52 protein-coding genes, 1 tRNA gene, 1 pseudogene and 1 other annotated feature (1 of these 55 running past the window's edge) are annotated in these 57671 nt (G+C 47.1%); of the genes and pseudogenes, 12 read left to right on the top strand and 42 right to left on the bottom strand.

Features of this window, described 5'->3' with window-relative positions; all coding sequences use genetic code 11:
• The 4 genes in view from ACLTOH_RS11175 to ACLTOH_RS11160 are tightly spaced (at most 48 nt apart) and all read left to right on the top strand, a layout consistent with a single transcriptional unit that may run on beyond the window.
• A protein-coding gene (locus ACLTOH_RS11175) for a site-specific integrase (RefSeq protein WP_412224126.1) crosses the window boundary here: on the top strand, positions 1-87 show its 3' portion. 1128 nt of this gene lie to the left of the window's left edge; the window shows 87 of its 1215 coding nt (coding positions 1129-1215); its start codon lies off the left edge, out of view; it ends in the stop codon at positions 85-87.
• Positions 84-1073 carry a tyrosine-type recombinase/integrase gene (locus ACLTOH_RS11170; protein ID WP_412224125.1) on the top strand — a complete coding sequence of 330 codons (990 nt, stop codon included), beginning with the start codon at positions 84-86 and terminating at the stop codon, positions 1071-1073. The genes ACLTOH_RS11175 and ACLTOH_RS11170 overlap by 4 nt, the downstream gene beginning before the upstream one ends.
• Positions 1063-2082: a tyrosine-type recombinase/integrase gene (locus tag ACLTOH_RS11165; protein ID WP_412224124.1), complete on the top strand. Its 1020-nt coding sequence runs from the start codon at positions 1063-1065 to the stop codon at positions 2080-2082. Before ACLTOH_RS11170 ends, ACLTOH_RS11165 begins: the two co-directional genes overlap by 11 nt.
• A 48-nt stretch (positions 2083-2130) precedes the next feature.
• Positions 2131-2403, top strand: a complete 273-nt coding sequence (locus ACLTOH_RS11160; RefSeq protein ID WP_412224123.1) for a hypothetical protein — start codon at positions 2131-2133, stop codon at positions 2401-2403.
• Here the strand turns inward: ACLTOH_RS11160 and ACLTOH_RS11155 are convergent.
• From ACLTOH_RS11155 to argH, 5 genes are all read right to left on the bottom strand, one after another.
• Positions 2400-3167, bottom strand: coding sequence for a hypothetical protein (locus tag ACLTOH_RS11155; protein WP_412224122.1), 768 nt, complete (start codon positions 3165-3167; stop codon positions 2400-2402). The genes ACLTOH_RS11160 and ACLTOH_RS11155 overlap by 4 nt on opposite strands.
• 177 nt (positions 3168-3344) lie before the next feature.
• Positions 3345-4646: an AAA family ATPase gene (locus ACLTOH_RS11150; RefSeq protein ID WP_412224121.1), complete on the bottom strand. Its 1302-nt coding sequence runs from the start codon at positions 4644-4646 to the stop codon at positions 3345-3347.
• 29 nt (positions 4647-4675) lie between these two features.
• Entirely contained in the window at positions 4676-6394 is a 1719-nt protein-coding gene (locus ACLTOH_RS11145; RefSeq protein ID WP_412224120.1) for a putative bifunctional diguanylate cyclase/phosphodiesterase, read from the bottom strand.
• A gap of 15 nt (positions 6395-6409) precedes the next feature.
• Positions 6410-7495, bottom strand: a complete 1086-nt coding sequence (gene asd / locus ACLTOH_RS11140; RefSeq protein ID WP_022312974.1) for an aspartate-semialdehyde dehydrogenase — start codon at positions 7493-7495, stop codon at positions 6410-6412.
• 65 nt (positions 7496-7560) lie between these two features.
• Complete coding sequence (gene argH / locus ACLTOH_RS11135) at positions 7561-8982, bottom strand: argininosuccinate lyase (RefSeq protein WP_117466479.1); 1422 nt, start codon at positions 8980-8982, stop codon at positions 7561-7563.
• Between the two features lie 200 nt (positions 8983-9182).
• Here argH and ACLTOH_RS11130 point away from each other — a divergent pair, with 200 nt between their 5' ends.
• The 3 genes from ACLTOH_RS11130 to ACLTOH_RS11120 all read left to right on the top strand — a co-directional run bounded on the left by ACLTOH_RS11130 (position 9183) and on the right by ACLTOH_RS11120 (position 10956).
• Entirely contained in the window at positions 9183-9956 is a 774-nt protein-coding gene (locus ACLTOH_RS11130) for an ABC transporter ATP-binding protein (RefSeq protein WP_117466478.1), read from the top strand.
• Entirely contained in the window at positions 9940-10752 is an 813-nt protein-coding gene (locus tag ACLTOH_RS11125) for an ABC transporter permease (protein ID WP_022312977.1), read from the top strand. Before ACLTOH_RS11130 ends, ACLTOH_RS11125 begins: the two co-directional genes overlap by 17 nt.
• 131 nt (positions 10753-10883) lie before the next feature.
• A tRNA-Thr gene (locus ACLTOH_RS11120) sits at positions 10884-10956 on the top strand.
• Positions 10957-11048: 92 nt separating this feature from the next.
• On the opposite strand, the gene ACLTOH_RS11115 is transcribed toward ACLTOH_RS11120, so the two are convergent.
• The 8 genes from ACLTOH_RS11115 to ACLTOH_RS11080 all read right to left on the bottom strand — a co-directional run bounded on the left by ACLTOH_RS11115 (position 11049) and on the right by ACLTOH_RS11080 (position 21847).
• Complete coding sequence (locus tag ACLTOH_RS11115) at positions 11049-12008, bottom strand: ABC transporter permease (RefSeq protein WP_022312978.1); 960 nt, start codon at positions 12006-12008, stop codon at positions 11049-11051.
• A complete protein-coding gene (locus ACLTOH_RS11110) occupies positions 12009-13115 on the bottom strand; it encodes an ABC transporter permease (protein ID WP_022312979.1) in 1107 nt (368 codons plus the stop codon).
• Positions 13116-13119: 4 nt separating this feature from the next.
• Entirely contained in the window at positions 13120-14664 is a 1545-nt protein-coding gene (locus ACLTOH_RS11105; protein WP_118537834.1) for an ABC transporter ATP-binding protein, read from the bottom strand.
• 99 nt (positions 14665-14763) lie between these two features.
• The gene (locus ACLTOH_RS11100) at positions 14764-15945 is read right to left on the bottom strand and encodes a BMP family lipoprotein (protein WP_022312981.1); all 1182 of its coding nucleotides are present in this window, start codon (positions 15943-15945) and stop codon (positions 14764-14766) included.
• 93 nt (positions 15946-16038) lie between these two features.
• Complete coding sequence (locus ACLTOH_RS11095; RefSeq protein WP_412224119.1) at positions 16039-16896, bottom strand: mechanosensitive ion channel family protein; 858 nt, start codon at positions 16894-16896, stop codon at positions 16039-16041.
• 6 nt (positions 16897-16902) lie between these two features.
• The gene (gene glgB / locus ACLTOH_RS11090) at positions 16903-19239 is read right to left on the bottom strand and encodes a 1,4-alpha-glucan branching protein GlgB (protein WP_412224118.1); all 2337 of its coding nucleotides are present in this window, start codon (positions 19237-19239) and stop codon (positions 16903-16905) included.
• Between the two features lie 73 nt (positions 19240-19312).
• Positions 19313-20554, bottom strand: coding sequence for a DUF1015 domain-containing protein (locus ACLTOH_RS11085; protein ID WP_118669520.1), 1242 nt, complete (start codon positions 20552-20554; stop codon positions 19313-19315).
• A 240-nt stretch (positions 20555-20794) separates the two neighbouring features.
• The gene (locus ACLTOH_RS11080; protein WP_022312985.1) at positions 20795-21847 is read right to left on the bottom strand and encodes a lactonase family protein; all 1053 of its coding nucleotides are present in this window, start codon (positions 21845-21847) and stop codon (positions 20795-20797) included.
• 273 nt (positions 21848-22120) lie between these two features.
• Here ACLTOH_RS11080 and ACLTOH_RS11075 point away from each other — a divergent pair, with 273 nt between their 5' ends.
• The 3 genes and pseudogenes from ACLTOH_RS11075 (at position 22121) to ACLTOH_RS11065 (ending at position 25868) form a co-directional block, all read left to right on the top strand.
• Positions 22121-23194, top strand: coding sequence for an ABC transporter ATP-binding protein (locus ACLTOH_RS11075; protein ID WP_118537831.1), 1074 nt, complete (start codon positions 22121-22123; stop codon positions 23192-23194).
• Entirely contained in the window at positions 23187-23999 is an 813-nt protein-coding gene (locus ACLTOH_RS11070) for an ABC transporter permease (protein ID WP_412224117.1), read from the top strand. The genes ACLTOH_RS11075 and ACLTOH_RS11070 overlap by 8 nt, the downstream gene beginning before the upstream one ends.
• Positions 23996-25868 (top strand): annotated as a pseudogene (locus ACLTOH_RS11065) (extracellular solute-binding protein). Before ACLTOH_RS11070 ends, ACLTOH_RS11065 begins: the two are co-directional and overlap by 4 nt.
• Positions 25869-25934: 66 nt before the next feature.
• Here the strand turns inward: ACLTOH_RS11065 and ACLTOH_RS11060 are convergent.
• Genes ACLTOH_RS11060 through ACLTOH_RS11050 form a run of 3 tightly spaced genes read right to left on the bottom strand, consistent with a single transcriptional unit; the run spans position 25935 to position 28832 of the window.
• Entirely contained in the window at positions 25935-26261 is a 327-nt protein-coding gene (locus ACLTOH_RS11060; RefSeq protein ID WP_118669515.1) for a hypothetical protein, read from the bottom strand.
• A 33-nt stretch (positions 26262-26294) separates the two neighbouring features.
• Positions 26295-26867: a DUF5662 family protein gene (locus tag ACLTOH_RS11055; protein ID WP_022312991.1), complete on the bottom strand. Its 573-nt coding sequence runs from the start codon at positions 26865-26867 to the stop codon at positions 26295-26297.
• A 9-nt stretch (positions 26868-26876) separates the two neighbouring features.
• Positions 26877-28832: an alpha-amylase family glycosyl hydrolase gene (locus ACLTOH_RS11050; protein ID WP_412123378.1), complete on the bottom strand. Its 1956-nt coding sequence runs from the start codon at positions 28830-28832 to the stop codon at positions 26877-26879.
• Between the two features lie 158 nt (positions 28833-28990).
• On the opposite strand from ACLTOH_RS11050, the gene ACLTOH_RS11045 reads away from it, so the two are divergent.
• On the top strand, positions 28991-29323 hold the full coding sequence (locus ACLTOH_RS11045) for a DUF1292 domain-containing protein (protein WP_022312993.1): 333 nt from the start codon (positions 28991-28993) through the stop codon (positions 29321-29323).
• Here the strand turns inward: ACLTOH_RS11045 and ACLTOH_RS11040 are convergent.
• The 9 genes from ACLTOH_RS11040 to ACLTOH_RS11000 all read right to left on the bottom strand — a co-directional run bounded on the left by ACLTOH_RS11040 (position 29295) and on the right by ACLTOH_RS11000 (position 41474).
• Positions 29295-31238, bottom strand: coding sequence for an ATP-dependent helicase (locus ACLTOH_RS11040; protein WP_412194673.1), 1944 nt, complete (start codon positions 31236-31238; stop codon positions 29295-29297). The genes ACLTOH_RS11045 and ACLTOH_RS11040 overlap by 29 nt on opposite strands.
• Positions 31231-32691 carry a glutamate--tRNA ligase gene (gltX, locus tag ACLTOH_RS11035; protein WP_022312995.1) on the bottom strand — a complete coding sequence of 487 codons (1461 nt, stop codon included), beginning with the start codon at positions 32689-32691 and terminating at the stop codon, positions 31231-31233. The genes ACLTOH_RS11040 and gltX overlap by 8 nt, the downstream gene beginning before the upstream one ends.
• Positions 32692-32833: 142 nt before the next feature.
• The gene (locus ACLTOH_RS11030) at positions 32834-33484 is read right to left on the bottom strand and encodes a trimeric intracellular cation channel family protein (RefSeq protein ID WP_022312996.1); all 651 of its coding nucleotides are present in this window, start codon (positions 33482-33484) and stop codon (positions 32834-32836) included.
• 177 nt (positions 33485-33661) lie between these two features.
• The gene (locus tag ACLTOH_RS11025) at positions 33662-35182 is read right to left on the bottom strand and encodes a 4Fe-4S dicluster domain-containing protein (RefSeq protein ID WP_227064374.1); all 1521 of its coding nucleotides are present in this window, start codon (positions 35180-35182) and stop codon (positions 33662-33664) included.
• Between the two features lie 166 nt (positions 35183-35348).
• Positions 35349-36572, bottom strand: a complete 1224-nt coding sequence (gene tyrS, locus ACLTOH_RS11020) for a tyrosine--tRNA ligase (RefSeq protein ID WP_118537827.1) — start codon at positions 36570-36572, stop codon at positions 35349-35351.
• A 97-nt stretch (positions 36573-36669) separates the two neighbouring features.
• Positions 36670-36943 (bottom strand) — a binding site (T-box leader).
• A gap of 100 nt (positions 36944-37043) precedes the next feature.
• Positions 37044-38057: an NAD(P)H-dependent glycerol-3-phosphate dehydrogenase gene (locus tag ACLTOH_RS11015; RefSeq protein ID WP_119623668.1), complete on the bottom strand. Its 1014-nt coding sequence runs from the start codon at positions 38055-38057 to the stop codon at positions 37044-37046.
• 3 nt (positions 38058-38060) lie between these two features.
• Entirely contained in the window at positions 38061-38747 is a 687-nt protein-coding gene (plsY, locus tag ACLTOH_RS11010) for a glycerol-3-phosphate 1-O-acyltransferase PlsY (RefSeq protein ID WP_119623667.1), read from the bottom strand.
• A complete protein-coding gene (der, locus tag ACLTOH_RS11005) occupies positions 38747-40087 on the bottom strand; it encodes a ribosome biogenesis GTPase Der (RefSeq protein ID WP_022313002.1) in 1341 nt (446 codons plus the stop codon). The genes plsY and der overlap by 1 nt, the downstream gene beginning before the upstream one ends.
• A gap of 34 nt (positions 40088-40121) precedes the next feature.
• Positions 40122-41474 carry a DUF512 domain-containing protein gene (locus ACLTOH_RS11000; protein WP_172594741.1) on the bottom strand — a complete coding sequence of 451 codons (1353 nt, stop codon included), beginning with the start codon at positions 41472-41474 and terminating at the stop codon, positions 40122-40124.
• Between the two features lie 189 nt (positions 41475-41663).
• Between ACLTOH_RS11000 and ACLTOH_RS10995 the strand changes: the two genes are divergently transcribed.
• Positions 41664-42863, top strand: coding sequence for a ribose-phosphate pyrophosphokinase (locus ACLTOH_RS10995; protein ID WP_022313004.1), 1200 nt, complete (start codon positions 41664-41666; stop codon positions 42861-42863).
• 102 nt (positions 42864-42965) lie between these two features.
• Here ACLTOH_RS10995 and ACLTOH_RS10990 read toward each other — a convergent pair whose 3' ends face one another.
• The 17 genes from ACLTOH_RS10990 to ylxM all read right to left on the bottom strand — a co-directional run bounded on the left by ACLTOH_RS10990 (position 42966) and on the right by ylxM (position 57515).
• Positions 42966-45647 carry a sensor histidine kinase gene (locus ACLTOH_RS10990; protein ID WP_118731269.1) on the bottom strand — a complete coding sequence of 894 codons (2682 nt, stop codon included), beginning with the start codon at positions 45645-45647 and terminating at the stop codon, positions 42966-42968.
• The gene (locus tag ACLTOH_RS10985; RefSeq protein ID WP_118537824.1) at positions 45644-46342 is read right to left on the bottom strand and encodes a response regulator transcription factor; all 699 of its coding nucleotides are present in this window, start codon (positions 46340-46342) and stop codon (positions 45644-45646) included. The genes ACLTOH_RS10990 and ACLTOH_RS10985 overlap by 4 nt, the downstream gene beginning before the upstream one ends.
• Positions 46343-46470: 128 nt before the next feature.
• Positions 46471-47322 (bottom strand): peptidoglycan editing factor PgeF, encoded by an 852-nt coding sequence (gene pgeF / locus ACLTOH_RS10980; RefSeq protein ID WP_118537823.1) that lies wholly within the window; start codon positions 47320-47322, stop codon positions 46471-46473.
• A 4-nt stretch (positions 47323-47326) separates the two neighbouring features.
• Positions 47327-47695, bottom strand: coding sequence for a YraN family protein (locus tag ACLTOH_RS10975; protein ID WP_119623664.1), 369 nt, complete (start codon positions 47693-47695; stop codon positions 47327-47329).
• Positions 47692-48000 (bottom strand): EscU/YscU/HrcU family type III secretion system export apparatus switch protein, encoded by a 309-nt coding sequence (locus ACLTOH_RS10970; protein ID WP_117466456.1) that lies wholly within the window; start codon positions 47998-48000, stop codon positions 47692-47694. The genes ACLTOH_RS10975 and ACLTOH_RS10970 overlap by 4 nt, the downstream gene beginning before the upstream one ends.
• A gap of 199 nt (positions 48001-48199) precedes the next feature.
• Complete coding sequence (locus ACLTOH_RS10965) at positions 48200-49828, bottom strand: flagellar hook-length control protein FliK (RefSeq protein ID WP_337418252.1); 1629 nt, start codon at positions 49826-49828, stop codon at positions 48200-48202.
• A 28-nt stretch (positions 49829-49856) separates the two neighbouring features.
• Positions 49857-50615 carry a ribonuclease HII gene (locus ACLTOH_RS10960; RefSeq protein ID WP_117466454.1) on the bottom strand — a complete coding sequence of 253 codons (759 nt, stop codon included), beginning with the start codon at positions 50613-50615 and terminating at the stop codon, positions 49857-49859.
• A gap of 20 nt (positions 50616-50635) precedes the next feature.
• Complete coding sequence (gene lepB, locus ACLTOH_RS10955; RefSeq protein WP_227064534.1) at positions 50636-51181, bottom strand: signal peptidase I; 546 nt, start codon at positions 51179-51181, stop codon at positions 50636-50638.
• A 4-nt stretch (positions 51182-51185) separates the two neighbouring features.
• Complete coding sequence (gene ylqF / locus ACLTOH_RS10950; protein ID WP_117466452.1) at positions 51186-52025, bottom strand: ribosome biogenesis GTPase YlqF; 840 nt, start codon at positions 52023-52025, stop codon at positions 51186-51188.
• Between the two features lie 24 nt (positions 52026-52049).
• Complete coding sequence (gene lepB / locus ACLTOH_RS10945) at positions 52050-52625, bottom strand: signal peptidase I (protein ID WP_118669761.1); 576 nt, start codon at positions 52623-52625, stop codon at positions 52050-52052.
• Positions 52626-52743: 118 nt separating this feature from the next.
• A complete protein-coding gene (gene rplS, locus ACLTOH_RS10940; RefSeq protein WP_022313016.1) occupies positions 52744-53091 on the bottom strand; it encodes a 50S ribosomal protein L19 in 348 nt (115 codons plus the stop codon).
• A gap of 115 nt (positions 53092-53206) precedes the next feature.
• On the bottom strand, positions 53207-54589 hold the full coding sequence (gene trmD, locus ACLTOH_RS10935; protein ID WP_227064535.1) for a tRNA (guanosine(37)-N1)-methyltransferase TrmD: 1383 nt from the start codon (positions 54587-54589) through the stop codon (positions 53207-53209).
• Positions 54586-55098 carry a ribosome maturation factor RimM gene (gene rimM / locus ACLTOH_RS10930; protein ID WP_262594988.1) on the bottom strand — a complete coding sequence of 171 codons (513 nt, stop codon included), beginning with the start codon at positions 55096-55098 and terminating at the stop codon, positions 54586-54588. Before rimM ends, trmD begins: the two co-directional genes overlap by 4 nt.
• A 94-nt stretch (positions 55099-55192) precedes the next feature.
• Entirely contained in the window at positions 55193-55420 is a 228-nt protein-coding gene (locus ACLTOH_RS10925) for a KH domain-containing protein (protein ID WP_022154075.1), read from the bottom strand.
• Positions 55421-55451: 31 nt separating this feature from the next.
• A complete protein-coding gene (rpsP, locus tag ACLTOH_RS10920; protein ID WP_022313019.1) occupies positions 55452-55697 on the bottom strand; it encodes a 30S ribosomal protein S16 in 246 nt (81 codons plus the stop codon).
• 86 nt (positions 55698-55783) lie between these two features.
• Positions 55784-57163, bottom strand: a complete 1380-nt coding sequence (gene ffh / locus ACLTOH_RS10915) for a signal recognition particle protein (protein WP_118537820.1) — start codon at positions 57161-57163, stop codon at positions 55784-55786.
• Positions 57164-57173: 10 nt separating this feature from the next.
• Entirely contained in the window at positions 57174-57515 is a 342-nt protein-coding gene (gene ylxM / locus ACLTOH_RS10910; protein WP_118537863.1) for a YlxM family DNA-binding protein, read from the bottom strand.
• Positions 57516-57671 lie beyond the last annotated feature (156 nt).

Here is a 57671-nt window from a genome sequence, read left to right as displayed (position 1 = left end):
GGACATGCAGATATCTCAAGCACAGAAGTTTACTTGAGAATCAGTATAAAGCAACTTGCCCTGTGTGGATTGGAGGTGGACTTATGAAGAAAAGAACAGTTAGATCTTTTGATGGACCATTTGCTCCCATGTTGGATTTGTTTGTAAAACAAAAGCAGGCACTAGGATATGATTATGTGGGTGGATATAACGCATTACATGTATTTGATACATTCAGCAAACGATATGAAGTGAAAAATTACGAATTGTCGAAAGAAATTGTTCTGGCTTGGGCACAAAAACGGCCGAACGAAAATGATACTACAAGATCAGCGAGGATTATGTATCTTCAACACTTTGCTATATTTTTAAACAGCCAAGGCTACTCCGGCTATATAGCCCCACCGCAAAAATATCATTTTTCACAACATACGGCATATGTATTCACCAAAGCAGAGATTAAGAAACTATTTATTTCTTTAGATCAAATGGAATATACTCCAAATTCTCCATACCGCCATCTCTCGTTTCCGCTTTTATACCGGATGCTTTATGGATGCGGTTTCCGCATATCGGAGCTTCTTAATCTTACAGTTGGTGATGTTGATATCGAACGTGGAATTATTCATATTCATGATTCCAAAAACGGAAATGAACGACTCGTTCCACTGGCAGCAACACTAGCAACTCGATGCAGAACATACACAGAATCTGTTCACAGTGATCATGAAGAAGACTTTCCATTCTTCTTCAAAAAAGACGGAACCGGATATTGTGTAAGTAATATAGAACGACATTTTCGAGAACAACTATGGTTAGCAGGAATCCCATATCTTGGCAAGGAACTGGGACCACGAGTTCATGATCTACGTCACACATTTATATGTCATAGATTAAACCAATGGGCGAAAGAAGGTGTTGATCTTACTGCTATGCTTCCTATTTTGTCTAAATACGTTGGACATACAGGCATTGCTTCGACACAGTATTATTTAAAATTAACCGCTGAAGCTTTTCCAGATGTGCTAGAACAAATGGACGAGCTAACCGGGCATGTATTTCCAGAAGTCGGAGGTGTGATGTATGAAGAATAAAACACCTGATTTTGCATATCACATGACCAAATTTTTCACAGAATACTTGCCAATACAACGAAATCTAAGTCCTAATTCAATAGCTACGTATCGTGACACATTTCGGTTACTGCTTTTGTTTTACGATACGGGAAAACATATAAAACCAAATTTGCTGACATTAGATATGCTTAATGTTCAAGAAATTGAAGATTTTATGCTATGGCTCAAAAAGGAAAGAAATTGTGGTGCAAGTACCTGCAATCAACGATTAGGTGCATTAAAATCATTTTTCAGGTATCTGCAATTCGCACTACCAGACCGTGCCCTGCAATGTCAGGAAAATTTAGCCATACGGCCAATGAAGCAACCAGAACCTGGGTTAAAATATCTTACTATTGACGGCATAAAATTACTTCTTGAACAACCAGATATAAAAACCAAATACGGTCGCCGGGATCTGGCTATTCTTAGTCTTATGTACGACACAGGTGCCAGAGTTCAAGAAATCGCAGATATTAAGATAGTTCATATTCGTTTTAGCACACCTGCAACAATAAGAATAACCGGAAAGGGAGATAAAACACGCATTGTTCCACTTCTTTCCAGAACCGTGGATATATTAAAGCAATATATTAAAGATTTTAAAATTGATGCAGGTGGAAATGATGCATACCTATTTCAAAATAGAAACGTTCAACAGCTTTCACGTTTTGGAATCAGCTATATTTTAACAAAATACGCAGATATGGCGAGGAAAGTTCATCCTGAACTTATTCCCGAAAAACTTTCGCCTCACTGCATTAGACATTCAAAAGCAATGCATCTATTACAAGCAAATGTGAATTTAGTCTATATTCGTGATCTGCTTGGACACAGTAGTGTCACTACAACAGAAATATATGCGAGAGCAGATACAACGCTCAAACGGGAAGCTCTCGAAAAAGCAAATCCTATTAAAGGCACTCCGGCGATGCCGCAATGGAATGATGATGAGGGATTGATGGAGTGGCTTCGAACTTTAATCTAAAACAGTTTTCGCGGGTGATAGAGTATCACCCGCAGAAAGGAATAAGAGATGAAAAATAAATCAATTGACTTAGTAAACGAGAAAACAGAACGAAAAGAACTGCTCGAATGGATACCTATGCTTGTAAAAAATAAATTAAATTCTCTAACCACTGCTCAACTTCGTATCATACATTATATATTAGGATATGAAAGCCGTGAGATAAATACAGAGGCGTTAATGGAAGAATTCGAAGGATATGGCTACTCCGAGGAACAAGCACTTGAAATTGCAAAAATTTTAAAAAGGGATAATTTTTTAATTATGCAAAAACCGTATTAGTCCCCTTTGCATATTTGTTTTCCCACAGATACAACTTCACACTCAGCCAGACAATTATTATCATTTGACGGTATCCAATTTGCACCTATTACTGATATATGCAAATGCGTTTTATCTTTTAGTTTGTTCGCACACTTTTCGAACATTTTATCATCCGTTACATGTATTTTAAGAATTTTATGTTCTTCCCCCGGCAAATATAATCTTTCATCGGGGCAGTTCATAAAAATACAATTCGTATTAGGATCATATTTCCAAAAAGTGCATGCAACGATTCGATTACCGATAATACCATTTTCTCGGTATTTATCAAAATTATACTTGTCAACGAGAATATCATCTATTGGATAATTGTTATAACTGCCACCTTCACGATACTGAACACACATCAGATAAAGCATTTTTAAAGTATTTATGGCAATTTTGCTATTACTACCTTTTCCGCCGCTTCCATGATGTGGAGAAGAATCTCGATCTTGCTTAGTCAATAAGTTAGTAAAAAAGTTGTCCAGAGAAAAGAGATTTTCACAGTAATCATCTGGTTTAAACAAATCCTTAATATGACAAAGAATTCCTCCTGTGTGTTCTGATATATTATAACTCACAAAACACGCACTTTGCTTTTGCGGAGAACGCACATACATTCTGGCTCGACAATCAGGTGTTGTGCAATAAAATGTTCCATTACCATGTAATGGCAGGTCAGATGCATCTACTCTGTCATTTTCAGTTCCATTCGGAACTCGATATGCATATTTAGCCATATTAACCTCCATAAGTACAACGTATAAATTAAATTATGTTAAGAAAGGAATCAAAAAAACTATGAAACAAGCAAAAAACGACAACAACTCAACATATTCTAAAACTCATAAAAAACTATTTTATGTAGAGCTCAACATATAATAAATTTTTACCCACGTAATACCATCTTTCCTGTCTTACGAGTTCTCATCCACGGAATGCACCAGTATCTGTACCGTTCCTTCCGTTAATGTCTTCTCATATCCATTCTCGCTAAATATCAGAATGCTGTCTGCAGTCACATGTTCCCTCTTCATGGATGCCTGCAGCACATCATAATCTTTCGAAGTATAACATACCGTGCCGGAATAATCCACCACGATCTTTCTGCCGGTGTCCTCCCTGCACAGAAAATAGATTTTCCCCTGTCTGCTGTTCCAGAGTTCAACCGTCCGGAAACGTCCCTGCAGCACTTCCTGACAGATCCGGCGATAGGTCAACAGTTGAAGATCATTATATTCTTCCCGGATGTATTTTTCATAAAATGTACTGCCTTCTGTCCGCTCAGACGTCTGATGCGGAAACAGGAAGCAAAAATAAAACCGGACAAACGCATTACAGATCTCATATGTACCGGGCAGCACCTTCTCCACCAGCTCCAGTTCCATCAAATTCTTCAGATATACACTGATCTTGGCCCGGGAAAATCCGGTATGTGCATACATATCGTTCAGTTTTCCATGTCTTCCGTCTGCCAGCGTTGCCAGAATGGTGTCATAAACTGCCGTCTCCCGCAATTCCTCCGACAGCCATTTTATCATAAGCTCCGGCAGAAAGCTGTTCCTCTGTAAAAGCAGCCGGATCAGATTTTCTTCTGCCGAATTCTGCGGATAAAGCAGCCGCCACAGTCCCGGCAGCCCTCCCAATGTCGCATAAAGCGAAATACTTTCCTGTACTGTATAGTCGGAAAATATCTTACGCATGGCGGAAAAAGGCAGTTCCTTCACCTTCAGAAATCCGCTGACGGAAAATGCCAGATTTCCCACTTTGGAAATCATGCTGTTCTCCACCCAGCCGGAGGCATAGGTGGTCAGGATCACTAACAGTGCTTCTTTTTTCTCCTTCAGGAACCGGATCAGTTCCTGCAAAAACAAAGTATCCCCTTTTAAAAGATACTGAAAATTCTCTATGATAAGTACTTTCTTATCTGCTGTCGTTTCGCCTTTCTGTATTGTCATGCATTCCAGCAATTCCCGCCAGGAAGGATACTCTGCAATCTCCTTTCCCCGGCTTCGCAGTTCCCGTCCCCACAAATATTGTTGTTCTCTGGAAGAACAGTTTCCCGCACTATAACGCAACGTCTGTTTTTTCTCCGTAAAAGAGGTTAAGAGAGCCGTCTTGCCAACGCCTCTCTGTCCATACACCACCAGGATCTGACTCCCTGTTCTCTTATAATGATTTTCCAAAAAAGCTGTTTCCTGTTCCCTTCCAGTCAGCATGGCAGCCTCTTTCTTTCTGACCCAGCAGATCAGTACATCTTCTGCAACAGTTGTTCGATCTCTTCCTGTGACAACGGCTTTCCAAACAGATATCCCTGAATGATATCACACCCGATAGCCCGCAGATATTTATACTGCTGTTCTTCCTCCACGCCTTCCGCAATGGACTCAAATCCCAGGGATTTCACCATACTTACAATAGACTCCGTAATAATCCGGGTCGCAGAATCCGTCAGCAGCGTGTCGGTAAATGATTTATCAATCTTCAGCGTATTGATAGGCAGCTTCTTTAAGTAAGACAGGGAAGAAAATCCTGTTCCGAAGTCATCCAGTGAAATGCGAATCCCGTACTCCTTCAACAACTGCATTTTCTCGGTAACTGCACTGAAATCGTCGATCAAAATGCTTTCTGTGATCTCCAGTTCGATTTCATCCGGATCCACATCGTATTTATGAATGATATTCAGCAGGGTTTCCACAAAATCTTCCTTCTGGTACTGCAACGCGGAAATATTCACTGACAGCACAAAAGGAACTCCGTAACGGTTCCTCCATTCGGAAAAAGTACGGATACTCTGTTCCAGTACCCAGTTGCCGATAGGAATGATCGTTCCGTTCTTCTCCGCAATGGGAATGAATTTTGCCGGACTGATCATTCTGCCGTTGCCATCCTTCCAGCGGATCAGTGCCTCCACGCCCCGCAGTTTACGGTTGCCCGCATAATACTGGGGCTGATAATACAGCAGAAAATTATTCTCAAAAACAGCCTCTTTTAATTTGCTGTCCAGTTCTACATTTTTCAGGAAATCGTTCAGGATCGGCGTATCGAAATACTGGATCCGGTTCTTGCCCATGGCTTTTCCCTTGAACATTACGATTTCCGCACAGTTGATCAGTTCCAGTGCGGAAGTCGCAGCCTCCGGATATTCCGCCACACCGACACTTACGGTGATGTTCAGAACCTGCCCGCCCACCAGATAAAACGGCTCCCTGGTGCGCTTAACGATCTTCTTATGAATATGTTCCACACTTTTGTTCCCACAAGGATCATAAATGGCCATGCAGTAGACATCACTGGTCAGGTGGCAGACGATCACATCATCCCCGTTAAATTCCTTCAGAAAAGAGCCAAACTGCTGTACCAGTTCGTCCCCCGCCACGATTCCCAGTCCGTCATTTACCTTGCGGAAATCATCAATATCAATAACAAGCACGCTGACCAGCCGGTTATCCTCTTTGGCCCGACGAAGAAATTCGGTCAGAAGACGAACAAAATAATTTCGGTTGTACAGTCCGGTCAGACTGTCGTAATACGCCATGTAGAGAAGCTCTTCGTTCTGTGTTTTCTGTTTAGTGATATTCTGTACCACAATAATCTGATCCGTCGGCCTGTCATCTTCGTAGAAAATCCTGCTGGAAAACTGCAGCCAGGTCTTCTTTCCCCTCTGCATACATTCCACAGAGTCCGTCTCCCGACCGCTCTTTTCCAAAAACAGCATTTCCCGAAGTGCCAGCACATACGGTTCGTCCACCATCTCCTGAAGTTTTACAAAATCTCTTCTGTCCAGAATCTGGAAGTCAAAGAAATCATCCCATTTTCCCAGCGTAGTGACCGTATTCTTTTCAAAAGAATAGTAGATATAAGCATAATCCATGGTATCGCACAACAGACGATACATTCTCTCCTTAGCGCTCAGTTTCTGATTCATTGCGCGCATAAGATCCAGCTGATAGCGTAACTCGTTCATAACCCCACTCACCCTTTATTTTTTGGTGATGTAACCCTGTGCTTTCAAAAGTTCTGCGCAAAGCAATGCTCCCCCAGCTGCTCCACGTAAGGTATTGTGTGACAAACCTACGAACTTGTAATCATATACGGTATCTTCTCTCAGACGACCTACACTGATACCCATACCGTTCTCGAAATCAACATCCAGAGCCACCTGAGGTCTGTTGTCCTCCTCCAGATACTGGATAAACTGCTTCGGTGCGCTGGGAAGTCCCAGTCTCTGAGGCTCACCGCTGAAGGTGACCAGTTTCTCGATCAGCTGCTCCTTGGTGGGCTTCTTACGGAATTTAACAAATACGGCTGCGGTATGTCCGTTCAATACCGGAACACGGATGCACTGACAGGTGATCACGGGAGAAGTTGCGGGAACGATCTTATCGCCTTCCACTTTACCCCAGATACGTAAGGGTTCTTTCTCACTCTTCTCTTCCTCACCACCGATGTAAGGAATGATATTGCCTACCATCTCGGGCCAGTCCTTAAAAGTCTTGCCTGCGCCGGAGATTGCCTGATAAGTGGTTGCTACCACTTCGTAAGGCTCGAATTCCTTCCATGCGGTCAGAACCGGTGCATAGCTCTGGATGGAGCAGTTGGGCTTTACAGCGATAAATCCTCTGGTGGTTCCCAGTCTCTTCTTCTGTGCCTCGATGATCTGGAAATGTTCGGGATTGATCTCGGGTACTACCATGGGAACATCGGGGGTCCATCTGTGGGCACTGTTGTTGGATACCACAGGGGTTTCGGTCTTTGCGTATGCTTCCTCGATGGCCTTGATCTCATCCTTGGTCATATCTACCGCACTGAATACGAAATCAACCTGTGCGGCTACTTTTTCTACTTCATTGACATTCATGACTACCAGCTTTTTCACAGCTTCGGGCATGGGAGTGGTCATCTTCCAACGGTCACCCACGGCCTCCTCATAAGTCTTGCCTGCGGAACGGGGGCTGGCAGCAATGGTCGTTACCTCGAACCAGGGATGGTTCTCCAACAGAGAGATAAATCTCTGACCTACCATACCGGTTCCGCCCAGGATACCTACACGTAATTTTTCACTCATTTTTCATTTCCTCCTCATCTTTGTGCATTTTTATTTTATCTGCAAAGGACCTGTTCAGTTTCCACTTACTGAATACGGTCTTCCAAAGCCTGTTGATATACTTCTATGGCATTTGTTTTCAGGTATTCTTTATTTTTCTCAATGACCTGCTTCATCATTTCCGCACCGGGAGCACCGATGGTCAGCCGCTTTTCCACACATGTCTTTAAGGAAATGGCATCGTAAATGTCCTCATCAAACTTATCACTGATGGAACGTAATTCTTCCAGGCTCAGGGCATCAATGGAAGTATCCTTTTCAATACAATACAGTACCAGGCGTCCGATAATGCCATGAGCATCCCGGAAAGGTACGCCCTTACCTACCAGATAATCTGCGGCATCCGTAGCATTGGTAAATCCGTTCATGGCACTCTTTGCCATACGGTCCTTACGGAACTTCATGGTCTTTATCATGCCGGTAAATAAGGCAATACAGTCCGCTACGGTATCCATGGCATCAAAAGCCATCTCCTTGTCTTCCTGCATGTCTTTATTATAAGCAAGGGGCAGTCCCTTCATGGTGGTAAGTAATGCCATCAGGGCACCGTAGACTCTTCCGGTCTTGCCTCTTACCAGTTCGGCGATATCCGGGTTCTTCTTCTGAGGCATAATGCTGCTTCCAGTGGAATAGGCATCGTCCAGTTCCACGAACTGGTACTCATTGGAATTCCAGATAATGATTTCTTCGCTGAAACGGCTTAAATGCATCATGATCGTGGAAAGTGCGGAAAGGAACTCGATCAGATAATCTCTGTCCGCCACGGAATCGATACTGTTTAATGTCGGTCCTTCAAAACGAAGCAGCTTTGCGGTATACTCACGGTCTAACGGATACGTGGTACCGGCCAGTGCTCCTGCTCCCAGAGGACAATAATTCATACGTTTGTAAATATCGGCCAGACGCTGTCTGTCCCTCTTGAACATTTCAAAATAGGCACCATAATGATGAGCCAGAGTAATGGGCTGTGCCTTCTGTAAATGGGTGAATCCCGGCATATAGGTCTCTAAGTTGTTCTCCATGGTGTCCAGAATGGCTTCCAGAAGCTTTTCCAGAAGTCCGTCTGTCTCTGCCACTCTCGCTCTGGTATAGAGACGCATGTCCAACGCCACCTGGTCGTTACGGCTGCGTCCGGTGTGAAGCTTTTTGCCTGCATCACCGATCCGGTCGATCAGGGTTGCCTCTACAAAACTGTGGATATCCTCCTGGGTTTCGTCGATTGTAAGCTTTCCGGCATCCACATCCTCCAAAATACCGGTCAGTCCTTCGATAATGCTCTTTTTCTCCTCCTCGGTGAGGATTCCCTGCTTTGCCAGCATGGTGGCATGTACGATACTTCCGGTGACATCTTCATGAAACAATCTCTTATCGAATGTTATGGACGCATTGAAATCAAATACCAGCTGATCGGTCTGTTTCGTAAAGCGTCCTCCCCATAATTGTGCCATGGTCATTCTCCCATCTTTTTATTCTGTCAGCAGCCTATCAGACAATTTTTCTCATAGACATTGATTGCAATTAATCATATCACAAACGACACTTTAATGCAATACAGTGAATTTCATCACTTTCGGGTAGCAAAAACACTTTTTTCTTTTAAATTCATACTATAACAATAAATATTCAAGTTAAGGAAGTATGCCTTTTTATGGGAGCTCTCATCGAATTAAAAAACATAGGTTACTCCTATCATAACCTGGCGGGCGAGACCGGTGCCATAAAAGATGTCTCCTTTCAGGTGGAGGAAGGGGAATTTGTCGCTTTAGTAGGTCCCAGCGGCTGCGGGAAGTCCACGCTGCTGTCTATCATTGCGGGACTGCTTGCTCCGGAGACCGGCACCATTGTAGTCAACAATCCCGACGGATCCCTTCACTATCCCCGTGTCGGCTATATGCTGCAGCACGATCATCTCTTCGAATGGCGTACCATCTACCAGAATGTCACTCTGGGACTGGAGATCCATCATGCTCTTACCAAAGAGCGTACCGACTATGTGAAACAGCTTCTGTCCGACTATGGTCTGGAAAGCTTTCAGGATAAACGTCCCAGCGAATTGTCCGGCGGCATGAAGCAGCGTGCTGCCCTGATCCGCACCCTTGCCCTGGATCCCCAGCTGCTCCTTCTGGATGAACCCTTCAGCGCCCTGGATTACCAGACCAGGCTCATGGTATCCGCAGATATCTGCCGGCTGATCCGGCAGGCTGGTAAGACTATGATCATCGTCACTCACGATCTGTCGGAGGCCATCAGTCTGGCCGACAAGGTCTATGTACTGTCTGCGAGGCCGGCGACGATCAAGGCCGTTCTCCCCATCCGGCTCACGCTTCCGGATGCATCACCGCTGGCTGCCAGAAATGCGCCAGAATTTCCATATTATTTCAAACAACTCTGGGAGGAATTAACGGATGAGACCACAAACTAAACAACCTCTGACCGTTCAGGAACAATATCTTCGAAAACACAAAAGCCATCACAGACAGGTCTCCTTCCTGCGCTTTTTTCTTCTGGGAATCTTTTTACTCCTGTGGGAAGTAAGTGCAGATCTTGACTGGATCGACAGTTTCTTTTTCTCCAGTCCCCACAGAGTCATTCTGTGCCTTGGAGAATTATGGACAGAACGGTCCCTTCCGATGCATATCGGTATCACACTGTTAGAAACGATCCTGAGTTTCCTGCTGGTATTTTTCGTCAGTCTTCTGTTATCCACTCTGCTGTGGTTTTCCAGGCAGCTGTCGGAGATCTTAGAGCCTTATCTGGTACTGCTCAACAGCCTTCCGAAATCCGCTCTGGCTCCTCTGTTTATTGTCTGGCTGGGCACCGGGATCAACACCATCATCATTGCTGGAATCTCTGTGGCAGTATTCGGATCCATCATCAGCTTTTACACCGCCTTTCATCAGGTAGATCCGGAAAAGGAGATTCTGATCCGCACACTGGGTGGAAACCGCAGGGATATCTTTTTCAAAGTGGTACTGCCGGGATCCATTCCCACCCTGCTCAGTACCACCAAAGTCAATATCGGGCTGTCCCTGGTAGGTGTTATCATCGGGGAATTTCTCGCCGCCAGACGGGGACTGGGCTACCTGATCATCTACGGTTCCCAGGTCTTCCAGCTGGATATGGTAATCAGTTCCATCTTACTGCTATGTGTGATTGCCATGCTGCTCTATCTGCTGACACAGTCTCTGGAACATTACAGCAAAAAGCACCGCAACTGACCTTTCGGAGATCCGCAGGCGTTTTCGTCTTACGGTCTCCTACATAATTTACGGCTTTGTGAAACGTTCTGCGAAAATAATAAATTTTACAGTTGCAAAATTTCCCAAGAACATATATAATAACCTAGTCCGCTGAAATAGCTCAGTTGGTAGAGCACTTCACTCGTAATGAAGGGGTCGTGGGTTCGAGTCCCATTTTCAGCTTATATGTATTAAAAAAGAGAAAGCTTTTCGCTTTCTCTTTTTTTGTAGTAACTCTTCAGAGCCATGCAAAGCTGCGTTCTGCAAATGTCTGCTTATCTTGCACCTTTGTCGTAGATCACTCCCAGTGCTCTCGGTGCACCGTTCTGTTTGGAGAAGAATACCAGAAGCAGCAAAGTCAGTACATAAGGCAGGATCATGACCAGATCCTGATAACTGCTGGGCATCTGCAGTACCTGTACCAGACGGTATCCACCGGATCTGGCAAATCCGAACAACAGACACGCTCCCAGAGTCGGCAGGATACGCCAGTTGCCGAAGATCAGTGCCGCAATAGCCAGATAACCGTAACCTACATAAATACTGGAGGAAAAGTTTGCGGAAATGGAATACGCGAAACAGATACCTCCCAGTCCCGACAACGCACCACAGATCATAATGGCTGCCAGACGGATCTGTCCCACCTGTCTTCCGGCCGCATCCACTGCATGGGGATTGTCACCGCAGGCACGCAGATGCATGCCGAAGCGGGTCTTATACATCACAAACCACGCCACGAAAGCCACTACCACAATCACCAGTTCAAAAGGATACAGATTGGTAAATACCGCTCCCAGTACCGGAATCTTAGAGATTCCCGGGATGGTAATTCTGGAAGAAACAGTCAGTACGAACTTATCGGACGTAGCACCAAATACCACTCTGTTGAACAGCTTCGTTAAATATGCGGTCAGCGCCATGGCCAGAATATTGACTACCACACCACTGATAACCTGATTGGCCTTGAACTTCAGACATAACATGGCATGGATCAGTGCAAACAGACTTCCGCCCACAGCCGCCATAACCATGGCAATGTAGAAAGGCGCCGGAGAGTCTCCGGCAAAGTTTCCCGCAATGGCAACCGCCACGAATGCACCGATAAAGGCGCCAAAACCCTGTAAGCCTTCTACCGCCAGCATGGTCACACCGGATTTCTCACAGTAGATGCCACCGATGGCCATAATAAATAAAGGCAGTGCAAAGGATAAACCGTCAATGATCACAATATCCATTTATTTGTCCTCCTTTGTCTTGTTGGTTTTCTCTCTTCTGTTTCGCTCCATTTTCCACTTGATGTAAGCATTACATGCGCTGAACAAAAGGATGATACCGGTGATAACGGATGCAATCTCCGCATCCACGCCGGCCGCAGATTTCATATAAGTACTTCCCTTGCTGATCAGGGTGATCAGCATAGTAGAAAATACAATACCGAAGGGATTGTTGTTACCAAGCAGGGATACCGCAATGGCATCAAATCCGGTACTGATCAATACCTTTGGCTGAATGGATCCCACATAGCCCAGATAATAAGTCACACCGGCAAGTCCGGCCAGTGCACCGGAAATCGTCATGGACAGTACCATGCTTCTGCCTACCTTGATACCTGCATATTTTGCAGCACTGCGGGAATAGCCCACAGCCTTCAGTTCATAGCCAAGCTTTGTCTTCTCTAACAGGAACCATACAGCCACCACCGTAAGCAGAGCCAGAATAATTCCCAGCGGAATATCCATTTTCAGATTGCCCACCATGGTATCCATCAGTGTCAGTCTGGAAGCTGCGGAGATTTCCTTTGACTGTCTGGAGACCGGATCCACGAAAAAGGTATTGATGAAGAAACTGATCACATACTGGAACGTATAGTTTAACATAATAGAGGAAACGACCTCATTAATATTAAACCGGTATTTCAGGAAGCCGATCAGTGCCCCCACCAGACCACCGACGATCAGGCCGATGATCACTACCAGCGGCTTTGCCAGCACGGCGTTCAGACTGCTGTAGCCCACAACGATGCTTGCGGTAAATCCGGCTGCCAGCATCTGTCCGGAGACGCCGATATTAAACAGTCCGGCGCGGAGTGCTACCGCCACAGCCAGTGCCGCGAAGATCATGGGGGTAAAATAGTTCACATAACTCATAAAGTCCGTCAGCATACTCTTGTAGCTGGCGTAGGAGGACTTGGGTGCCAGTCCGCCTCCCTGTAGAAGTGCGTAATAAGCCTTAAAGGGATTGGAACCGGTCACAGCGATGATCACACCACCTGCCACAAGACTACAAAGGATCGCAAGGAGAGGAATCTTTACCGCATTCCATAATTTTGTAAATTTTTTCATGGTCTTATGCCTCCTTCTCCTTGTTTTTTACGCCCATCATGAACTCTCCCACTTCATTGGTGGTCAGTTCACTGGCTTTGGCGATCTTCTGTATGCTTCCGTTATAAATAACTGCGATGGTATCCGCACAATTCATGATCTCATCCAATTCCAGAGAGATCAGAAGGATTGCCTTGCCCTTGTCTCTCTCTGCAATGATCTGCTTGTGGATATTCTCTATGGCACCGATATCCAGTCCACGGGTGGGCTGCACAAAGATCATCAGGGAGGAATCCTGTTCCACTTCTCTGGCAATAATGGCTTTCTGCTGATTACCACCACTCATGGAACGTACCACTGTCTTGCTGCCCTGGCCGCTTCGGATATCGTATTTTTCTATCAGTTTTTCACTGTTGTCTTCAAAAATCTTCTGATCCAGTACTCCCTTATGACAGAACGGCTCTTTGTAATAATTACGAAGTGCCAGATTCTCCGAAAGGGTAAAATCCATGACCAGTCCGTAATTCTGTCTATCCTCGGGAATATAGGAAATTCCTTCGGTCGTTCGTTCTCTGATAGACAGGTTCGTAATGTCTCTGCCGTTTAACAGGATCTTGCCGGAACGCACCGGTACCAGTCCCGCAATAGCATCTGCGATTTCTACCTGTCCGTTGCCTGCCACACCTGCGATCGCAACGATCTCACCGGAATGTACCTCCAGAGATACATCCTTTACCACCTGGAAATCCTGTTTATTGTAAACATTCAGTTTCTCGATACTGAGTATGGTCTTACCCGGTTTTGCAGGCTCTTTTTCTGTCTCAAAATTCACTTCACGGCCTACCATTTTGTTGGCCATGACTTTGGTGGACGTGGTAGCCACATCCATGACATCCATCAGACGTCCGTGGTTCAGGATGGCACATCTGTCCGCGATCCGTTTGATTTCTTCCAGTTTATGTGTGATCAGGATGATAGTCTTGCCGTCATCCCGCAGAGATTTGATAATATCCAACAGGAAATCGATCTCCTGCGGTGTCAGAACCGCTGTGGGTTCATCAAAAATGAGGATCTCCGCTTCTCTGTAAAGCATCTTTAAGATCTCTACTCTCTGCTGTGTAGAGACATTAATGTCGCTGATCACATCGGTGGGGTTCACTGCCAGTCCGTATTTTTCCGAAAGGTTCCGGATATCCTGATTGGCCTTCTTCATATCCACTACCGGAATACATCCCAGCACCTTCTTCACCGGCTCCATACCCATTACGATATTCTCAGCAATGGTGTAGTTGGATACCAGTTTGAAATGCTGGTGTACCATACCGATGTTTAATTTGGTGGCATGATTGGGGGATTCCAGCTTCACCTTTTCACCCCGGATATAGATCTCTCCTTCATCCGGTTCGTACATTCCGAACAGCATACTCATCAAGGTGGATTTTCCTGCACCATTTTCTCCCAGAAGGGCAAAGATCTCTCCCTTTTTGATCTGGATCGTCACATCGTCATTGGCTACGATCCCGGGAAAACGTTTGGTGATGTGTTTCATCTCAACAATATATTCCGACATGTTCATCCTCATTTCTGTACATTTTCCTGCCTAAACAGCAGTTTAAACAAGAAGAAGGTGACAGTTCCTCACCATCACCTTCTTGTGAATCCATTCTTCCTACCAGGTAAAGGTCTCCGGAGTTACACCGTTAAAGTTTGCCGCAGGAACGATCTTGCCTTCCTTTAACAGAGCCTGTGCTGCATTGATCTTCTCAATAGCCTCTGCGGTGAGCTGGCATCTGCCTTCCTCACTTACGAAACCGGTAGCATCATCTGCTGCGGTCAGAGTCACATTAGCACCTTTGAAGGAACCGTCTTTTACTTCGTTCAGTACGTTGTAAACAGTATCATGCATTACCTTCAGGCCACTGGTCAGAACGATATTGCTGTCACCGTTTGCACCGTCATCATACTGGTCAACATCACAACCGATCACCTTAACGCCTTCAGCTTCCTTTGCAGCGGTGAATACACCGTTACCGGAACCACCTGCTGCTACGAACAGGATGTCCACGCCTTCAGCGATCAGAGCATTACCCAGTACCTTACCGGTAGCTTCATCGGAGAAGTTACCAACATAGTTACCGCCTACGTTAGCGCCGGTAACATCGGTACCTGCGTAAGAAGGAAGCTCTACTACTTCTACGTTCATGCCTTCGGTACCGTTCACATACTTAACACCGCACTCGAAGCCATACTGGTAGTTCACGTTGGAAGGATATGCAATACCGTTTACTACTGCTACCTTACCTGTGGTGGTAGACAGAGCTGCAGCCATACCTGCATAGAAACCACTCTCCTGCTCAGCATAGTAAGCAGCGTATACGTTGTCGATCACCTGATCTGCGGTTACTTCGGTACCATCAACGGTAGGCCAGGAATCGATCAGGATGAACTTGGTATCCGGATTCTCCTGTGCCAGATTGCCGATACCTGCAAACTGGAAACCACAGCATACAATAACATCATAATCAGCTACAACATCAGCTACAGCCTGAACAGCTGCTGCGCTGTCACCGGTCTCTTCACGGATGGGGGTTACGGTTGCATTCGGATTCTCCTCAATGAACTTCAGAACACCGTTGTAGTTGTCCTGATTGAAGGAACCGTCATCCACGCCGGAGGGGCTGGATACGATAGCGATCTTCAGACCGGGTTCTTCACTGCTGCTCTCTGCAGTTGTTGCAGTGGTGGTAGCTGCCGCACTGGATTCTGCATTGGTGTCAGCATTGGTGCTGCCGCATGCTACCAGAGAAACAGCCATGACAGATGCAAGTGCAAGTGCCAGAAACTTTTTCATAATTTTTTCCTCCTAAAAATGTAAATATTAAAACATTGAATCACAACGGTAATATTATCATTATAGTCTGTAAAATTCAATATCTATTTTTAATTAACGCATATGCACATCCATCTGCGGGAACGGTATTTCAATTTCTGCTTTATCAAGTGCATACTTACACTGTTCGGTAATACGCCATTTTCCCTGCCAGAAATCCTCATTTTTGAACCAGCAGCGTACACATAGGTTGATTCCGGAGTCTGCCAGTTCATCTACAAATACAAAATGCTCTCTTTCCTTTATAGTATCGGGATCTTCAGAGAGAACCTTTGTCAGAACTTCCTTTGCCTTCTTAATATCTGCGCTGTAAGCAATAGACACCTTCACATCACATCGCCTGGATTCGGCAGCAGTGACATTCACAATGGTGTTATTTGCCAGATTGCCGTTTGGAAGAATAATCGTCTGATTATCATAGGTTAACAGATTTGTATAGAAGATCTGGATCTCTTTTACTGTACCTTCCTTACCGGAGGAGCCTTCCACAATGTAATCTCCCACCTTAAACGGCTTCAATAATAAAATCAGCACACCGCCCGCCAGATTAGACAGACTTCCCTGCACTGCCAGACCGATGGCCACGCCGGCCGATCCCAGCAACGCAACAATGCTGGCTGCGTCCACGCCGAAGGAGGACGCCAGTGTCAGGATCAGTATTATATATAAAGAAGCTTTTACAAAAGAGTCCACGAACTGGATCACACCGATCTCTGCTCCCGCCCGGTTCATAGATTTACGGATGATCTTGCGGATCAGCCTGATCAGCTGCATTCCAATGAAAAAGAATACCAGTGCCAGTCCGATCCGGATGCCAAGATTCAGTGCCTTTTCCGGCAGGGTATCCAGGAAAGATGCGATCAGTCCTTCTTTTTTCTGCACCTCTTCAATTACGTTATCTGTCAGATCCATGTTGCCTTATTTCTCCTGTTTTCTTTTTGTAGTCTTGCCTGCGGTCTTGCGGATCGGTGTATTCTTGCGGATACGCTTCTCGATCACTTTTTCCAGTTCTGCCTCGGTATAAGGAATAAACTGCAGAATGCTTAAGGAAAGGGGAGCCATTTTCACGGTAACGGACTGCTTTTTGTCATCCCATTCCACGTCCTCCGCACGTTTCACACGGTCATTGACCACACCGGTACCGCCATATTGCACAGCATCCGTGTTCAGGATCTCCTTGTATTTTCCCTCGTAAGGCACACCTGTGGTGATCTCTCTGGGTACTCCGGAGAAGTTTGCTACGACCAGAAGCAGTTCCTCTGCCTCTTCTCCCTTACGCACAAAGCTTACATAGCATTCATTGGCAGAGATCTCGTTCATCCACTGGAAGCCTTTGGCCTGATCATCGCATTCATACAATGCCTTATTCTCTCTGTAAAGTACATTCAGATCCTTCACCAGTTTCTGGACACCGGCATTTTCCTTCTGTTCCTCCAGCTGCCACTCTACCTGACGCATTTCGTTCCATTCTTTCTCTTCCGCCAGATCCTGTCCCATGAAGAGAAGCTTCTTGCCGGGATGGGTCATCATATAACCGTAAGTCAGGCGTAAATTAGCAAGCTTCTGTGCCCTGTCTCCAGGCATTTTACCAAGCAGAGTTCCCTTGCCGTGTACCACTTCATCATGGGAAAATACCAGCATGAACTTCTCACTGTAGGCATAGATCATGCTGAAAGTAAGCTCTCCGTGGTGGTGGCTGCGGAAATAGGGATCGTATTTGATATAATCCAGATAGTCATTCATGAAGCCCATGTTCCACTTCAGGTCAAATCCCAGTCCGCCTTCCTCCAGTGATCCGGTGATCATGGGAAATGCCGTGCTTTCCTCTGCAATGGACAATACCCCGGGATCTCTCTTTTTGAGGATTGAATTAAAGTGTTTGATCAGCTCGATGGCTTCCAGATTCTCATTACCACCGTACATATTGGGAATCCATTCCCCGTCCTGTTTGCCGTAGTCCAGATAAAGCATACTGGCTACCGCATCCATCCGGATACCGTCTGCATGATATTTTTCCACCCAGAATAAAGCATTGGCGATCAGGTAATTGGATACCTGGGGACGGCCGTAGTTGTAGATCAGCGTTCCCCAGTGAGGATGGTTTCCCTGCCTGGGATCCTGATGCTCATAGAGACAGGTGCCGTCAAAGCCGGACAATCCGTAAGTATCTCTGGGAAAATGTGCCGGTACCCAGTCAAGGATCACGCCGATTCCCGCCTTATGCAGTTCATTCACGAAGAACATAAAGTCCTCCGGTGTACCGTATCTGGCGGTAGGGGCATAATAACCGATCACCTGATAGCCCCAGGAAGCATCCAGAGGATGTTCCATAACCGGCATCAGTTCCACATGGGTGTATCCCATTTTTTTTACATAGTCAATGACCTTCGGAGCGATCTCACGATAGTTCGCATAATCCTGTCCCTCGTCCGGCGTCACAAAGCTTCCCAGATACATTTCATACACACTGACCGGAGCATTTCCGCACTGGTAGCTTTCCCTTTTTTTCAAGAATTCGCTGTCATCCCACGAAAAATCTCGCAGGTCAGCGATGACGGAAGCTGTCTCCGGTCTCTTCTGCGCGGCGTTGCCGTAAGGGTCTGCTTTCAGATAAGTCAGTCCACCTTTGATCTTCAATTCATATTTATAGCAGTCTCCTGCTTCTGCGCCGGGAATGAACAATTCGAAAATACCGGAATCTCCCAGGCGTCTCATCTGGTGGATCCGTCCGTCCCATCCGTTGAAATCCCCCACTACACTGATGCGCATGGCGTTCGGTGCCCAGACGGCAAAATAGGTTCCACTCTCTCCGTCCAGTTCCATGGGATGTGCGCCCAGTTTTTCATAAATGGTGTAATGAACACCGACTGCAAAACGATCCATATCTTCCTTCGTGATCTGGGGAACATGCCGGTAAGCATCGCCGCAGATCATTCTGTGGGCTTCACGCTCTTCTGTCTTTCCATATTCCACCACATATTCATAAGGTGCCATCTTCCCGGCATTTATCAGGGCTGCGAAATAACCTTCTTCGTCTGCCAGTTCCATAGGGACATCTGCCAGAAAAGCTTCGCCTACCTGTCCTGTCTTCTTCCAGTGGATCGTCACCTTTTCTGCTCCCGGGAAGAATGCCTGTACCAGCATTTTACTTCCCTGCTTATGAGGTCCTAACAGTTCATGGGGATTATCACATTCAGAATAAGTGATTTCTTCTATCTTTGCCCAGTTCATCAGTTTATAAAGTTTGTTTGTCATATTCCCTCTTTTCTGCGGCGTGTAGTCTGCTGCATTCTATTCTGTCACTATTTTGCTTATCCGGTCGTAGGTATTACCGCTCTATCTCATGCAGAAACAGACCGCTGCGCAGCTTCGGCTCGAACCAGGTGGACTTCGGAGGCATCAGACGTCCCGCATCCGCCACTGCAAAAAGTTCCCCGATGGAAGTAGGATACATGGAAAATGCCACCTTCATATCGGTATGTACTCTCCGCTCCAGTTCCGCAAGTCCCCGGATACCTCCCACAAAATCGATCCGCTTATCGGTCTTTGGATCTTCGATTCCCAGAACAGGATTCAACAGGTAATTTTGTAAAAGAGATACATCCAGTCCTTCCACAGCATCTTCGCTCCGAATCTCCTTCTTCGCTGTAAGACAGTACCACTCATCTTCCAGGAACATACCGAAAGCTCCTTTTTTCTCCGGCCGGTAAGGAATACGTCCTTTTTTCTCTATCATAAAATGTTCTTCGATGGCTGCCAGGAACGCATCGACATCCATACCGTTTAAATCCTTCACCACCCGGTTATAATCCAGGATCTGCAGTTCTTCATCTGGGAAAATCACCGACAGGAAATAATTGAATTCCTCTTCTCCCGTATAATCCGGATGCTGCTCTCTGCGCTTTAATCCCACCTTTACCGCTGAGGCACAACGATGATGACCGTCCGCAATATAAATAGCCGGGATCTTTGCAAATGCCTCTTCAATCATTGCCACATCCGCAGCCTCCGAAATCACCCACACACGATGTTCGATGCCGTCCTCACTGACAAAATCGTATACCGGTGTCTGTGTTTTGATCTCTCCGATCTTGTTCTGCAGTTCCTCTTTCGCCCGATATGCCAGGAAAATGGGCCCCGTCTGCATACTGCAGGTATCTACATGGCGGATACGGTCTTCCTCCTTATCCGCTCTGGTATTTTCATGCTTTTTGATCACATTGTTCCGGTAATCGTCAATAGAGGCACAAGCCACTACACCGGTCTGGCTGTTCCCGTCCATGGTCAGTTCATACAGATAGAAACATGGCGTCGGATCCTGTACAAATTTTCCTTCCTGAATTTTCTCCCGAAGCAGCTGATCCGCTTTCTCATACACACAGTCCGCATATGTGTCTACTTCCTCGCCAAACTGCGTCTCCGCCCGATCAACCACCAGAAAAGAGTCCGGATTCTTCTTCACCACTTCACACGCTTCCTCCCTGTTATATACATCATAAGGAAGCGCCGCAATCCTTTTCTCCATCCCCTGACAGGGACGATATGCCCTAAATGGTCTGATCTGTGCCATACTCCTACCTCCCAATTTCTATATGTTCTTATTTTACCAAATCCCATCTCATATCACAAGGTTATTAAAATAAGCAAGCAGCCCCGGATGGGTGTAAGAATAAGCAGGCCGTAAGCAGACGTCAGCACTTAGCGGGCGTATTCTGACCGCTTATGTGCCGTTACGCTCTGCGACAGAGCGAAAGCGTGCCGCGTTTCTTACCCCAGCCGAGGCTGCGGGGGGTTATTACTAAAATAATACCTACCCCAACTTATGGAACAAAATACAGTTGGGCATATTGACCTTCATTGCCGGTCCATTCATGATCATCGTTCCATGCTCCAGATCAATATGGAAGAAGGTCATCGTATTACTTTCATGATTCAAAGACACCAGAAACTTATTGTCCGGGAAGAACTCTGCATCCTTGGGATACTCACCGCTGATCGGCAGCAGGAAGTTCTTCTTCAAAAGTCCTGTCTTCTTGTCTACATCAAATACGATAACAGAATTATCCCCTGCAATGGAACTGAGCAGATAATTGTAATCCAATGAAAAACTGAAGGCGCTGGCACTGTTGGTGTTGCCTCTGGTCAGCTTGATCAGCTCTACCGTCTGGATCTTCTCAAAGGTAGGGTCGTTATTATTGTCCGCATATTCGTATACATCAATATAACACTTTAATTCATGGAGAATGTAAATATACCTGCCATCCTCGGAAATCTTGATATGACGGGGGGCGGATTCCATCTCACTGCGGATGATATCCTCCAGCTTTACCTTGCCCTTCTCCACATCAAAACGATATACATTGACATGATCCATACCCTGATCTGCCACCAGAAGATACTTATTATCATGTGTCATGCGGGCACAGTTGATATGGGGACGGAAATTCCGCTCTGCCATACTGCCCAGACCCTTGTGGTAGATTTCATCAGTGATTTCGCCGATGGAACCGTCCTCTTTCAGTCTGAGTACTGTCAGCTTACCGTCATGATAACCGGCTACAAACAGATACTGATCCGTATAATCCGTAGAAACATAGCAGCCTCTCATACCATTGATTGGTGCAAAGTTGATCAGCTCCAGATCTCCGTCCGGCTGGATGGTATAAGCCTCCACACCAAAATCCGTTATAGAATAAAGAAACTTTCCGTTGTGGGAAATGGTCAGATAGGAAGAGTTCGTGATCTCTACCTTATCTTTCTCCTTGAAACGGCCGTTTTTCATATCCACATCATATATTCTGATGCCATGACTGTCCCCCTGTGTGTAACTGGAAATGTAGGCAACATATTTTTCCTTGCTCATGACCGGATCCTCCTTAGCGTTCTATGTCTTTTTTATGTTTATAAATATAGCACAATTCTGAAAATTGTGAAACATTTTTTCTGCAAAATTGCCGAAAAATACTCCTGTTTTTTCCACAGGGTAAAGTTTATGTAAATTAGGCCAGAAATTGCAAAACTTCACATTGACTTTCCGTGTATTTACGTATAATATTAATTCGACTTGCAAAAAATTTTCATTTAGGTTTTTCGAGGATTTTTTGCAGGATTTTTTACATCAGGAAGGAAAAAATTGATGAAAAATGCTTTAGTCAATTTAGTGAACATCTCAAAATCATTTGACAATCAGATGGTTCTGGATGATCTCAATCTGTACATCCGCGAGAACGAGTTTCTGACTCTGTTGGGCCCCAGTGGCTGCGGAAAGACTACAACCCTCCGTATCTTGGGCGGTTTCGAGACCCCTGATAAAGGTCAGGTCATTTTCGAAGGCCGGGATATCACTAACCTTCCACCCAATAAGCGCAATTTAAATACCGTATTCCAGAAGTATGCTCTTTTCCCTCATATGACCATTGCGGAGAACATTGCTTTCGGATTAAAGATCAGCGGTAAAAGTAAATCTTATATTAATGATAAAATTAAATATGCCCTGAAGTTAGTCAATCTGGACGGTTTCGAGAACCGTATGCCGGATTCCTTAAGCGGCGGTCAGCAGCAGCGTATCGCCATTGCCCGTGCTATCGTAAATGAGCCCAAGCTTCTGCTGTTGGATGAGCCTCTGGGTGCACTGGATCTGAAACTGCGTCAGGACATGCAGTACGAACTGATCCGTCTGAAAAATGAGTTGGGAATTACCTTTATCTATGTCACCCACGACCAGGAGGAGGCTCTGACCATGTCCGATACCATCGTGGTCATGAACCAGGGCTATATCCAGCAGATCGGCACTCCCGAAAGTATCTACAACGAGCCGGAGAACGCTTTCGTTGCCGACTTTATCGGTGACAGTAACATTATCGGTGCAACCATGATCAGAGATCGTCTGGTAGAGATCCTTGGTGCCCGCTTTGAATGTGTGGATACCGGTTTCGGAGAAAACAAGCCCGTCGACGTAGTCATCCGTCCCGAGGACGTGGAGCTGGTATCACCGGAAGAAGGTATTATCCAGGGTACACTGACCCATTCCATTTTCAAAGGTGTCCATTACGAAATGGAAGTTATGGCCAACGGTTTCGAGTGGCTGGTACAGTCCACGAAAATGGTTCCTGTCGGGACCAAAGTCGGCATCAAAGTGGATCCGTTCAACATCCAGATCATGAAGAAGCCGGAATCCGAGGATGAGGAGGCGATTGGAGTCAATGAATAAAAAATTATTATCGCTCCCTTTTATCTTCTGGTCAGCCATGTTTGTCATCGTGCCCCTGTGCATGGTCTTCTACTATGGTCTGACCGATAAGAGCGGTGCTTTTACGCTGGATAATATTCTGGCGATCGCAACCGCCGAGCATTCCAAGGCTCTGTGGGAAGCGCTGAAGTTATCCGTGATCAGCACTGTGATCTGCCTGCTTCTGGCATATCCCCTTGCCATGATCCTGTGTAACATGAATGTCAACCAGAACTCGTTTCTGGTATTGATCTTTATCCTGCCCATGTGGATGAACTTCCTGCTTCGTACCCTGGCATGGCAGACACTGCTTGAGAAGACAGGTGTCATCAACAGCATCCTCTCCACCCTGCATCTGCCGGCGTTAAATATTATCAATACACCCTCTGCCATCGTACTGGGTATGGTATACAACTTTTTGCCTTTTATGGTACTGCCTCTTTATAATGTACTGATCAAGATCGACAAGAGCGTAATCAACGCCGCTTATGATCTTGGTGCCAACGGTGTGCAGACCTTTGTACGGATCATCTTCCCCTTAAGTCTGCCCGGCATGTTCAGCGGTATCACTATGGTATTTGTCCCCGCCCTGACCACTTTCGTGATCAGTAAGATCTTAGGCGGCAGCAAAATCCTGCTCATTGGTAATGTCATCGAACAGGAATTTACCCAGACCGGCAACTGGAATCTGGGAAGCGGACTTTCCATCGTACTGATGCTGTTCATTATCTTCAATATGGTGATCTCCGTAATCACGGATAAAGAGGGGGAGGCGAACACATTATGATCAAAACAACGGCACAGAAAATATATCTGGGGCTGATCTTTATCTTTTTGTATGCCCCCATCGTTACCCTGATCGTACTCTCCTTCAACGCCAGCAAGACCCGTGCAAAATGGGGAGGTTTTACGACCAAATGGTATGCTGCCCTGTTCCAGAACGAACAGATCATGCAGGCTCTGTGGAATACACTGGCGCTGGCTGTGTTGTCTGCACTGATTGCCACCTTCATTGGTACGATTGCCTGTATTGCCATGCAATCCATGAAGCGTACCAGTCGTACGATCCTTATGGGAATCACAAATATTCCCATGCTGAACGCAGAGATTGTTACCGGTATCTCCCTGATGCTTCTGTTCTTAAGCCTTGGAGCCAAATTTGGTTTTGGTACGATTCTGCTGTCACACATTACGTTTAATATTCCTTATGTGATCTTAAGCGTAATGCCCCGTATGAAGCAGTTGAACCCCAGCACGTATGAGGCCGCCCTTGACCTGGGTGCTTCCCAGACCTACGCCTTTTTCAAGGTGGTATTTCCGGATATCCTGCCGGGTATCCTTTCCGGTTTCCTGATGGCATTTACCATGTCACTGGATGATTTTATCATTACCCACTTTACCAAAGGTCCCGGTGTCGACACACTGTCCACCAAAATCTACACTGAGGTAAAGAAGGGCATCAAGCCGGAAATGTATGCATTGTCCACCATCATTTTTGTGACGGTACTGGTTCTGCTTTTACTGGTGAACTACATGCCCATGGCAAAGAAGAAGAAATAATTCTTTGAAAATAGATTCAGGAGGAAAAGAAATGAAAAAATTTATTGCACTGCTTCTGTGCGGTATCCTTACCGCAACTGCTCTGACCGGCTGCGGGTCCTCTTCCGCCGGTGGTGAAAACGGTGAAGTCATCGTCTACAACTGGGGTGAATATATCGATCCCGATACGATCACCATGTTCGAAAAAGAGACCGGAATCAAAGTGGTCTACGATGAGTTCGAGACCAACGAGATCATGTATCCCAAGGTAGAAGCTGGTTCTTCCGCTTATGATGTGGTATGTCCTTCCGATTACATGGTACAGAAAATGATTGAAAACGACCTGATCCAGGAACTGGATTATGACAAGATCCCCAATGCCAAGGAAAACATCGGTGCCGAGTATTATGAGCAGGCTGCCGCTTACGATCCCGGCAACAAGTACTGTGTTCCCTACTGCTGGGGAACTGTAGGAATCATCTATAATAAGACTCTGGTAGATACCCCTCCCACCAAATGGGCAGATCTGTGGGATGAAAAATATGCTGACAATATTCTGATGATGGATTCTATTAAAGACAGTTTTATGGTTGCTCTGAAGAAAAACGGCTTCTCTTCTAACAGTCTGGACGAATCCGAACTCCAGATAGCTACCGATGATCTCATCGCCCAGAAGCCTCTGGTACAGGCGTATGTTGTAGATCAGGTACGTGACAAAATGATCGGCGGCGAGGCTGCGATCGGTGTAATGTTCTCCGGTGATGCCATTTATGTGATCGGCGAAAATCCGGATCTCGATTATGTCATTCCCGAGGAAGGCACCAATGTCTGGATCGATGGCTGGGTAATCCCGAAGAATGCTCCCAACAAGGAAAATGCAGAGAAATTCATCGATTTCATGTGTCGTCCGGATGTAGCACTGAAGAATTTCGAGTACATCACCTACGGTACTCCTAATACCGCCGCCAGAGAGCTGATCGAGGATGAAGATCTGAAGAATTCTCCCATTGCTTTCCCGGATCTGACGCAGTATAACAATCTGGAAACCTTCCTGTACCTCGGAGAGGACGGCGAAGAACTCTACAACAAATACTGGAAAGAAGTTATGTCCAACTAGTCTTTCAGACAAAACAAGCCCCTGAACTGCCAAGACAGTTCAGGGGCTTTCCTGTTACCCATATTTTCAGGAATTCTGCTCACATCCACAGGTCTCGCATCTTCCGTCATTTCTCCTGGAAAATGCCGGATCATCCACCGGTGTGAAATTCGGGAAATCCGGTCTGGGCGGTCTGCGGTCTCTGTCTCCACCGCGTCCCTCGTCTTCCAGACAACGTGCGCCGCAGGCATTCGAGCTGCCACAGGAACTACTGCTTCCGCAGGAGTTATTGGAATTCCCACAGGAATTGTTGTTTCCGCAGGAACTGCGATTGCTGTTTCCTATACAGCTACAGCCGTTGCTACAGGAATTTCCACCACAAAATAGTAACAATAACAGAATGATACAGTTCATAGGATCCTCTGCTTACCACTGTTTTTTACTATTCTATTCCGCTTTCTCCAGCTGGTGCCAGTCCATACACCGTTTATGCTGCACCAGTTCCTCTTTGATAAACCGGAAGGTCTTCTCCTCTCCCTCCTCTGCCAGCATTTCCAGCACATATAGCAGTTTTGCCTTCGTCTCCGGATGAATGGGTGCCCTATCTGTCCCCTGATAATAGTAATCAAGAGGAGACCTGTCCGTGTATTCGCCTCCCATATAGACCTTGCTGGCAGCGATCCGATCCATGATCATTTCCGCAATATACTTATCCGGCATCGGCACCGGAGCCATTCCACCGGGCAGTGCCTGCATGCTGTAATCGATCCAGTATTCGTAATGATGTTTATTCCGGCCCTTATGGTGCAGCCAGGCGCTGGAATAACCGATATCTTCTCGTTCCGCATTGTTGGGGCTGCGTGTCCCCTGATAGTATTTTGCCCCTACCCAGAACTCTGTGGGACTATACTTGGACATATCATGCAACAATCCCTGTTTATACAGACCTACCTTAAAGCAGCCCTTTGCCACAAGGATCTTATGATGTGTGATCGTTTTAAAATGTTTCCAGATATTCATTTCGTTCTATCATCTTTCTCCGGCAACATCTGTTTTCTTTTTTAAAGATCTTGCCGAAACTTTTTTCTCCTTGTCCTGTGATGCTGCCATCACAACGCCTTCATATACTGCAATACTTCTGGGGGCAATGATCCCCGTCTGCTCTCTGGACTGTTCTTCTTTCTCCTGCACTGTCAGAGTATCTTCCGCCTTCTCCGTTGCCAGCACAAGATTCCATTCCATACCCTTCGGCAGCTTTGGAAATGCCAGTTTCTGCGGCTCCCAGTGCATATTCATGGCAACATAGAGGAAAGAATCCTCCCCACCCTGTGGTGTCTTTGCATACTTTCCGCAGTACATAATGCCTACATGCCGGTTATAGCTCTCTGTCTGGGGCCTCCAGGCATTCTGTCCGTGATAGGACAGATCCGGATAACCACAAGATAACGTATCCAGGATCCGAAGCTCTTCCTCAGGATGCAGGATCGGGTGTGCCTTACGGAAAGCGATCATCTGTTTCCAGAAATTCAATAATTCCGCATTTTTCTCCCTGTCCTGCCAGTTCAGCCATGTGATTTTATTGTCCTGGCAATAGGGATTGTTGTTGCCCTGCTGGGAATTGCCAAACTCATCCCCCATGAAAATCAACGGGGTGGACTGTGTCAGCAACAACATACAAAATGCATTCTGTAACTGTTTTTTCCGAAGTGCCTGCACTTTTTTCCGTCTGGACGGTCCTTCCTCACCACAGTTCCAGCTGCAGTTATAATCGTTACCGTCGCGATTGCCCTCGCCGTTGGCTTCGTTATGCTTATGGTCATAAGAAACCATATCCATCAGGGTAAATCCATAATAATTAGACAGATAATGGATCCGTCCCATATTGGCGGGGATATGACGCATCTCATACAATACGCCCGATAGCATATTGTCATCTCCCTTAAGAAAACGACGCATGGTATACAGATAATCGTCCCGGTATTCCGCCAGATTCCGGTATTCCGGCTTCACTGCCGGATCATAGAGTTGCTCCGTATCAAAGGAATAATGCCACAGTTTTGTCCCGGACAATGCCGGATCTCCAGCCAGCATCTGAGCCGGTACTCCCTCCCCCATCAGATGAAAACCATCCACATGATAGGATAATACCCAGAATCTTAAAATATTCCCGATCTCTGCAGCATCCATTCCCCGGGGGAAATAGAACTGCAGGATCACTTCCATTTTTCGCTTATGGAATTCTTTTACCATAAGACGAAACTCTTCTGCTGGGTCTTCCCCTGCCGCATAGGCTGCCTTAGGCGCATAATAGAAGCCTTCCCGATAGCCCCAATAGTTCAGCACCCGGTAGCCGGGCAATTTACCTTCTCCGTTCTTTTCCCCCGCCACGGCCGCAAGTTCTCCGGAGGTCTTCGGCACCGTCTTCTCCGGTGTCTCATCGAATTCATAGACCGGTTGGAATTCCACGGTTGTCACACCGATTTCCTGAAGATAGTCCAGCTTCTCCACAACCCCTGCAAAGGTGCCTCGATGTGTTACCTGAGATGAGGCATGCATGGTAAAACCACGCACATGAAGGCAATAGCAGGTGCTGTCTTCATAGGGAAGCATAGGGTGCATATCCTGTTCCCAGTCGAAATCTTCGTTGGGAAATACTGCAATGCGATCCGCAGGCTTACGTATTTTCCCATAAGCAGGCTTACGCAGGAACCCCTGTGCATGCAGATCCGGCACAGTACGCTCCCCTTCATAGAACTGATACCCGACATTTCCCGGCTCCAGTTCCAGATATTTACAGTACACATTTCCCATCCGTTCCTCCTGTCGAAACGGAACCCTGTGCGTTTTTTTTCCACTCTTTCTGTCATATATGAGAATGCCGCAATCCTTTTTCCCGGACGCATAGGCAAAACGGATGGCTCCGTCCTCCACATGCGCCCCCAGAGGGTAAGGCTTTATTGCATGCTTTTTTTCTGTCATTGTCATACCCCATCTTCCAGTTTTCTATCACTTACAGTCTCTTTGTCCATTTTTATTATAGTCTGTAAGTGTAAGAAAAACAAGCATTGCAAGAATATCCGTAAGCGGTTATAATAAAGGAACAAAGTACTGTTACACCCAATAAACATAACAGGAGGATTCCCATGGGTAAAAAAGAAAGCTATGAAGATGAAGAAATGACCGTTGAGCTGGAGCTGGAAGACGGCACTGTTGTCAACTGTGCCATCATTACCATTCTCACCGTAGAGGCCAAGGACTATATCGTACTGTTGCCTCTGGACGAGGACGGCGAAAACGAAGACGGAGAAGTATGGTTCTACGGATATTCCGAGAATCCGGATGACCCGAATGAAGAACCCATTCTCGCATACATTGAAGATGATGATGTCTACGAAAAGGTTGCCGATGCTTTTGATGAGTATCTCGACAGCTGTGAATTTGACGAGATCATCGATGATAACGATTCAGAGGAATAAGGAATCTGGAAGGGAACCTGGGACGCTCTCTCGTGCCTGTAAGGCAGAGAAGTTCCAGGTCTTTTTTTGCCCGTGTCATCGCCACATAGAAGATCCGTCGTTCCTCTTCACAATGCTCCGGCTCCCGGGAGCTTCCGTGGGGAAAGGTCTTCTCATTACAGTCCGGGATCCACACATGGTCGAATTCCAGCCCCTTTGCCGCATGTACCGTCAGCAGAGTGATCCCGCTGTTTTCCTGTTTTTCCTGCTTCTTCTGCATGCCACTCCTTACAGTTTCCCTGCATTGCAGTTGTTCCCGGTAAAGCTCCTGTGCTTCCTGCCATTCTTCAAGGCTTCGGTATCGTCCCGCATCCTCCGTGATAAAATCCAGCACTTCCTGCCATTCCGTCAGATCTGTTTTTCCCTCCTGTGCAGCTCTCACCCGCAGGTATCTCTCATAGCCGCACGCCTTACGCAAAAATGCCATTGCAAGCTTCAGTTCCGTATTTTTTACAAATTCCATCTGTCGTATCCATACTCCGACCGCTTTCTGCGCCTTTTGCTGCCCCGCGTCCGGACTTCCCGCAGTCAGATCTTCATAATATTTCTTCAAAGCCGGTAAAGATGCTTCGGCACCAAAAGCCTCTCTGGAAATATTCCGATATGGTCTGTTGCTCACCCTCAGGTAATCCGCTCTTGTAGCACACCCCTGCGCGATCCGCAGATAGGACAGAAGATCCTGTGCGATAAAATGGTCATAAATGTTTCTCCCCTTCTCTTTCATGGAAAAAGGGATCCCCTCCCCGGTAAGTCTCGCCGCCACGCCCTGCATGGCCAGATTTGTCCGGAACAATACAGCACAGGTCTCCCCATTTATCCGATTTTTCAAGCTTTGTACCAGATACCTCATTTGTTCCGAAGCCTCACTGAATTCCCTGATTTTTACCCGATATTCCTTCCGGTATCCGGCGTCAGTCTTATGATCCCCTGCCTGCCGTCTATGCGCCTCGCAAGGCTCCAGATCCTTATGAAAACGGTCCTTATTCTCATCTATCACCGCCAGGGATGCCTCCACGATATCCGGATGACTGCGATAATTCGTCCGAAGAAGGATCTGCTTTGCACCAAATTCCTCTACAAACTGTCTCATGCAGGCTGGTCTGGCTCCGCGGAATCCGTAAATGGCCTGATCATCATCCCCCACTGCAAAAATATTTCTATGTTTTTCCGCCAGAATTTTCACGATACTGTACTGTCTGTAATTGATATCCTGAAATTCATCGATCAGTATATATTCAAACCGGTTCTGCCAGTATGTACGCTGCACCGGATCCCTTTGCAGAAACTCCTCGCATTCCTTTAACATATCCTCAAAATCAAGGCCTCCGGTATTTTTTCTCGCCTCCTCATAAGCTTCATAGATCCTGGAAAAATGTTGTTTTTCTTCTTCCGGAAGCTTCTTTCTGCTGTTCTCAATATCGCCGGTATTTTTGTAATAACCGATGGCAGCAAGATAGTTCCCGGCAAGCTCCGTTACTTCCGCTGCGGATCTTTTTTTACAGTCTGTTATTTTCTTCAAAATGGGAAGGATAAGATCTCTTTTTTGTCTGTCGTTTAAAATATTGCCTGATGAAATTCTGCCCGACTGGAGCAGGATTTGATAGAAAACAGAATGAAATGTTCCAAAATTGACGGTATGCACTTCCTGTGGAGATATCTGCGCAAAGCGCTGCCTCATGGATAGAGCCGCTTCTCTGGTAAAGGTGATCACCAGAAGCTTCTCCGGGGTGATCCGGCGTTCCCGGATCAGATACAGGATCCTCTGGGTGATGGTAAATGTCTTGCCGGAGCCGGGGCCCGCCAGTAATAACAGCGGTCCCTCTCCGAACGTGACAGCCTCCCGCTGGGAGGCATTTAAGCATGTCAGATCAGACATTTGCCTGTAATAACTCGATTCCTTTGCGGATTCTTGCCAGAGATTCCTCTTTGCCCAGGACTTCCATAATCTCCGTAGCACCGGCAGGTGTCATCTGCTTGCCGGATACGGCGGTACGGATCGGCCACATCACATAGCCGTTCTTACAGCCTTTTTCCTCCACATATTTTACAAGAGTCTGATACAGCCCGTCATTGCTGTAATCCTCCTGTGCCTCCAGGATCGGAAGCAGATCTTTCAATACCTCCAGAGAAGTCTCTGCGGTAGTCTTCATCTTCTTGTGTGTATACATCGCCACGTCATATTCCGGAAGCTCCTCAAAGAAATCTACCAGTCCGGCAATATCCGGGAATACTTCGATTCGGGTCTTTACCATGGCTGCGATCTTCTTCAGATCCAGAGGCTTGCTAATCGCTGCCTTCAGGTAAGGCTCTGCCATCTCATAGAACTTGTCGAAATCCATAGCCTTCAGATATTCACCATTCATCCAACGCAATTTCACGATATCGAAGACTGCCGGGGACTTGCTGATGCGATGGTAATCGAACTCCTTGATCAATTCATCCAGAGAGAAAATCTCGCGGTTATCCTCCGGGCTCCATCCAAGCAGTGCCACATAGTTCACGATGGCTTCGGTAATGAATCCCTGATCGATCAGATCCTCGAAGGAAGCATGTCCGCTTCTCTTGGACAGCTTCTTGTGGTTCTCATCGGTGATCAGCGGCAGATGGATATATACCGGTACCTGCCATCCGAAAGCTTCGTACAGACGTACATATTTGGGGGAGGAGGACAGATATTCGTTGCCTCGTACCACATGGGTGATATTCATGGTATGGTCATCTACCACGTTTGCAAAGTTATAGGTAGGGTAACCGTCGGATTTGATCAAGATCATATCATCCAGCTGGGAGTTATCTACTGTAATGTCTCCGTATAACTCGTCATGGAAAGTCGTGGTGCCTTCCTTGGGGTTGTTCTGACGGATGACAAAAGGCTTGCCTGCGGCAAGATTTGCCTCAATCTCTTCTTTGGACAGGGACAGGCAGTGCTTGTCATATACGGTGATCTCCTTACCATCCACAACTTCGGTCTTCAGGGAAGCCAGTCTCTCCTTGTCACAGAAACAGTAATAAGCTTCTCCCTTATCGATCAGTTCCTTGGCATATTTCATATAAATACCGGTTTTCATACGTTCACTCTGCACGTAAGGACCATAACCGCCGTCCTTATCCGGGCCTTCGTCATGTACCAGTCCGGTCTTCTCCAGGGTACGATAGATGATCTCGGTAGCACCTTCCACATAACGTTCCTGATCTGTATCCTCGATGCGGAGCATAAAATCTCCGCCGGCATGCTTTGCAATCAAAAATTCATATAATGCGGACCGCAGATTACCTACATGCATTTTACCGGTAGGGCTGGGTGCGTATCTTGTTCTGATCTTTGTCATTTTCTCCTCATTTCCGCAGGCGATCCGTATCCGTTCTGTACCTTCCGGCCTACGCTTCCCTGCTTATATATTCCTGTCCGCCCTCTCTCAGAAGGTAGAACTACTTCCTTATTCTACCGCCTTTTTTCAAAAACTGCAACAGTTAAGACAAGGTTTTCGGATGGGGCAGATTCCACCGAAAGTGTGCCGCCAGAAACCGGATCGCCATGACCACAAAGGCAGCGATAAATACCGCGGGAAGTCTGCCGATACTGCGGTACAGCCAGACGCAGCAGATACCGCCTACCAGAGAGGCACAGGCATAAATATGCTTTACGAAAATATACGGTTCCTCTCCCGCCATCATGTCACGCATCAGACCGCCGCCCACGCCGGTGAGCATGCCGATAAATACCAGCAAAAAGGTATTGTCCGGATAGCCGTTGTCGATGCCAGACATCACACCCAGGGAAGTAAAAATTCCCAGTCCTACAGAGTCCATGCCTAACATCGCTTTGTCATAAAAGGTTCCCAGTCTGCCGCTCAAAAGATCCTGTTTGATATAAAGCAGTATAAAAATAGCCAGTGCTGTAGCCACCGAGACACCGACATATACCGGTTTCTCCAGTGCCGAAGGTAATTTCCCAAGGATCACGTCTCTGGTCATACCACCACCTACAGCCGTCACCACGCCCAGCACACAGATGCCGAAAATATCCATCCGTTTCCGGATCCCCACCATGGCACCTGATGCTGCAAAAGCGATGGTTCCTAAGATTTCCATAAAAAATATAATACTGTCCTGAATGTTCATAAAATAGTTTCTCCTAAAAGTTCTCCACGCTATTTTATAGTATCTTTCCCGAAATAACAATATGCCATTTGTAACTATTCTGAATAGTTTCTCTAATTTTATCTCTATGCGCGCAACAAAACCGCCACGGTAATGTGACGGTTTCGTTTTCGGGATATATCTGTTCTGTTGCAGTGTTTATTCTTTTTCCAGTTCCACCATTTCCTGATCCACACTTTCATCAGGCACTTTCTTCTCAGCTTCGTTCTTGAACTTGTCCACGGCTCTGGCAGCTACGGGGATGGCGATGTTGGTGCCGGCTCCGGCGATACAGCCTCCGGGGCAGGCCATGCCCTCGATCAGGCAACCGTTCATCTTGCCGGCCTTGGCAAGGAGCAAGGCTTTCTTACATTCTGCCAGGCTCTCCGCATGCTGGATATTGACCGGTGTACCGGGATAGTATTTCTCGATGCAGTCCTTGATGGCATTGGCAACGCCGCCTGCCACACCATAACCTCTTCCGGCGGAGGTGGCATCCTTCATCTCGTCCATGGCCTTGATCTCGTCCAGCAGAATTCCCTTGGCCTCGAACATACCGGTAAGTTCTTCAAAAGTGATGACAAAGTCCACATCGGATCGAACGGTACGTCTGCTGGCTTCCAGCTTCTTGGAAGCACAGGGTCCGATGAATACCACGGAAGCATCCGGATGCTCCTGTTTGATCAGACGGGCGGTGGCTACCATAGGAGTCAGCTCGTTGCTGATCTTGTCAATGGTCTCCGGGAACAGATTCTTCGCCATCACGGACCAGGAAGGACAGCAGGAAGTCAGCGCAAACTGTTGCTTACCTGTGGCTACTTCCTTTACATAATGCTCTGCTTCCGCCATACATCCCATATCCGCACCCAGAGCAGTTTCATATACATCCGCAAATCCCAGTTCCTTCAGTGCTGTCTTGAACATCTCCGGCGTTACCTTGGGACCAAACTGTCCAGCAAAAGCAGGTGCCACCTGTGCAATGATCGTGCGGCCGGACTGCATGGCACGGATCAGCTGGAAGATCTGGGACTTGTCAGCAATGGCACCAAAGGGGCAGCTTACCATACACTGACCACAGGATACACATTTCTCATTGTCGATTACAGCTCTTCCCACATGGTCAGATGTAATGGCTCCAATACCGCAGGCAGCCTTACAGGGACGCTCTTTATGACAAATTGCATCATAAGGGCAGATTTCACGACATTTTCCGCACTTAATGCATTTCTCCTGATCAATAACAGACTTGCCGTTTTTCATAGAGATCGCGCCCTTGGGACAGACACTCTGACAGGGATGCGCCAGACATCCCATACAGGAGCTGGTCACCTCGTAACGGTTCTCCGGGCAGGCATTGCATGCCGAAGGAATGACCTGCATCAGAGGGGGTTCATAATATTTTTCATCAATATTGCTCTCTTCAAGTCCCTGTGTCAGATGTCCGGGATGCTCGCGGTTCTCCGGGCGTAAGCTCATACCCATGGCCAGACGGATGCGCTCACGGATGATCGCTCTGTCACGATAGACGCTCTCCCAAAACTCCGACTCTTCATAGTCTACGATCTTATAAGGCAGCGCCTCCATATCATCCTTCAGATTCTTGGAATTGTAAGCCAGATTGGCCACTTCCTTAAACACCCTTCTTCTCCGCTGTCTTACCGGAGTATCGATCCCTCTCATGCTGCTCATATCACATTACCGCCTTTTGATATTTTTTTAACACACTAACCATATTAAACCATATCATATCCATAAATGCAAGAAAAATATCAATAAAAATGGGATCTCACACCGTTTTTACGTGAAAGATCCCATCCTTAGAATTTTCTGTTATTCTTATCTTTTATTACTTCATAACGACTCTCTTGAAGTTCTTCTTACCTCTGCGGACTACCAGGCCCTCTCCATCAAACTGCTCGGGAGCGTAAGTAGTCTTTACATCGGTAACTTTCTCATCCGCTACGACAACACCGCCCTGTTCTACAGCACGTCTTGCTTCACTGCGGGATGCAGACAAACCGGATTTTACCAGAACACCGAGAATATCGATCTTACCATCCACAAAATCAGCCTCTGTCAGCTCGCTGGTAGGCATCTCTGCAGCATTGCCACCGGTAAACAGTGCTCTTGCACTCTCCTGTGCCTTCTTAGCCTCTTCCTCGCCATGTACCAGATTGGTCAGTTCGTATGCCAGAATCTCCTTCGCCTGATTCAGCTGGCTGCCTTCCCATTTGTCCATCTCATCGATCTGCTCTAAGGGCAGGAAGGTCAGCATTCGCAGGCACTTCAGAACATCGGCATCTGCTACGTTTCTCCAGTACTGGTAGAACTCGAAGGGAGTGGTCTTGTTGGGATCCAGCCATACGGCACCCTTCTGGGTCTTACCCATCTTCTTGCCCTCGGAATTCAACAGCAGGGTAATGGTCATGGCGTAAGCATCCTTGCCCAGCTTTCTGCGGATCAGTTCCGTACCACCCAGCATGTTGCTCCACTGGTCGTCACCGCCGAACTGCATGTTACAGCCGTATTTCTGATATAAGGTCAGGAAGTCAAAGCTCTGCATGATCATGTAGTTGAATTCAAGAAAGCTTAAGCCCTTCTCCATTCTCTGCTTGTAGCACTCTGCGGTCAGCATACGGTTGACACTGAAATGTGCTCCCACGTCTCTCAACAGTTCCACGTAATTCAGGTTCAACAGCCAGTCCGCATTGTTGACCATCAGTGCCTTGCCGTCACTGAAATCAATAAAACGGCTCATCTGCTTCTTGAAGCAGTCTACGTTATGCTGAATGGTCTCCTTGGTCATCATGGTACGCATATCGCTTCTGCCGGAGGGATCACCGATCATCGCAGTTCCTCCACCGATCAGAGCGATGGGCTTGTTGCCTGCCATCTGCATTCTCTTCATCAGGCACAGGGCCATGAAATGCCCCACGTGAAGACTGTCTGCAGTAGGATCAAAACCGATATAGAAGGTAGCCTTTCCGTTATTGATCAGTTCCTTGATCTCCTCTTCATCTGTCAGCTGTGCCAGCAGTCCTCTTGCTTTTAATTCGTCAAATACTGTCATTTTCTCTTCTCCTTTTTGGGTTCTTTTTACTCTGTATACCTTTTTTACATTTTGGGGGAATCGGCTCCAAAGGCACTAAAAAAGCCCGCCCCTTTTTCAAAAGGACGAGCTTAATCACTCGTGTTACCACCTAATGTTCCAGCCAGACTCACATCTGACAGCTCAGTAAGTATCTATCAATACTTCGGCCGATATCGGTGCCTGCCGTCCTGATCTACTCGTTCGGGATCCTCTCATAAAATCTACTGATCCTTCTCTTTCCACCGGCTGCTCCGGGATGTATTCCTGCTCTGCTTCTGTGCGCCTCTCACCGACCGGCTGCTCTCTGTCAGAAGTGGAGGAACAGTACTTCTTCCCTTCATCGCATTCTTCTTATCCTATGTTTGCGCTAAACATGACCTTATTATAGCCAGTCTGCGTTTTTCTGTCAACACTTAAAATTTTGCTGCTGGCAGGAGCCGCCTTACGGGTCTATTCTTCCGGCCAGGGCAGGTGGGATACTTCCAGCTTCTTGTCACGAAGCATCAGTTCTTTTACCGCCTGATCCGCGGGCTTACCATCAAAGAGCACTTCATTTACCTGCTCGATAATAGGCAGCTGAACATCATATTTTTTCGACAGTTCCATGGCCGCTTTAGCGGAATACACGCCCTCTACCACCATCTGTACTTCCTTCATGGCTTCCTCGTAGGTCTTGCCCTGTCCGATGAGGATACCGGCACGACGGTTGCGGGAATGCATGCTGGCGCAGGTCACGATCAGATCTCCGATACCGGTCAGACCGCAGAAAGTCTCAAAATTACCACCCATGGCAGTACCAAGTCTTGCGATTTCGGTAATGCCTCTGGTGATCAGCGCAGCCTTCGTATTATCTCCGTAGCCCAGTCCGTCTGCGATACCGGCAGCCAGTGCCACTACATTTTTCAGTGCACCGCCCAGCTCAATTCCCAGTACATCGGGGCTGGTATAGACACGGAACACTTCGTTCATGAACAGATTCTGCACATATTCCGCACAGCTTTTGCTCTTAGAACCCGCTACGATCGTTGTAGGAATCCCGCGGCTGACTTCCTCCGCGTGGGTAGGTCCGGACAGCACCGCTACCTGTGCCTGCGGAATCTCATCTTCGATGATCTGCGCCTGGGTCATCAGGGTATGCTCCTCGATTCCCTTGGAGACACTGACAATTTTCTGTCCCTGTGCCACCAGCGGGCTGATGCGGTGTGCTGTGCTTCTGGTATAAGAGCTTGCCACTGCCATGACCAACAGGTCCTTGCCCTCGATGGCCTGTTTATCATCCGTCGTAAAGATCATATCCTCCGGAAGCTTTACTCCCGGCAGCATCTTATGCTCGTGATTCTCCTGAAGCATCTGAATCTCTGCGGGAACCGCAGACCATACCGTCACCTCATGTCCGTTTTTATGTAATACCACTGACAGGCCGATGCCCCAGCTTCCGCCACCCAATATACATACTTTTGCCATAGCTTATTTGTCCTCCCCTGAGATTTCTGTCTGCGCTTCGGCTGATTTCTTATTCTTGAACAGATAAGTCTTCCTCTCGTTCCCGTGGATCAGACGCACGATATTCTGTCTGTGTTTCCAGTATGCCATGACTGTTAAAAATGCGGTGATGGCGTACATTTCATATAGCTGTGACTGCGGCATGGTGCCGAACAGCCCCGTCTGTCCGCAGACCACCATCTGGATCATAAATCCTGCATATACCAATAATGATCCCAGAGACACATAATGGGTGGTCAGGAAGGTTCCGAAGAACAATACCACGCCCATCACGATAAAATAAGGATGGAACGACAGGATCAGTCCTGCTGTGGCAGCGATTCCTTTTCCTCCCTTGAATCCCATGTAAAACGGGAAGTTATGTCCGATGATGGCTCCTGCACCGGTGTACAGGCACAGCAGATAAATATTCTCCGGATGTCCGGTAGTGAACAATGCCTTGGTGATGCATACGGCAACGATACACTTTAAGCAGTCTCCCGCCAGTACGATCAGTCCTGCCTTGGTTCCCAGCACTCTCAGAGCATTGGTGGTACCGGCATTGCCACTTCCGTACTTACGGATATCGATTCCCTTTGCCTTTCCGTAAAAGTATGCGGTCTGAAACAGGCCGAACACATAACCGATGAGTAAACAGATAACACGTTCCATTATTGATCTTTTTCCTTTCGTTCTCTGATGATAAACCGGAGGGGCGTCCCCTTGAAACCAAAGGTCTCCCGGATCTGATTCTCAATATATCTGGTATAGGAGAAATGCATCAGCTCCTTATCATTTACGAAAATAACAAAGGTAGGGGGTTTTACCGCCACCTGAGTAATGTAGTACAGACGAAGTCTCTTACCCTTGTCGGAAGGTGGCTGCTGCATGGCCACGGCCTCTGCCATGATCTCATTCAGCACACCGGTAGCCACACGCATGGCGTGATTCTCACTGACGATATCGATAGTCTCGAACAGCTTGGGCAGTCTCTGTCCTGTTTTCGCAGAGACGAACAGAAGCTCTGCATAGGGCATGAAGGATAAGGTATTACGCACCTTTTCGGTAAATTTATAAATGGTCTTGTCATCCTTTTCGATAGCATCCCATTTGTTCACCACGATGATCGTAGCCTTTCCTCTCTCATGGGCGATTCCGGCGATCTTCGCATCCTGCTCCGTAACACCTTCCTCTGCATCGATCATCAGTACCACCACCTCGGCACGCTCTACGGCACTGACGGTACGGACGATCATATAACGCTCCAGTTCTTCCTTGATCTTGTTCTTCCGGCGAAGACCGGCAGTATCAATGAAGACATATTCTTTGCCGTTATAAGTGATCTCGGTATCCACCGCATCTCTGGTGGTACCCGCGATATCAGAAACGATCAGACGGTTCTCACCCAGCAGTTTGTTGATCAGGGAAGACTTGCCGACATTGGGCTTTCCGACGATGGCCACACGGGTGCGGTCATCCTCTTCTTCCTCTGCCTGTTCCTTATCAAAATATTCCGTTACGGCCTCCAGCATGTCACCGATTCCCAGACGATTCACCGCAGAGATCGGATGGGGATCGCCAATACCCAGATTGTAGAATTCGTAGACATCCGCCATATACTTCTGGAAGCTGTCCACCTTATTGACCACCAGTACCACGGGCTTGTGGGAACGGCGCAGCATGTCTGCCACCTTGGAATCCGCATCCACCAGTCCCTGCTTTACATCCACCAGGAAAATGATCACGTCTGCAGTCTCCATAGCGATCTCTGCCTGTTCCCGCATCTGGGACAGGATCACGTCCTTGCTGTCCGGCTCGATACCTCCGGTGTCGATCAGGGTAAATGTCATATCCAGCCAGTGGATATCCGCATAGATACGGTCTCTGGTAATACCGGGTGTATCTTTCACAATAGATATATTTTCGCCAGCCAGTGCATTGAACAGGGTGGACTTACCGACATTCGGGCGTCCCACCACCGCAACGATGGGCTTGGTTTTTCTCTTTGCCATAATTTCCTCCGTTTCTTATTTACCATCTTAAAATCTATTCAGATGCATCTTCTCCAAGCAGGGCATCCACAAGATCATATCCGCTTGATTTTACAATATTCACGGGCACTTGTAAAGCCCCCTCCACGTCTGCCAGCGTATAATCATCCAGGAACAGATCCGCTCCGCTTCTGAGTACATTCCGGGGAAGATACAATGCTTCTCCCAGATTTTTGTCCTTTAACTGCTTTACGATATCCTGTCCCGTCAGAAGTCCGGACACCGTGATCAGCTCTCCGAAAAATTCATTGATGACCTCATAGACATGTATCTGCAGGCCGGGGTATTCCGACATCATTTCTTCCGACATCTTCTTTAAATAAGGAAACGCCAGTCTTCCCGTAGCCAGAGAGATCTCTCTGGTGCCTTCCCAGGATGGCTTTTTTCCCGCTTCCTTTTCTGCGGTACGCCTCTTCAGTCCGTCGTGGAATTCATCCAATAGCAGGCGGATCATTCCAACACCGTTCTCCAACTGCAGATATCCGTCGTAACGTTCCTCTTCCGGCACCTCTCTGCCCGCCAGAATGTACCATTCATCACTGGCCTGGATAAAGTGTGTCCCATATTTTTCCATGCAGATCTTCTGGTATTTCTCGATCAGATCAATGATCTCACCAGCATCCTGCGCATTAAACGGCTCTAACGGATATAATCCCTCCCGGTACCTGGATAATCCTACCGGCACCACCGAGACACTTTCCACATTTGGCAGATATTCCATCAGCTTCCGGATGCTGTATTCCAGTTCCTTGCCATCGTTTACACCCTTGCAGAGTACGATCTGTCCGTTCATCCGGATTCCGGCTTCATTCAGGATATCCACCTTTTTCAGTGCCTCCCCGGCGAAACGGTTATTCAGCATCTTACAACGCAGATCCGGGTTCATGGTCTGGAAGGAAATATTGATGGGCGACAGATGATATCTGCAGATTCTGTCGATATCATGGTCTGACATATTTGTCAGTGTCACATAATTTCCTTGCAAAAAAGACAGACGGGAATCGTCATCCTTAAAATACAGGGTATCCCGCATGCCCTTCGGCATCTGATCGATAAAGCAGAAAATGCATTTGTTATGGCAATGACGGTATTCGTCCATCAGACCGTTCTCAAATTCGATGCCCATATCCTCATCAAATTCCTTGTCGATCTCTAAGAGCCACTGCTCTCCGTCCGGCTTCTCTACCAGCATCTCAATATAAGTATCCTGTGTCAGAAACTGATAATCAAAAATGTCTTCGATCTCTGTATTATCTATGGCCAGTACTTTATCTCCGGGAGCGATCTCCAGTTCCTCCGCGATGCTTCCCGGCTTTACTGTTTTTACAATATGTTCTTTTTTCTTCATTCTAATTCACCTAACCATCTTTCTCCTATCCATTGTACAAGAAATTCCTTGACGTGTCACTAGCATAATGTTATAAATTAATTGTTATATTCAGAATAGTTCCGCAAAATTAAGCATCGAAGATGCGCTTTTGCGGAAGGAAGATCTGCATATTTTTACGAACAATAAAGCTCGTCCAGGAGGGACATCATGCCTAATTTACACGAACTGGAAAATGCCATGCCCGTGGCTCCTTTGAAGATCATCGCTCTGCCTTCCGCAGAAAAAATGGGACGCCGCATCAATGACTACATGGTAGAATTCCGTAAGAGTATCCATAATGACAAAGTGAAAAACGATCCTGCCTTTCACGGCTATATCGAGAGCAACTATCTCGTAGACGTGGATGTGCCCCGTTTCGGAAGCGGTGAAGCCAAAGCGCAGATCAGCGAGACCATCCGCGGTAAGGATCTGTTCATTCTCACCGATGTATGCAATCATAGTATTACTTACAACATGAACGGCTATACCAACCACATGTCTCCTGATGACCACTACCAGGATCTGAAGCGTGTCATCGCCGCCTGCAACGGCAAGGCCAGACGTATCAACGTCATCATGCCTTTCCTCTATGAAGGCAGACAGCATCGCCGCAGCGGCAGAGAATCCCTGGACTGTGCTTATGCACTGGAAGAGTTACGGGATATGGGAATTGATAACTTTATCACTTTTGATGCCCATGATCCCAGAGTACAGAACTCCACTCCGCTGAATGGATTTGATAATTTTACCACCCCTTACCAGTTCATCAAGTCCTTGTTAAATTCCGAGGACGATATGATCGTGGACAAGGATCATCTGTTAGTCATCAGCCCGGATGAAGGAGCTCTGGATCGTGCCATTTATTTTGCCAGCGTTCTGGGTGTCGATACTGGTATGTTCTACAAGAGACGTGACTATTCCACCATCGTCAACGGCAAGAACCCTATCGTTGCTCACGAATTCTTAGGTGACAATATTGAAGGTAAGGATATCATCATCATCGATGACATGATCTCCTCCGGTGGAAGTATGCTGGATACTGCAAAACAGTTAAAGGCCATGAAAGCCAGACGCGTATATATCTGCTGTACTTTCGGCTTGTTCACCGACGGTCTGAAGAATTTCGACGCTGCTTACGAGCATGGTGATTTCGATAAGGTCATTACTACGAACCTTACCTATCTGCCGCCTGAGATCTACACCAGACCTTATTTCGTGGAAGCCGATATGAGCAAGTTCATTGCTTCCCTGATCGACTTTATGAACCATGACGCTTCTCTGTCCAATGTCATGGCTACCACCGAAAAGATCCACGGTATTGTAGAAGCCTACAACAATCGTACGGAAATGAGCGAATTTCATTTTTAATTTCCAACAGATCTGACAACGCATAAAAAAACGCAGAAGCCGTTATGGTTTCTGCGTTTTTCAGTTATATTGCTTATTTCAGTATTTCTTATTTCGCCATTTCTAAACCTCTTTCGACACGGTCTCCTTCAGCTGCTCAGTGGCGGGTTCTTCCGGCTTATGGTATTCCGGGAAATCCAATATAATCTTAAACAGATCTCCATCCAGCTGAATCTGGAATTCTCCGTGCTGTGCCTTGGTCAGATTTTTCGCAATATACAGACCCAGACCACTTCCCTCGGTAGTACGGGAAGCATCTCCCCGGATAAATCTCTCTGACAGTTCCTCACCCTTGAGATTCATGGGCCGGTCGGAAATATTTTTCAGAGAAGCGATGACTCTTCCGTCCTTTACCTGCATCTCCAGATAGACTCTGGTTCCCTCCAGGGCATACTTGCAGATATTCTGAAACAGATTTTCAATGATTCTCCACATCCTGCGGCTGTCGGCATAGATCATGCCGGCCACATCATTTCCGTCAAAGATCACCTGCAGCTTTTTCTCTTCCATTCTGTCGGAGAATTCTCCCACTGCCTGATTCAGCAGTTCCGTCAGGTTCAACTGTTCCAGATTCAGCACAATGTTACCGGAGGAGATTTTCGAAGCCTCCACCAGATCATCCGTCAACTGTTTCAGTCTCTGGGATTTGCTGTCCAGCACCTCAATATAGCTTCTGGCCGGTTCTTCCGTGATCTTTAGGCGTTTCAACAGATCCACATAATTGATAATGGAAGTCAGCGGTGTCTTAATATCATGGGAGACATTGGTGATCAGATCCGATTTCATCTGCTCATCCTTCATGCTGGTGCTTACCGCCTTGCGGATACCCTCTCCGATGTTATTGACTGCATCCGCCATCTCACGGTTGTCCCCATGAAGAGATTCCACATCCAGCTTATAATCCACTTCTCCATCACGGATCCTTCGGATTCCTTCCACGATATCGATCTGCTCCGCTTTTTGCTTGAACCTTAGTACCCCCACAATGCCGTCCAACACAATAGCCCCCAGTGCCGGAAGCACCCACAGAGCGCTTTTTCCCCGTAGCAGATAAGCTCCGAAAATTCCTGCCAGATTCACCAGTAGAAACAGATTATACGGGATCAGTGAGCTGATGGCGGAATTTCTGTGGGAAACCACAAAATGTACCGCCTTACCGAAGCTTGTGACGATCCAGTGCAGGAAACTGTCACTCCACATATTGTGGGATTTGATCCTGCGGATCAGGCTGTACCAGAAAACATTGATTCCCATGCTTACGCAGAAGCCATACAGCGCAAAGACACCGTAGGCTGTCAGCCGTGTGATCTCCCGCCCCTGGATCTCGGAATGGCTGAGATATACCTTATTGGCCACATTCATCAGATAATCGTATCCGATTCTTCCGCCATAGATAAATCCCACCAGCAAAAGCGCCATGAACTCGATCCAGACATGATCGATACCGTTCAGGTACAGAACCGGCTCATCCTCCTCATCGTAAGCCACGCCGGCCGTTACGGTAAGATAAATACCCACCAGCAGCCACAATACTGCCAGCAGGATCCCTCCGCCGATCAGATACCAGATATTCGGAACGATTCTCTGGAACACCACATTGGCATTGTAAAAGGAATCTCCCTCCACCGGATAATTGGTATCCACTGCGATCCAGATATGAGTCATATCCGGATGCACATAACCATACTCTTTCAGATACTGATAGATCTGGCCCTCAGTCATTCCTGTGTTGCCGGTAAATTCCAGACTGTCCGGATAATAGATCAGATACCGTCTGTACTCCGAAAAATAATCCGTAATATCATTATCGGAACTGTTCTCAAACTCCGATACATTCGTATAGGTTCTGCTAACTCCATCTGTTGTCATCATACGGACCACATATTTCAGATTGCCCGCATCTTCTTTATACAGATCATTACAGTTCTGATACTGCTCATAGTTGGCTGACAACGTCTGGATCGTCATCTCCAGATTGCTCTGCAGCGCAATATATTCGATCCAGTTGTCCGCACAGGCTGTCAGCTGCTTCTCTCCGTCTACGGTGGCATAACGGTTCACCAGCATCGGGAAATATACCGTCAGCGTACCATCGTCTTCTCTGGATACCCGGATATCCTGTACACTCTCTTTCACAATGTATGTGAAAGCCAGGTCTTCCAGCCGATCGGTTCTCTGGCTCTCCGGAATTGCCTCGATTGCCTGTGCGACTGCTTCCTTCTGCTCCTCCGTCTGCTCTCCGCCTGCCACGAACACCAGCTGTCCGTCCGCATCCACGCGGAAGTTCGACTCCAGGTCTATCGGTCCGAAATAATTCACGAAGTCCGACATACTCATAATACGATCTGTATATTCCGCACCGTATTTTCCCCATTTGATCAGATCTTCCAGCTCATAAACTGCTGTTACAGGGCAATCTGCACCGCCGGTTTTCCCTGAAGCAAATTCCGTGATATCAACATGCTTATGCGGATCAAAGCTTCCATTGGTCTCCATCTGTCCTTTGATCACCATAAGCTGGATAATATCCGATACCGAGCTCTGGAACAGATCATGGAAAATCACGGAATCTTCAAATTGCGTTTCCGCATCCAGAGGGGATAATTCATATACTTTTGTGCCATCCGCTGTGTCTACCGCCAGATAGGAATTGAACAAAACCGCCGCGATTGCCACCAGCAAAAGCAAAGCCGCCGTCTGCTGCACCAGTCCCAGCATCAGCCGTTTCAATGTAGGTCGTCTCATGCCTGCTCCTTGTCGATCTTATAGCCTACTCCCCATACCACTTTCAGATACCGGGGTTCCTTGGGATTGATCTCGATTTTTTCACGGATATGCCGGATGTGTACCGCCACGGTATTGTCCGCTCCGATGGCATCCTCATTCCAGATGCTTTCATAGATCTGATTGATGGAAAATACCCTGCCCTGGTTCTTCATCAAAAGTAATAAAATATTATATTCGATAGGTGTCATTTTTACTGGTTCATCGTCCACTGTCACCTGTTTGATATCATCATTGAGGATCAGTCCACCCACCTGATAGATTGCTTTGTTCTCACCGGTCAGGCTCCCCAGGGAAGTATATCTGCGCAAGTTGGATTTGACTCTCGCCACTAGTTCCAACGGATTAAAAGGCTTGCAGATATAATCATCCGCACCGATATTCAGCCCCAGGATCTTGTCCGTGTCTTCCGATTTGGCCGACAGGATAATAATGGGAATGCTGCTGTATTCCCGGATCTTCAATGTAGCCCGTATGCCATCCAGCCGGGGCATCATGATATCCATGATCAACAGATGGATATCCTCCTTGTCCAGGATCTGAATTGCCTGTTCCCCATCATACGCTTTATATATTTTATAGCCATCCTGACTCAGATAGATCTCGATGGCATCCACGATCTCTCTGTCATCATCACATACAAGAATATTTGCCATACTTTCCTCATTTCTCCGTTACTTCCCGGTTCCCCATCATTTTCGTTATTTCTATTTAAACATAATATTTTTAAATATTTTCGTGTTTTTTCTTAAATTTTCTTAATTCCCGTCAGGCACTCAGGAACTCAGGACTCCTTCAGCATTAAAAATGCCGCCAGATTTCCCCTCTGTCCGTGACTTGCCCGGTGGGAAAACAGATACTCCGGATTGTGGCAGGTACAGACGTTCGTTACCGCCATATGTTCCGGCGGGATCCCCACCCTTAACAGAATGCTCTGATTGGCTTTCCACAGATCAAGCTGATATTTACCCGGTGCTTTGCCCGGCTGCAGCACATCCTCCGGAAAGCCTTCCCGGAACTGTTCCGCCACTTCTTCACTCACTTCATAACAATCCACACAGATGGACGGTCCGATGGCCGCCACCAGCTCCTCCGGGCGGCTGTTAAAATGTTCCTGCATATATCGTACCATACAAGCTCCCATTCCCGCTACCGTTCCTCTCCAGCCGGAATGCGCCAGTCCGATGGCCCTGTGTACCGGATCCACGAAATACAGAGGAACACAGTCTGCATAAAAAGTCACCAGTGCGATTCCGGGGATATCCGTAGCCAGACCGTCTATATCGTCATAGACCGATGGTCTGGTGATCCCATTTCCGGCATCTGCTTTCGTCACCAGATGAATATTCGTGGTATGGGTCTGTTTCGATGCCACCATATGTTCCGGGTCTGTTCCCAGTACTTCACCAATCCGTCTGTAATTCTCTCTGACACATTCCAGGTCATCTCCTCTGGAAAAACTCAGGTTCATAGTGGAATAGATTCCGTTGCTGACACCACCGGTCCTTGTGGTAAACAGATGTTCCACCACACCGGTCTCTTCCAGCTTCGGGAATACCAGATACTCCAGTTCCCCTTTTTGTCTCTGCTGTATACTGTCTGTGTCTCTGCTGTCTGTTCTGCTCAATGGATACATGTTTCTAACTCCTTGCACTATAATGATGCGGAAAAGCATTTGGAATCCAGTGAAGTGCCTCCCCCTGGATTGCCACCACATCATAGCGCACCCAGGTATCCTCCCCATAATGATGCAGATAACGGTAATAATCCGCAACTCTGCAAATGGTTCTCTGTTTCGCCGTTGTCACGGCCTCCGCCGCATTTCCCTTTTCATCACCGGAACGGTATTTCACTTCCACAAACACAAGATATTTTCCGTCTCTGCCGATAATGTCGATCTCACCGTTCCTGCCTCTGCGGAAATTCCGTTCCAGGATACGCATTCCCTGTTTCTCCAGATAGTCCGCAGCCATCTGCTCATATACATTCCCCGTCTGTCTGGTATTCAACCCTTATGTTTTCCCCCGTTTGCCACACTTTCCTTTACCATGCGGTGATCCACAGCATCCACAAATACCAGAATCTCCGCCACCACTTCATACAACTCCGGCGGGATCATCTCGCCGATGTCCAGCCGGGACAGTGTATCCGCCAGCTTGTCATCCCGATGGATCGGCACACTGCTCTCCTGGGCCTTCTCTATGATCTTCTCCGCCAGAATTCCCTTGCCGCTGGCTATGACTCTGGGTGCCTCATCCGAGGGATCGTATTCCAGTGCTACGGCCTGTTTTACTTTCTTTTTCTCGTCATTCATTCTGTTTCCTCTATGGCCTTCTTAACATACATGGTTTCAGCCGCACAAAACATATACGTTTTCTCCGTGCTGCGCACTCTCGAAATCGTAACAAACATTCGTATTCCGGACTATCGTCCTGCATACTCATGTTTGTCCGCTCCTCTCATAGGAAACATCCGCTGCCTGCTAGCAGTCACGTCTGTTTCCTATGGATGAGCTATGTTCTCACATCAAAGGCATATTGTGCTACCGGAACACTTCCTTCTGTCTTAAGAAGCGGTGCCATGGCCTGCGCCGTCTGCTGTAATTCGGTACGCAGTGTTGTCTCACATTTACAGTCATAGCCTCTTTTTTGCAGCCGCTCTGTCAACACATCCATATTAGCCTCCAGATAATCCAGAATTGTGTCATTCTGTACATAAAATTTTGTGCTGACTTTGGTATCTTTCAGAGTCACATACACATCAAGCGGTCCCAGATGTTCCATATCCAGATGTAGCAGTGCGCTGACCTGTCCGTCTTTTCTGGCAAGATTTTTCTTGTTGGTATATACGAACAGTTCTCCCGTCTTGTGCTCTCCCTGCCGTAGATGCAGCGGCAGCTGGATATAGGCATAGGTCTGGTTGATCTGTTGCAGGAAATCCACGTTCTGGCTTAAATTCGTCACGTTCTGATAAGCACTTGAACCACGCTGTCCGTTTTCTTCCAAAAGATTACTCAACCCCTTCAACTGTTTTCCCAGCTTCTGGTAAAGTTCCTCCACCTTCTCCGGAGATTCCACATCCTCTGGTTTTATGCTCCACCGATCCGCCAGGAGTTTTGCCGGAAGCTCTGCCACTTTGGAATTATGGAGAATACTGCGCAGCAAGGGAATATCTTTCGTCTCCAGCCCCTGCTTTAACAGTTTCTGCAGATTCTGCAGCTGTGGTGCCTCCTGTGTTTTTTCTGCACCGGGATTTTCTTTTATCGTCTGACCGTTGCCCGATGCCGTCTCCGTCGGTTCCTCTATGATGGTCTTCTGCCCCGGCACAGCTTCCGGTGCTGTTGCCGAAGGCTGTACTGGCATCTGTTCTGCCTCTTCCGGGGTCACTGTCACATCCACGCCAGGCTCCGGCAGAGGTCCCTCGGTCTGTTGTTGTCCTGTTACCGTCTCTCCGACCGCATCTTCGAAAGCCAACAGTTCCAGAACCTCACTGTAGATTGTGGCGGCCTGCTCTATGTCTCCACTCTCTACCAGCCCCTGCAGCATATTTGTCAGACTTTCTCCGGTCTCTGCGATTCCTGCTGTCAGCTGATGTGTCAGATTGCGATAGGACGCCATCTGTGTGATATTTTCCTCCGTCACCGGAAGTTCCACTTTGTGAAGATTCACGAGATCCAGAATCTCCGCATCCGGGAACGCATTACTTTCATGCCAGATCTGCTGCAACGTATTCTTATCAATAGGAAGCCCCACATCCATCAGTTGTTTTGTCATGGCTACCGTATTCTCGTTCACCGGCAACGATGCCATATCCAACGCTTTCAGTACGGTTCCTTCTGTTGCCATATTGGTAAAAAGAGGACTCAGATTCAGTGTCTGCCCGTTATTTTTTACCTGAAAGGTAATGTTCTGCCCCAGTTCCAGACGGATATCCGCATCCACTTTTGCATCCACCAGGACATCCTGCAGCAGACGGATCTGCGCATTATTGCCCTCCCTGGAGACCACCTCTCCTCTGAGGGTCTGCCCGGGAACCAGTGCACGGATCTGCCGGTTTACCTGTTCGGTATTCGCATTATTTGGAGTCTGTACTCTGCTGTTATCCGCTATTTTATCCTGTGAGAACCATCCTGTCAGCTTCATATTTTCTCTCCCGGCACGCTAAAATGCCTTAAAATCCGAAATTTTTGATAAAGCTGTGTCTGTGGATCGGAGTCGGTCCATACTCCTTCAGTGCCGCAATATGTGCCGCACTGCCGTACCCTTTGTTGGATGCAAAATCATACTCCGGAAACACATCGGCATACTGCTCCATCAGACGGTCCCTGGTCACCTTGGCCACAATACTGGCCGCACCGATAGAAATGCTCTTGGCATCGCCCTTGATGATCGGCACCTGTCGGATCTCCACTCCGGGAATCGTCACAGCATCGTTCAACAACAGATCCGGTGCCGGATCCAGTTTGCCGACAGCCTCCCGCATGGCCTCATAGGTTGCCTGTAAAATATTGATCTCATCGATCCGCTCCGGAGAAGCATAGCCCACTGCCCAGGCCACCGCTTCCTTCGTGATCACATCGTACAGCTCTTCTCTCTTTTTTTCGGATAACTGCTTGGAATCATTAATGTATAAAATATCACAATCCTTCGGCAGAATGACAGCACCTGCCACTACCGGTCCCGCCAGAGGACCTCTTCCCACTTCGTCAATTCCGCAGATATAGGTATATTGTGCGTATTCTTTCTCGTATTTTTTCAGATTCTCGATCCGCTGACGTTCCTTTTCCAGAGCATCTATCTTTTTCTGTGCGCTAGACACCAGCTTCTGCACACCGCTTCTGGGATCATTCTCATATTCTGCTATAAATTCAGGCAGCTTTTCCATTGAAGCTGCCTGTAATATTTCCTTGATCTTTGCTGCACTTTCCATTTGTTTATCCCCATTTATGGTTATTGATGTTGTAATACACCGAAATCAGAAACCGGCCAGATCCGGAGCCAGGCTTTTCCGATGATATTTTCTCTTGTTATGTTACCCACCATATCCGTACGACTGTCGCTGGAATTGTTGCGGTTGTCTCCCATGACAAAATATTCATCATCCCCCAGTTCAATGGGTTCCGCCGCCCGGCCGATGGTCTCCGGTTTTATGACTTCCATGCCGTAGTTCTCTTCCAGCTTTTCCCCGTTGATGTAGATACTGCCATCATCCATGATCTGTACCGTCTCTCCCGGCAGTCCGATGATACGCTTGATATAATAGGTGTTGTCCTGGAATTGAAACGGGAAGACAATGATGTCAAAGCGTTCCGGATCATGAAAACGATAGCTTAACTTATCCACGATCAGATTATCCCCGTTGTGCAGGGTATTCTCCATGGAGGCTCCCTCCACTTCCGTACGCTGTCCTACAAAGGTGATCACCAGCCATACCGCTCCCAGTACACAGAGCAGGTAGATCGCTGTGTTTAATAATTCTCTCATGATTCTGTTCATCTGTCTATATCCTCTCCAGTGTTATTCGTCCCAGCTTGCCGCTCCGGAAATCATCGATCAGGATGCCGGCGGCTTTCCCCAGATCCAGTTGTTCTCCCTTTGCATAGCATTTGCGGCTCTCTGCCACTGCTTCCAGTATCTCTATGGGCTTTCCCGCAGGATCTGCCTCGTAGCGTTCCTGCAAAGCCTTCGGATAAAGTTCTTTGATGGCTCCGATCAGATCACAGGCCAGTTCATCCGGAATTAGGATCTCATCGTTCATGGATCCGATAAATGCCAGACGCATTCCTACCTGCTGGTCCTCGAATTTGGGCCACAGGATACCGGGGGTATCCAGAAGTTCCAGTCCTTTATTCAGACGGATCCACTGTTTTCCCTTGGTCACACCGGGTTTATTTCCCGTCTTGGCGCAGGCTTTTCCCGCGAAGGAATTGATAAAAGTGGATTTCCCCACATTTGGGATTCCCACTACCATAGCACGTACCGGTCGATTTACGATGCCTCGCTTTCTGTCACGTTCAATCTTCTCCTTGCAGACTTCCTGTACCAGCCCCTGGATCGACTTGATTCCCATACCGGTACGGGAATTGATTTCCAGTACACCCATTCCCTGATTTGAAAAATACTCGACCCATTTCTTATTCCACACCGGATCTGCCAGATCTGATTTATTCAACAAAATGATACGGGATTTACCTTTTCCCAGTTCATCGATATCCGGATTCCTGCTGCTGATGGGGATTCTGGCATCTACAAGTTCAATCACCAGATCGATCAGCTTGATATTTTCCTGCATCATACGCCTTGCTTTGGTCATATGACCGGGATACCACTGATAATTCATTTTTCTATTCTCCTACCATACTTTCTATTTGATAAAGCCGATGCCATCCGTCCCGGATTTTAAGTGGAACCAGGCTTTGCCGATCATATCGCCCTCCTCCACCGGTCCGATATTGGCGGATCTGCTGTCTTCGCTGTTATTCGGGTTGTCCCCGATGCAGAAATACTCCTTGTTCCCAAGGATAATCTCGTTTTCCGCTATACCCGCATCCAGGATCCGTTCCGTCACCCATTTGCTTTCCTGCCCGTTGACATACAGAGTTCCGTCCGCGATCCTTACCTTGTCTCCCGGCCCTGCCACAACACGCTTGACATAATAATGGGAATTTTCATTGCCATTCGGCAGAAATGCTACTATGTCTCCCGCCTTCGGAGAAGATAAAACATACAGAAAACGGTCAATAAATATCTGCTGTCCATTCTCCAGTGTCGGTTCCATGGACATGCCCACAACTCTGGTGGACTTTCCCAGAAAGATAACCACCACTGCAGCCAGAAAGACTGACAGTGCAATGCCGAAGATCCAGCTGAAAATTTCCCTGAGCAGTTCCTGACTGATCTTTTTCTTTTTTTTATAAAAACTTAGTCCCTTATTTCTCAATGTTCTGTCCTATCTCGCATAGTGTTTACAAGTCTCAGTGTACCATATCCGTATTCCTTTTTCAAATAAATATAAAAGGCAGCTGTCAGAAACAGCTGCCCCTTTCCGGTCAATGTAATTATTTAACTAATTCCTTAACCTTTGCCTTCTTACCAACACGATCTCTTAAGTAATTCAGCTTAGCACGTCTTACTTTACCTTTTCTTACAACTTCGATCTTCTCTACGTTGGGAGAATGTAAAGGCCAAGTCTTCTCTACGCCGATACCGTTGGAAGTCTTTCTAACAGTGAAAGTCTCTCTGTTGCTGCCGCCCTGTCTCTTCAGTACAACGCCTTCGAATACCTGGATTCTCTCACGGTTACCCTCTTTGATCTTGCCGTATACCTTAACGGTATCGCCGACTTCAAACTGATCAACGGTTGCTTTTAACTGTTCTGCTTCGATCTCTTTGATAATGTTACTCATAATGAGCCTCCTTCATAAAATGGATGTTCTTAATACCCTTATTGGTAACAGAGGACCATCTCGTTTTCACAACATTCAGATTTTACCATAAGGCCATATAAAAAGCAAGCTTTTTTTAATTATACAGCCACCAGATCGCGGGATCCGACAGATTCAGCCCCAACCGTTCCTGCAGTTGTATGGACGCTTCATTTCCATTCACAATATGGGCGTAGGGGATCATCCCCTGTTCTCTCTGTTTGTTGATCAGATAACCTTCCAGGGATGCTGCAAGTCCTTGTCTGCGGTATGCATCCTCCACATACAGCATTCCCATGCTGCCGTCATTGTGACATCCGATAAAACCACAGAGTTTTCCCTCGATATAGATGCCGAAGACATCTCCTGCTGTAATCCTCTCCCGGACATAAATCTCGTCTCCCAGGTGATAATGCTCCGCCACATAAGGAACCTCTTCCACTGTCAGCTGCCGGATGTCCTTGTGCCTCACCGGAAGTGGTTCCCCTCTGGTATAGCACGCCTGGGAACATAGCATACTGCCATGATACCCTAAAATTTCACTGACACGTTCATTCCACCGGTCTGTCACGGTCACGATACTATGCCCCGACACGGCTTTCGGAATGAGCGGCAGCATTTTCTCCAAATGCTCCTCATCCTCCGCATTCAGCATGGCATTGCCGATCTCCGGCAGATAGATCAGTACATTTTTCCCCTCCGCATAGAGAACTTCTCCCAATCCTCTGGACAGTGTCTCCATCATATGAATAAAAATACGTTTCTTCGCGGAAAGTTTTTTTATGACTTTCTGTTTTTCCTGATATTTCGCATAGAGATCCGGGCGGCGTTCTTCCGTCCGTCTCTCGGACTGTTCCAGCCGCCAGGCATTGATCTTTTTATGATTGCCCGACAGAAGTACCTCCGGTACTTTCTTTCCGTGCCATTCCTCCGGGCGGGAATACTGGGGATATTCCAGCAGATCGTTATGGAAGCTCTCTGTCTCGGCAGATTCGTCGTTATTGAGTACCCCGGGCACCAGTCTGGCCACCGCGTCCACCACGACCATGGCTGCCAGTTCCCCACCGGTGAGGACATAATCGCCGATAGAAATATAATCCGTCACGACCTCTTCCAGAACTCTCTCATCGATTCCCTCATAATGTCCGCAGAGCAATACCAGTTCCTCTTCCCCGGACAGTTCTCTTGCTTTTTTCTGGGTAAAAGGGGCTCCCTGTGGTGTCAGATAGACGCAGCGTACCTTTCTGTCTCCTGCCACCACCCGGTAAGCATCATATACCGGCTGTGCCTGCATCAGCATTCCGGCCCCGCCGCCATAGGTGTAATCATCCACTTTTCCGTGCTTATCCTGTGTGTAATCCCGGATATTCACCGCATCTATGGAAATCAGATCCTTCTCCGCTGCCCGGCCTAAAATACTGGTTGCCAGCCCCTGCTGCACCATTTCGGGGAACAGGGTCAGAATATGAAACTTCATCATAAGTCAAGCAGTCCTTCCAGTACATATACCTGCATTGTGCCATTTTCCACGTCCACATTCAGGATACACTGTTTGATAGCGGGCAGAAGCAGGCTCTTACCGTCTGCCATTTCCACCTCGTAGACATCATTGGCACCGGTCTCGATCACATCTTTTACCGTGCCCAGTTCCTTACCGTCTTCATCCTGCACCTTCAGTCCGATCAGATCGGCGATGAAATACTCGTCCCTTTGCAGACGCACTGCATTTTTGCGGGTCACGTACAGGCTCTTCTGACGATATTTTTCTATATCATTAATGTTGTCCAGCCCTTTAAATTTCAAAATCACAAACTGCTTAAAGAACTTGACACCCTCAATTTCCAGATTCATTTTTTCCTTGCCGGTATCCAGAACGACTTCCTTTAATCTGCGGAATCTTCTGGGATCATCCGTAGTAGGATATACCTTTACTTCTCCTCTCACCCCGTGGGTGGAAGTGATAATGCCGACCTGCAACAGATCTTCCATATAGTTTTACTCCATTCCGGCTTTTAGCCAAAAAACGGAGAAACACACGCCTGTATGTTTCTCCGCTCAACGTCAGGGATCTCTCAATTCGAAATTAAACGATCTCAACGTCCACTCTTGTGTTGTCTTTGGATGATGCTGCTTTCACAACGGAGCGGATTGCTTTTGCAATACGTCCCTGCTTACCGATCACCTTACCCATATCGGACGCAGCTACATGAAGTTCAAGGACGATATTTTTTCCTTCTGTCTTCTCAGTTACAACTACTTCATCCGGATTATCAACGAGTGCCTTTGCAACTACTTCTACTAGTTCCTTCATAATCCACCTCCGATGAATAGATATTTAGAACTTATTTCTCGATTCCTGCAACCTTGAAAAGCTTAGCAACCTGCTCGGTAGGCTGAGCACCGTTCTGTAACCACTTCTTAGCCAGCTCTTCATTGATCTTGAAAGTGGAAGGATCGGTGGAAGGATCGTAGGTACCGATCTCCTCGATGAATCTACCGTCTCTGGGGGAACGGGAATCTGCTACGATAATTCTGTAAAAAGGAGCCTTCTTCTGTCCCATTCTTCTTAATCTGATCTTTACTGCCATTTCTTTTTCCTCCATTAATTAAAAATAAAATAATTTATATGATAAGAACTGATTGTTCATATCGGACTTAAGTTAAGTAAACAGTGCTAGAAAAATCTGCCGCCAATACCGGGAAATTTTCCGCCGCCGAACATACCACCCATGCCGCCGCGGCCCTTTTTGCCGCCGCCAAACTGCTTCATCATCTTCTGTGTCTGCTCGAACTGTTTGATAAAACGGTTCACCGTTGCAATATCCACACCGGCACCTTTTGCAATACGGTGTTTTCTCTGAGGGGTCAGGATCTTGGGATTCCTGCGTTCCTCTTTTGTCATGGATAATACGATGGCTTCCGTACGCTTCATCTGCGTCTCATCAATGGCACCTTCCAGATCCGATGCCTTGATACCCATTCCGGGAAGCATCCCTAAGATGCTGGACAGACCGCCCATATTACGCATCTGCTTCATGCTCTCCAGGTAATCCTCAAAATCGAACTTACCTTTCTTCATGCGGCCGGCCATATCACGGCTCTTCTCCTCATCGATATCGATGCTGGCCTGTGCCTTGTCAATGAGGGATAACACATCACCCATACCAAGGATACGGCTTGCCATACGATCGGGATAGAACTGCTCTAAATCGGACAATTTCTCTCCCATACTTACAAAAAGGATCGGCTTTCCGGTGACTGCTTTGATGGAAAGTGCTGCACCGCCTCTGGTATCGCCGTCCATCTTGGACAGGATCACACCGTCGACGCCTACCTTTTCATCAAATTCTTTTGCCACATTTACGGCATCCTGACCGGTCATGGCATCGACTACCAAAAGTGTCTGATGCACGGTCACGGTCTCCTTGATCTCCTGTAATTCCGCCATCATGTCTTCATCCACATGAAGTCGTCCGGCAGTATCGAGGATCACTACATTATGACCGTTTTTCTCCGCATACGCAATGGCTTCCTTCGCAATCTCGGCAGGTTTATGATCCGTTCCCATGGAGAACACATCAACTTCCTGCTTCTTACCGTTGATCTGTAACTGTTCAATGGCTGCGGGACGGTAAATATCGCAGGCTACCAGCAAGGGCTTCTTGCCCTTGAGCTTCAGCTTACCGGCGATCTTGGCCGTTGCGGTGGTCTTACCTGCACCCTGAAGACCTGCCATCATGATAACGGTAATGGCTTTGCCGGGCTGCATGGCAATCTCTGTGGTCTCACTGCCCATGAGATTTACCATCTCTTCATTTACGATCTTGATCACCATCTGTCCGGGATTCAGACCGTTCATGACGTCCTGGCCAATGGCACGTTCTTCCACTGCCTTCACGAACTGCTTGACTACCTTGAAGTTAACATCGGCCTCCAACAGTGCCATCTTGACTTCCTTCAGTGCAGACTTGACATCCTCTTCCGTCAGGCGGCCCTTGCTTCTTAAGTTTTTAAAAACATTCTGGAGTTTGTCTGTTAAACTTTCAAATGCCATTTGCTGCTCCTTACCATTCCTTTAAAAGGGATCTGGATAATTCCCGGATGCGTTCCATCCGTTCTCCGGGATCCGTATCATTCTCTGCCGTCAGCTGTTCGATCTCACCGATCTTCTCCTTGGCCGCCATGAAACGTTCCACCAGATGAAGCTTGCTCTCGTAATCCTGCAGGATCCGGTCACAGCGCTTGATCAGATCATGGACGCCCTGTCTGCTGATGCCCTGTTCTCCCGCGATCTCACTGAGAGACATATCATTATATACTGCATCCTCATACACTCTCTGCTGATGCTCGGTGAGAAGTTCACCGTAGAAATCATATAACAGATTCTGTTCCAAAATCCTGTCCATCTTATCCAGTGCCTTTCTATAGGTCATGCGATATGCACCTTGGCTATCATACTATAGAAAAGTATAGGTGTCAAGTATTTTTTCTTTACACCTTTTTATGTAAATTGAGAGTTAGTAAAGAAATGCTATCAAATCCCCGTAGCCCTTGGCAGGGTA

Source organism: Waltera sp. (genome assembly GCF_046969025.1).
GTDB classification, from domain to species: Bacteria; Bacillota; Clostridia; order Lachnospirales; family Lachnospiraceae; genus Acetatifactor; species Acetatifactor acetigignens.
Note: the sequence above shows the minus strand (reverse complement) of the source record. Positions and strands in the feature narration are given on the sequence as shown.

Coding starts and splice junctions, on each gene's coding strand:
- ACLTOH_RS11170 (WP_412224125.1), top strand. CDS start 84: ATGAAGAAAAGAACAGTTAGATCTTTTGATGGACCATTTGCTCCCATG.
- ACLTOH_RS11165 (WP_412224124.1), top strand. CDS start 1,063: ATGAAGAATAAAACACCTGATTTTGCATATCACATGACCAAATTTTTC.
- ACLTOH_RS11160 (WP_412224123.1), top strand. CDS start 2,131: ATGAAAAATAAATCAATTGACTTAGTAAACGAGAAAACAGAACGAAAA.
- ACLTOH_RS11155 (WP_412224122.1), bottom strand. CDS start 3,167: ATGGCTAAATATGCATATCGAGTTCCGAATGGAACTGAAAATGACAGA.
- ACLTOH_RS11150 (WP_412224121.1), bottom strand. CDS start 4,646: ATGCTGACTGGAAGGGAACAGGAAACAGCTTTTTTGGAAAATCATTAT.
- ACLTOH_RS11145 (WP_412224120.1), bottom strand. CDS start 6,394: ATGAACGAGTTACGCTATCAGCTGGATCTTATGCGCGCAATGAATCAG.
- asd (WP_022312974.1), bottom strand. CDS start 7,495: ATGAGTGAAAAATTACGTGTAGGTATCCTGGGCGGAACCGGTATGGTA.
- argH (WP_117466479.1), bottom strand. CDS start 8,982: ATGGCACAATTATGGGGAGGACGCTTTACGAAACAGACCGATCAGCTG.
- ACLTOH_RS11130 (WP_117466478.1), top strand. CDS start 9,183: ATGGGAGCTCTCATCGAATTAAAAAACATAGGTTACTCCTATCATAAC.
- ACLTOH_RS11125 (WP_022312977.1), top strand. CDS start 9,940: ATGAGACCACAAACTAAACAACCTCTGACCGTTCAGGAACAATATCTT.
- ACLTOH_RS11115 (WP_022312978.1), bottom strand. CDS start 12,008: ATGGATATTGTGATCATTGACGGTTTATCCTTTGCACTGCCTTTATTT.
- ACLTOH_RS11110 (WP_022312979.1), bottom strand. CDS start 13,115: ATGAAAAAATTTACAAAATTATGGAATGCGGTAAAGATTCCTCTCCTT.
- ACLTOH_RS11105 (WP_118537834.1), bottom strand. CDS start 14,664: ATGTCGGAATATATTGTTGAGATGAAACACATCACCAAACGTTTTCCC.
- ACLTOH_RS11100 (WP_022312981.1), bottom strand. CDS start 15,945: ATGAAAAAGTTTCTGGCACTTGCACTTGCATCTGTCATGGCTGTTTCT.
- ACLTOH_RS11095 (WP_412224119.1), bottom strand. CDS start 16,896: ATGGATCTGACAGATAACGTAATTGAAGAGGTGCAGAAAAAAGAAGGA.
- glgB (WP_412224118.1), bottom strand. CDS start 19,239: ATGACAAACAAACTTTATAAACTGATGAACTGGGCAAAGATAGAAGAA.
- ACLTOH_RS11085 (WP_118669520.1), bottom strand. CDS start 20,554: ATGGCACAGATCAGACCATTTAGGGCATATCGTCCCTGTCAGGGGATG.
- ACLTOH_RS11080 (WP_022312985.1), bottom strand. CDS start 21,847: ATGAGCAAGGAAAAATATGTTGCCTACATTTCCAGTTACACACAGGGG.
- ACLTOH_RS11075 (WP_118537831.1), top strand. CDS start 22,121: ATGAAAAATGCTTTAGTCAATTTAGTGAACATCTCAAAATCATTTGAC.
- ACLTOH_RS11070 (WP_412224117.1), top strand. CDS start 23,187: ATGAATAAAAAATTATTATCGCTCCCTTTTATCTTCTGGTCAGCCATG.
- ACLTOH_RS11060 (WP_118669515.1), bottom strand. CDS start 26,261: ATGAACTGTATCATTCTGTTATTGTTACTATTTTGTGGTGGAAATTCC.
- ACLTOH_RS11055 (WP_022312991.1), bottom strand. CDS start 26,867: ATGAATATCTGGAAACATTTTAAAACGATCACACATCATAAGATCCTT.
- ACLTOH_RS11050 (WP_412123378.1), bottom strand. CDS start 28,832: ATGACAATGACAGAAAAAAAGCATGCAATAAAGCCTTACCCTCTGGGG.
- ACLTOH_RS11045 (WP_022312993.1), top strand. CDS start 28,991: ATGGGTAAAAAAGAAAGCTATGAAGATGAAGAAATGACCGTTGAGCTG.
- ACLTOH_RS11040 (WP_412194673.1), bottom strand. CDS start 31,238: ATGTCTGATCTGACATGCTTAAATGCCTCCCAGCGGGAGGCTGTCACG.
- gltX (WP_022312995.1), bottom strand. CDS start 32,691: ATGACAAAGATCAGAACAAGATACGCACCCAGCCCTACCGGTAAAATG.
- ACLTOH_RS11030 (WP_022312996.1), bottom strand. CDS start 33,484: ATGAACATTCAGGACAGTATTATATTTTTTATGGAAATCTTAGGAACC.
- ACLTOH_RS11025 (WP_227064374.1), bottom strand. CDS start 35,182: ATGAGAGGGATCGATACTCCGGTAAGACAGCGGAGAAGAAGGGTGTTT.
- tyrS (WP_118537827.1), bottom strand. CDS start 36,572: ATGACAGTATTTGACGAATTAAAAGCAAGAGGACTGCTGGCACAGCTG.
- ACLTOH_RS11015 (WP_119623668.1), bottom strand. CDS start 38,057: ATGGCAAAAGTATGTATATTGGGTGGCGGAAGCTGGGGCATCGGCCTG.
- plsY (WP_119623667.1), bottom strand. CDS start 38,747: ATGGAACGTGTTATCTGTTTACTCATCGGTTATGTGTTCGGCCTGTTT.
- der (WP_022313002.1), bottom strand. CDS start 40,087: ATGGCAAAGAGAAAAACCAAGCCCATCGTTGCGGTGGTGGGACGCCCG.
- ACLTOH_RS11000 (WP_172594741.1), bottom strand. CDS start 41,474: ATGAAGAAAAAAGAACATATTGTAAAAACAGTAAAGCCGGGAAGCATC.
- ACLTOH_RS10995 (WP_022313004.1), top strand. CDS start 41,664: ATGCCTAATTTACACGAACTGGAAAATGCCATGCCCGTGGCTCCTTTG.
- ACLTOH_RS10990 (WP_118731269.1), bottom strand. CDS start 45,647: ATGAGACGACCTACATTGAAACGGCTGATGCTGGGACTGGTGCAGCAG.
- ACLTOH_RS10985 (WP_118537824.1), bottom strand. CDS start 46,342: ATGGCAAATATTCTTGTATGTGATGATGACAGAGAGATCGTGGATGCC.
- pgeF (WP_118537823.1), bottom strand. CDS start 47,322: ATGTATCCATTGAGCAGAACAGACAGCAGAGACACAGACAGTATACAG.
- ACLTOH_RS10970 (WP_117466456.1), bottom strand. CDS start 48,000: ATGAATGACGAGAAAAAGAAAGTAAAACAGGCCGTAGCACTGGAATAC.
- ACLTOH_RS10965 (WP_337418252.1), bottom strand. CDS start 49,828: ATGAAGCTGACAGGATGGTTCTCACAGGATAAAATAGCGGATAACAGC.
- ACLTOH_RS10960 (WP_117466454.1), bottom strand. CDS start 50,615: ATGGAAAGTGCAGCAAAGATCAAGGAAATATTACAGGCAGCTTCAATG.
- lepB (WP_227064534.1), bottom strand. CDS start 51,181: ATGAACAGAATCATGAGAGAATTATTAAACACAGCGATCTACCTGCTC.
- ylqF (WP_117466452.1), bottom strand. CDS start 52,025: ATGAATTATCAGTGGTATCCCGGTCATATGACCAAAGCAAGGCGTATG.
- rplS (WP_022313016.1), bottom strand. CDS start 53,091: ATGAGTAACATTATCAAAGAGATCGAAGCAGAACAGTTAAAAGCAACC.
- trmD (WP_227064535.1), bottom strand. CDS start 54,589: ATGATGAAGTTTCATATTCTGACCCTGTTCCCCGAAATGGTGCAGCAG.
- rimM (WP_262594988.1), bottom strand. CDS start 55,098: ATGGAAGATCTGTTGCAGGTCGGCATTATCACTTCCACCCACGGGGTG.
- ACLTOH_RS10925 (WP_022154075.1), bottom strand. CDS start 55,420: ATGAAGGAACTAGTAGAAGTAGTTGCAAAGGCACTCGTTGATAATCCG.
- rpsP (WP_022313019.1), bottom strand. CDS start 55,697: ATGGCAGTAAAGATCAGATTAAGAAGAATGGGACAGAAGAAGGCTCCT.
- ffh (WP_118537820.1), bottom strand. CDS start 57,163: ATGGCATTTGAAAGTTTAACAGACAAACTCCAGAATGTTTTTAAAAAC.
- ylxM (WP_118537863.1), bottom strand. CDS start 57,515: ATGGACAGGATTTTGGAACAGAATCTGTTATATGATTTCTACGGTGAA.